Raw genomic sequence first — 50196 nt, forward strand, 5'->3', positions numbered from 1 at the left:
TCTATCTAGTAACGGCGGGGCGGGCGGGGGGCACGCTCCTTGGCCTCGTTGACGCGCAAGGTGCGGCCGCCGAAGTCTTTGCCGTCAAGGGCCTCGATGGCCTTGGCGGCGCCTGCGTCCTCCATCTCCACGAAGCCGAAGCCGCGGAAGCGGCCCGTCTCGCGGTCCATGACGAACTTGACCACCTGCACCTCGCCGTGGGCGGCGAACAGGTCACGAATCTCATCTTCCTTGGCGCTGAAAGGCAAATTACCGACATAAATGGACTTCATCGCTTCCTACTCCTCGTGGAATACAAGAGAGAACCCGCCTTGTCCCGTCCGCCTGCGTCTTACCCAAAGTCGCACGCAACGCTCCAAGCATGCCTTGACCTATTGCCGCAGTATCAAAGGCAAAACAAAACAGCAAGGGTTTGGGCGGAAATTTCATGCCCATGACGAAAAATAAATTGACCCTGCTGAATCTTTTCCCAAACCCCGCAGCCGCCAGAACTATTTGCGCGGCTTACCCCTTTCGCCGCAGCAGTCCGGAGCCGGTTTCCCACGGAAACGGCCCGAGCCCGCCCGATTTCTTGCTGTCGTAGATCTCGAACAGCGACTTCTTTTTCTCCTCGCCAGCCGTGCCGCCGTCGAGCAGGTCCAGCAGCTGGTTGGCCTTTTCCAGCTGCGCCTCGGTGCGCGGCGTGGGCGAGGCCAAAAACGGGTTGCGCTCCGGGAAGGCGCTCTGCGGCAGCAGCAGGCTGTCCGCCCCATTGGCGAGCGCGTCCTGGGCCTTTGCCGCCAGCTCCGGCAGCAGGCCAGTGGCGGAGCCGTCGCCCAGCAGCGTGGCGCGCACGCCCTGCGGGTCGCTGGTCAGCGCCTGCACGAAGGTATCGGCGTTCATCCACAGCAGCTTGCCCGTGCCGGCCTCGACCAGGCCCAGGCTGGCCAGGTCGCCGGCGCGGTCGGCCACGGGCTTGCGGAAGTCCTCGGCCAGGCCGGAGCGCAGCAGGTCCGCGTTCTTGGTCAGCAGGCCGCGCAGGTCGTTGTAGGCCGAGACCGCGTCGGACAGCCCCTGGGACATGCGGTCGAGCGGCGCGAGCACGCTCACCGGCACCATCTCGCCGAAGGTGCCGGACTGGTCCAGCGTCACCCGGCCCTGGTCGGCGATGTACGCCCCCGGCGTGCGCGTCTGGTCGCGGCCGTCGATGACCATGCGCCCGTCGCTGCCGGGCTGGGCCGTGACGTTCAGGCCCATGGCCGAGAGGATGTTGGCGGAGGCGTCGGCGTTGTCGCCGCCGGAAAGGGAGAGCCGCCAGCCGGGCTTGGGGTCGTTCAGGGCCACCTGCAGGCCCGTGGCGTCCACCACGGCGTGCAGCTCGTCGGTGGTGGAGTCCCACACGCGCTTGGCCGGAACCAGCTGCGCGCTCATGGCCGGGCTGGCCGAGCCGAGCATGCTCTTCATGTTGGCCAGCACTTCGCCCCAGGTGTCGCCCGCGGCGATGACGATGTCCACGCTGCCCGAGTACACGCTGCCCGAGGCCGGGCCAGCGGCGTAGTCCACGGTGTAGGTGCCTGCGGAGAGCGTGGTGGTGGCGTTGGTGTCGTACCCGCCGGTGCTGTAGACCGTGGGCCGCGCCACGGACAGGCTGGTGAGCTGGTGCGTGTCCTGCGCGGCGGGGGCAAGCGGCGTGCCCGTGGCGGAGAGTTTGAGCGAGGCCGCCAAATGCCCGGAGGTGTCGGTGAGGGTCGGGGCTTCCGCGGCGCGGGTGCGGTTCACGGACAGCGCCAGGAAACTCCCGGTGGGGATGACCCCTGGGCCGAGGGGGCCGTAGCCCAGCGGATTGACGCCGGTCTGGCTGCGCACCGAGGCGTCCACCTGCAGGGTGGAGGCGTTGACGGCGTCGGCCACGGCCTGGAGCACGTCGCCGTTGGTGTCGCCCTCGGCCACGTCGATGGAGAGCTTCTCGGTCTTGCCGCCGAAGCCGAGCTTCATGGCGTAGGTGCCGGGGTCGAGGGTGGTGGGCGTGCTGGCCGCGAACCCGCGCGAGAGGTACTTGTCCTCCTGCAGGTAATTGGCGGCGTCGGGCAGGCCCGCGGCGAGGTCGGCCTTGCGCGCATCCGCCAGCACCGCCAGGCGCGAGTTGGTGGCGAAGGGGATACCCTCGGTGGGCCAGGCGAAGGCGGAGGCGGTGTCGCTTAAGCGGCGCAGGGCGCTGTCCAGCCCGTAGGCCAGGGAGCTGCCCAGGCGCAGGCGGCGCGCCCCGGCGTTGGCCTGCTTGTATTCTTCCGTGACCCGGGCGCCAGGGGAGACCCCCGCGGGCTGCCCCGTCGCGAGGGGGTCAGTCCGCAGGCTCCCGCCCAGGCCCGTCGTCATGCCCGACAGGCTCCCGGTCGCCGCGTCCGGCCATTTGATGCTCGTCATGGGCCGTGTCCTGGCCGCGCGACGCATCGTCCTCCGGGCCGCCCCCAGGGCCGGGCTCCGGATAAAAGACGCGCTCCATGCACAGGCCCCAAGGCGGGGCCGTCGGCAGGAAGTGGTTGCGGTCGCGCCGCTCAAGGATTGATCGGACATCGTCGGGCATGACTTTACCCTTGCCCACGGCCACCAGGCAGCCCATCATGTTGCGCACCATCTGCTTCAGGAAGCCGTCGCCCCGGAAACGCCAGACGGTCTCCGCCGGGGTCTGGCCCGGCTCGCGCCACAGGGCGATAATCGTGCGCACCGTGCCGCGCGGCCCCAGCGGCGTGCCCGCGTTCTTGAAGCTCTTGAAGTCGTGGGTGCCGAGAAAATGCAGGGCGGCGGCGTCCATGGCCGCGAAATCAAGGGGCGGCACGTCCCACACGAAGCGGCGGCGAAAAGGGTCCACATGGGTGCGGTCGATCCAGAGGGTGTAGGCGTAGATCTTGGAGAGGGCGTCGCGCGTGGCGTGAAAGCGCGGGTGGGCGAGGGTCGCCTCGACCACGCGCACGTCGGGCCGCATGTGGCCGTTCAGGGCCACGCGCCAGGGAATGCGCGCGAACCGCTCCGGGACCTCAAAATGGGCGCACTGCCCGAGCGCGTGGACACCGGCGTCGGTGCGACCGGCGCCCTGCACGGCGATCCGGTGGCCGACGATCTTGGCGATGGCGGCCTCCACCTCGCCCTGCACGGTGCGGTCGCGGGGTTGGAGCTGCCAGCCGGCGAAGTCGGTGCCGTCGTAGGCCAGAATGAGCTTGATGCGTGGCATGGGGCGGACGTAGCACAGCCCCGCCCGGCCGTCCACGAGGGACTTCCGGGCGGGGCTGGAGGAATTGCGTCGGTGGTTACTGGCCGGGACCCTGCAGGGCCTGGACCTTGGTCATGGCCTCGGTGAGCTTGGCGGCCTTGGGGGTCTTCACGTAGGTCATGATTTCGCCCGCCACCTTGGGCTTCATGCCGGTCAGAATCTTGACGGCGAGGGCTTCGTCCATGTTCGAGAGCACTTCCGCGGCCTGCTTGGGCTTCATGGCCATGTAGGTGTCCACCTGCCGCTTGATGCGGGCGTCCTTGAGCACGTCGGCCTGGTCCAGCAGCGCCTTGATGGAGGCTTCCGCGCGCTTGAGCTCGGCCAGCTTCTCGTCGAGGCTCTTCTCCATGGCGCTCAGGGCGCGCTCCTTGGCGGCCACCTCGTCCTCGCGGCGCTTCAGGCTGCTCGCCTGCTGGGTCTCCTTGACCTCGGGGCCGGGGATGACGTTCTCGGCCAGCATCTCCGGCTCGGCCGGGGCGGCGTCCTTGGCCGGGGCCACTGCGGCCGGGCCGGCCGGAGCGTCTTGTCCGGTGGCGGCGGGCGTGGAGGCCAGGGCGTTGGGCATTTTGAACAGGTCCTCACCCTGGAGATGCTCCCAGGCCTTGAGGCCCAGCGCGCCAAGCACCGTGAGCTTGAGCGCGGCCACAACCACCAGCAGCGCCAGAACCTTAAGTATCTTTGGGCTCATAGCGAAGCGTGGCCATCTCATCGAACTCTTTTTGCTCTGCGAGGTTTTCCGCGACATGGTGTTTCTTTGCCTGCCTGTCCTTGAGTTTTTCGAGGAGCTTCTTCTCTCTGGAGCGAAGCACCGCTTCCTGGCGGCAATGATGCAAAATGGAGGCCAGCCGTTGCAGTTCGGCCTTTGCGGCGGACACGTCGCGCTCCAGGGCCTGGCGATACTGCATCCACAGCCAGATGTCCGCCTGGGAGGCCTTGGCCCCGAAGCCGTGCTCCAGGTGGTCCGCCAGCCGCGTCTCCAGGTCCAGGACAGCCTCCTCCTGGGCCTTGTGCCGAGCCTGGGCCTGGGCCAGGGCCATGCGCGCCTGGTCTTCCAACTGGCGTCGATATTCCAGCACCTTTTCCAGGCGAAAAACAAAGGGTTTGCCCATGGGCGGGTCATGCCACGAACCCAGTCCGCAGGCAAGGGCGGGGCAAGGCCGGCGCGATCGCCGACTCTTGTGCCGAAGGCCGCTTGGGTGTAGGCTCGCCTCCGCACAAACCCCGGCCAGAGCCACCCAAGGAATGCCATGACAATGACGCCCCGCGCCCTCATCTTCGACCTGGACGGCACCCTGCTGAACACCCTGGACGATCTGGCCGACTCCGGCAACGCCGCGCTGGCCGCGCTGGGGCTTCCGGAACACCCGGTGGACGCCTACCGCCTGTTCGTCGGACTTGGCGTGGCCGAGCTGGTCCTGCGCATGCTGCCCGCGGACAGCCGCGACGAGTCAACGCTCAAGCGCGCCGGGGCCCTGCTCGTGGACGAGTACACGCAGCGCTGGAAGTCAAAAACCCGGCCCTACCCCGGCATCGTGGAGATGCTCTCCGCGCTGCGCCAGGCCGATTTGCCCATCTGCGTGCTCTCCAACAAGCCCCAAGACTACACCGACCTGACGGTGCGCGAGTTTTTCCCGGACGTGCCATTCACCCAGGTGCGCGGCTCCAGGCCCGAGGTGCCGAACAAGCCGCACCCGGCCGGAGCCCTGGCCCTGGCCGGCGAGCTGGGCCTTGCGCCCGGGCAGATCGTCTTCGTGGGCGACTCCGCCACGGACATGAAGACCGCGCGCGGCGCGGGCATGCTCCCGGTGGGCGTGCTCTGGGGCTTCCGCGACGAGGCCGAGCTGTCCGGCAACGGCGCCCGGCACCTGATCAAGGCCCCCGGCGAGCTGCTGCCGCTGCTGGCGCGCACCGCAGAGATCACAGGCTAGCGCCATGCCCGTTTTCCCCGCCCCGGACCTGGACCTGCTGAACGCCGTCGACGCGGGCGTGCTGCTGCTCGACGCGGCCTCCGGCCGGGTGCTCCAGGCCAACGCCAAGGCCCAGGCGCTGCTCGGCCGCGCCGACGCCCTGCCCATGCTGTCCGGGCTGTTCGCCCCGGGCGAGGTGTCCCTGGCGGAGCTTTCCGCCGGGGTGAACGACCGCGAGTGCCGGGTCTTCGGGAGCATGGGCCTGCCCATCCCGGCGCTTTTGACCTCGCGCCCGCTGAACCAGGACGGCCGCAAGCTGCTGGTGCTGACCCTGTCCGACCTCTCCGGCCTCAAGCGCGCCGAGGCCCGCTTCCAGGGCTTTTTCGAGAACATCATCGAGGGCGTGTTCCAGTCCACCCCGGGCGGCTCGTTCCTCATGGTCAACCCGGCCCTGGCCGAGATCCTGGGCTTCGACAGCCCCGAGGAGCTGATCAACCACTTCCGCGACCTGCGCTCCCAGCTCTACGTGGACCCCAGGGACCGCGACACCTTGCTGCGCATCCTGCGCGAGCAGGGCCGCATCAAGGACTTCGAGACGCGCTTCAACTGCAAGGACGGCTCGACCAAGTGGATATCACTCACCGCGCGCGAGGTGCGCGACCCCTCCACCGGCGAGCTGCTCTACATCGAAGGCCTGAACGTCGACATCACCGCCCGCAAGCAGGTGGAGCGCGCCCTGCGGGAGAGCGAGGAGAAGTTCCGCCACACCTTCGACCAGTCGCCCATCGGGGCCAGCATGGTGGCGCTGAATTCCACCTTCCTGCGCGCCAACGACGCCTTCTGCCGCATCACCGGCTACAGCGAGCAGGAGCTGCGGGCCATGACCTTCCTCGACATCACCCACCCCGACGACCAGGGCGAGAGCTTCTCCCAGTACGAGCGGGTCAAGGCCGGGGAGATCGAATCCTTCGAGCAGGACAAGCGCTACATCCACAAGAACGGGCACGAGGTCTGGGTGCACCTCTCCGCGGGCATGGTGCGCGACGCGCTCGGCCAGCCGCTGTACCTGCTGCCCATGGTCCAGAACATTTCCGACCGCATCGAGACCGAGCAGGCCATGCGCGGCATCCACACCGAAAAGGAGCGCCTGCGAGCCAACCTTGAGGCCATGTTCCGCTCCATCCCCGATGCCATCATCACCGTGGACACGGACATGCGCATCATCCAGACCAACCGCGCCCTGGGCGAGATCTGCTGCATCGGCTCGGAGCTCTCGCCGGGCAAGGAGCTGGCGGACCTCTCGGGCTCGTGCAAGCGGGCCTGCTTCTCCGTGCTGCGCACCACGCTCGAAACCCGGCGCCCGGTGCTGGAGCATCGCGTGGAATGCCAGAGCCACACCCCCGGCAAGGTGGTGGTCATCAACTCCTCGCCGCTTCTCGACAGAGACAACAACTTCACCGGCGCGGTGCTCGTCATCCGCGACATCACCCGCCTGGCCGTGCTGGAGAAGCGCCTCACCGACCTGCACAGCCACCAGGGCATCGTGGGCAAGAGCAAGGTCATGCAGGACATCTACGCCGTGCTCGACCACCTCTCGGACGTAGAGTCCACGGTGCTCATCACGGGCGAGTCCGGCACGGGCAAGGAGCTGGTGGCCGAGGCCCTGCACTTCGGCGGCTCGCGCAGCAAGGGCCCGCTCATCAAGGTCAACTGCTCGGCCCTGTCCGAAAGCCTTCTGGAGAGCGAAATCTTCGGCCACACGCGCGGCGCCTTCACCGGGGCCATCCGCGACAAGATCGGCCGGTTCGAGGCCGCCGAGGGCGGCACCATCTTCCTCGACGAAATCGGCGACATCTCCCCGCGCATCCAGCTGAACCTCCTGCGCGTGCTGGAGAGGAAGGAATTCGAGCGCGTGGGCGACTCCAAGACGCGCAAGGCCAACGTGCGCGTGCTGGCCGCCACCAACGTGGACCTGCTGGAGAAGATCCGCCAGGGCCTGTTCCGCGAGGACCTCTACTACCGCCTCAAGGTCATGGTCATCCAGCTGCCGCCCCTGCGCGAGCGCACCGAGGACATCCCGCTGCTCACGGCGCATTTCATCAGCCACCTGCAGGCCGCCTTCGGCAAGAACATCACCAAGTGCTCGGAGGAGGTCATGCGGCTGTTCATGACCTACCCCTGGCCGGGCAACGTGCGCGAGCTCAAGTACTCCCTGGAGCACGCCTGCATCCTTTGCCCCGGCGGGGAAATCACCCTCGCCCACCTGCCCGCGGACCTGCTGCGGCCCATGCCCCCCCGGCCCACCCACGCCGAACAGCCCGCCCCGAGGCCGGGCTCCCGCGGGCTGACCATGCAGGACATCACCCGCGCCCTGGCCCAGACCCGGAACAACCGCGCCAAGGCCGCGCGCCTGCTCGGCATCGACCGCCGGACGCTCTACCGCAACATGGAGCGCCTGGGCCTCTCCTGACCGACGCAAGAGTGTGGCGAGCGCCACACGTGTGGCGCCACAGTCGTGGCGCGTGCTACATTATCTCGAGCGTGCGACCCGCTCGCACCACATTTTTTTACACTTTTTTTACAGCTAACATACGGCGTTAGCAAAAGCGCGCGAGCGATTGCCCGCTGGCACAACCTTTGCCAAGACAGCCTTGGCAAGCATGTTGCCCACCCATCGCTAATTTCTGGAAGAGGCGTTGAGACAGGGGTGGACGACACATCTTACCTGACCACCGCGCTGCCATCCGGTCTGAGGGGACCGGATGTGCCGACAGAGCCGCCCACGCGAAAGCCGTGCCCAAAGGGGGAATTTTGGGGCCATCGTCCGGGGCATACCGCGAGCGCCGTGCGTCACCAACCTGCAACGCGCACCTGGAGGGGCCATGCAAGACAAGTTGAAAGTTTACGGACTATTCCTCGGGCCGATCGTCTTTCTCATCATCTGCTTCCTGCCGCTGCCCGAAGGACTGACCCAACCGGCCCTGTACTGCGGCGCCGTCACGGCCCTCATGGCCATCTGGTGGATCACCGAGGCCATTCCCATCCCGGCCACCTCGCTGATCCCCATCGTCCTGTTCCCCCTGCTGCAGATCCTGCCCACGGCAAAGGTCACTCCAGCGTACTCCAACCACCTGATTTACCTGTTCATGGGCGGCTTCTTCATCGCCGTGACCATGGAGCGCTGGAACCTGCACTACCGCATCGCCATGCACACCATTCGCATGGTGGGCACCAGCCCCTCGCGCATCATCCTGGGCTTCATGATCGCCACGGCGTTCTTGTCCATGTGGGTGTCCAACACGGCCACCACGGTCATGATGATGCCCATCGGCATGGCCATCATCAACGCCTGCGCCGAGATCACGGGCGACAAGGACCTGAGCAGGAACCCCTTCGCCATCGGCCTCATGCTCTCCCTGGCCTACGCCGCGTCCATCGGCGGCATCGCCACCTTGATCGGCACCCCGCCCAACGTCATCATGGTGGCCCAGCTTGACAAGCTCTACGGCCAGACCATCAGCTTCGCCCAGTGGATGCTCATCGGCGTGCCCCTGGCCGCCACCTTCCTGTTCGCCGCCTGGGTGCTCATCACCAAGATCCTCTACCCGGTGCACGGCGACATCCTCATGGGCAAGGGCGAAGAGCTCGTGCGCACCGAGATCGCAAAGCTCGGACCCATGAAGCGTGAGGAAAAGATCATCACCATGGTCTTCGTGGCCGCCGCCGCCGCCTGGATCCTCATGGGCCTGGTGAAGCTGCCCTTCATGAAGGGCGTCTCCGACGCCACCGTGGCCGTGGCCGCGGCCCTGGCCCTGTTCCTCATCCCCTCGGACTTGAAGAAGGGCGTGTTCCTGCTTGACTGGAAGACCGCCGTGAAGATCCCCTGGGACGTCATCCTGCTCTTCGGCGGCGGCCTGGCCCTGGCGGGCGCCTTCCAGAGCACCGGCCTGACCCAGTACATCGCCGGCGGCCTGACCGACATGAACGGCATGCCCGTCATCATCATCCTGGGCGCCATCGTGGCCCTGAACATCTTCCTGACGGAAGTGACCTCCAACACCGCCGTGGCCACCCTCATGATCCCCATCATGGGCGCCATCGCCGTGGGCATGGGCATCCACCCCTTCGGCCCCATCATGGCCGCGTGCATCGCCTGCTCCTACGCCTTCATGCTGCCGGTGGCCACGCCGCCCAACGCCGTGGTCTTCGGCTCCGGCGCGGTGACCATCCGCCAGATGGCCAAGACCGGCCTGTGGCTGAACCTCCTCGGCATCGTGCAGATCACGCTCGTCGTGTACTACCTGGCCCCCATCGTGCTCGGCATCGACCTGAACGTGCTGCCCGACTGGGCCATCCCCAAGAAGTAACCCGGCGCACAGAGTCCCCCCGGCGGGCGGGCAGCGCACGTGCTGTCCGCCCGTTTTCATTCACAACAAAAAAGCAAGCCACTTCAGGTGGTTCTGAGCAACTGTGGCGCAGCCCCACATGTGGCGCCACACCATGTGGCACATGCCTCGCAACCAGCGTCCGGATAAGCCGAAGCCCAGGCTTGTTTTTAGCAATTTGCGCAGCAAGTACGGGGTGTTGCCGGTCCAACGCGGGCAGCCGCCCGCATGGCACGGCAATTGCCTTAAAGTGCGCGAGCACAAAATGCGTTCTCCTGGCCTTTCGGGAGCCCTGCCCGCGCAGGTCTCCTGGTCCAGCGCGAACAGCTCGAGGAGAGGATGTACGGTTTCGGCCGAAGATGAAGGCAGACGCGGCCACGCACCCTCCACCGGGCTGTTTTTTCGCCCCGGCCCTGGACTGCGCGACCGAAATACGGCAACAATGCACAGTAATCGTTCCGGCACCCCGCCGGGGCAAATTCCAAGAAAAATGCAGATGGAGGTTCGAATGTCCGTTCCCTTGACCGCCAATCACAAAAGTCTGCAAAGCCATCGCTTCGATGGCCTGCTGGACTGGGCGCAGATGCTCTCCGGCGCGGGGCTCATCCTGTTCATGTGGGCGCACATGCTGCTCGTGGGCAGCGTCGTCCTGAGTCCCGGCATCATGAACGCCATCGCGGAATTTTTTGAGAACACGGGCATGGCCCAGGTGGGCGGGCCGCTGATCTTCCTGCTCTTCCTCGCGCACTTCGCCCTGGCCGCGCGCAAGATCCCCTTCCGCCTGGAGGCGCAGGGGACCATCTGGGAGCACGCAAAGCTCCTGCACCACACCGACACGTGGCTCTGGGTCATCCAGGCCGTCACGGCCATGATCATCCTGATCATGGGCTCCATCCACATGTGGGCGGTGCTCTCCGACCTGCCCATCAGCGCCGCCAAGGCCGCCAAGGTCCTGCAGGAGCACAGCGGCTGGTTCCTGTTCTACCTGGCGCTGACGCCGCTGGTGCACGTGCACCTTGGCATCGGGCTGTACCGCATCGCCATCAAATGGGGTTTCGCGGGCCGCGCCGAGCGCGCCGCGCTGAAGCGTGTTGTGACGCTCATCGTCCTGGTCTCCGTCGGCATCAGCGTGCTGGCGCTGATCCGGTTCTGGTTCATGGCAGTCTAGGGGGCGGACAATGCAGACTATCTACACCGACGTTCTTGTTGTTGGAGCCGGACTCGCCGGCGAACGCGCGGCCATCGAGGCCGCCGAGGCGGGCTTCTCCGCCATCTGTCTGAGCCTTGTGCCGTCGCGCCGGTCGCATTCCTCAGCCGCCATGGGCGGCATGCAGGCGGCCATGGGCAACTGCGCCAAGGGCGAGGGCGACTGCCCCGATGTCCACTTCGCCGACACGGTGAAAGGCTCCGACTGGGGCTGCGACCAGGAAGTGGCCCGCATGTTCGCCGACCGCGCGCCCATCGAGATGCGCCAGCTGGCCTACTGGGGCGTGCCCTGGGGCCGCGTGGTCCCCGGCAAGGGAACCTACTACAAGGGCGGCAAGCTCTACGACAAGGAAGAGAAAGAGGAGAACCGCGGACTCATCAACTCCCGCGACTTCGGCGGCACCGCCAAGTGGCGCACCTGCTACGTCTCCGACGGCACGGGCCACTCCGTTCTGTACACCATCGACAACGTCTGCGCCAAGCTGGGCGTCGAGGTGCATGACAAGACCGAGTCCATCTCGCTCATCCACGACGGCGTGACCTGCTTCGGCGCGGTGGCCAGGTGCCTGCGCACCGGCGAGCTGCGCGTGTACCTGGCCAAGGCCACGGTCATCGCCACCGGCGGCTTCGGCCGCATCTACCCCGGCACCACCAACGCGGTCATCTGCGACGGCGGCGGCCACATCACGGCGCTGAACACCGGCGTGGTGCCCATGGGCAACATGGAGGCCGTGCAGTTCCACCCCACGGGCATCGTGCCCACCGAGATCCTCGTCACCGAGGGCTGCCGCGGCGACGGCGGCACCCTGCTCGACGTGAACGAAGAGCGCTTCATGCACGTCTACGAGCCCGAGAAGCAGGAGCTGGCCTCCCGCGACGTGGTGGCCCGCTGGATGACGCACCACATCCGCCAGGGCAAGGGCGTGAAGTCCCCCTACGGCGACCACCTCTGGCTCGACATCCGCCATCTTGGCGAGAAGCACATCACCGGCAAGCTGCGCGAAGTGTACGAGATCTGCACGTCCTTCCTGGGCGTGGACCCCATCCACCAGCTCATCCCCGTGCGGCCCACCCACCACTACAGCATGGGCGGCGTGCGCACCAACAAGGACGGCAAGGCCTACGGCCTCTCCGGCCTGTTCAGCGTGGGCGAGGCCTCCTGCTGGGACATGCACGGCTTCAACCGCCTGGGCGGCAACTCCCTGGCCGAGACCGTGGTCGCGGGCGGCATCGTCGGCAAGAAGATCGCCGAGTTCCTGCAAGGGGCCGAGGTCACCTTCAACTCGAGCGTCATCGACGCCGAGGTCAAGAAGCAGCAGGAGCGCATCCAGAACGTCATCAGCTGCAAGGCCGGCACCGAGAACGTCTTCAAGGTGCGCACCGCCATGCAGGACGCCCTGTTCAAGGGCGCGAACATCTTCCGCACCAAGGAAGGCCTGGAGGAGTGCGTCGCCACCCTGCAGGACACCCTGGCGCGCGCGCGCAAGGTTGGGCTCAAGAGCAACGGCAAGGGCGTCAACCCGGAACTCTCCGCGGCGCTCAAGATCGAGGGCCAGGTGAAGATGGCGCTCATGCTCTCCGTGGGCGCGCTGAACCGCACGGAATCGCGCGGGAGCCACAACCGCGAGGACTACCCCGCCAGAAACGACCGCGACTGGCTCACCCGCACCCTGGCGTACTGGAAGAACGAGAACGACGACATGCCCACGCTCGCATACGAGGCGGCCACTGAAATCTTCCACATCCCGCCCGGCGACCGCGGCTATGGCAAGAGCGAGATCATCAAGGCCGACACCAAGGCCGAGGAGAAGGGGTAGCACAACATGGCCAGACTGCTGAAATTCAACATCTTCCGCTATAATCCGCAGGACCCGGAGTCCACCCCGCACATGGAAAGCTTTGTGCTGGAGGAAACCGACTCCATGACCCTGTTCATCGTGCTGAACCGCATCCGCGAGGAGCAGGACCCGAGCCTCCAGTTCGACTTCTGCTGCCGGGCGGGCATCTGCGGCTCCTGCGGCATGGTCATAAACGGCCGCCCGGGCCTGGCCTGCCACACCAAGACCAAGGACCTGCCCGACGAGATCACCCTGCTGCCCCTGCCCGTGTACCAGCTGGTGGGCGACCTCTCGGTGGATACCGGCAGCTGGTTCCGCGAGCTCTACGACACCGTCGAGAGCTGGATCCACACCTCCAAGGCGTTCGACCCCACGGCGCAGGAAGAGCGCATGGAAGACAGCATGGCCGAGGCCATCTACGAGCTGGACCGCTGCATCGAGTGCGGCTGCTGCGTGGCGGCCTGCGGCACGGCGCGCATGCGTCCGGACTTCCTGGGCGCGGCGGGCATCAACAAGGTGGGCCGCTTCCTCATCGACCCCAGGGACGAGAGGACCGAGCGGGACTACTTCGAGATCATCGGCAACGACATGGGCATCTTCGGCTGCATGGGCCTGCTCGCCTGCGAGGACGTGTGCCCCAAGCACATGCCCCTGCAGAACCAGCTGGGCTTCCTGCGCAGGAAGATGGGCATCACGGCGCTCAAAAGCTTCTTCAAGAAGTAGGGCGCAAAGGACAGGGGTCACGCCATGAGAGAAATCAAGGCGGCGGACATCAGCGCGGCCGTGGCGCAAATGTGCATGAGCGCCAACACGAAGCTGCCCGACGATGTGCGCAGGAAATTCGAGGAAGGCTACAAGAACGAGACCACGGAGGCCGGCAAGGAGATCTTCCGCCAGCTTCTGGAGAACGCCGACCTCTCGTTCGAGACCAAGCTGCCGCTCTGCCAGGACTGCGGCCTTGCCATCTTCTACGTGGAGATGGGCGAGGACGTGTTCGTCAAGGGCGGCGTCAACCAGGCCATCACGGAAGGCATGGTGACCGGCTACAAGGACGGCTTTCTGCGCAAGAGCAGCTGCGACCCGCTCACCCGCAAGAACACCGGCGACAACACCCCGGCCATCATCCACATCGACATGGTGCCCGGCGACCGGCTTAAGATCAGCTACATGGCCAAGGGCGGCGGCAGCGAGAACATGAGCCGCGTGACCATGCTGTCCCCCAGCCAGGGCTGGGAGGGCATCAAGAAGTTCGTGGTGAACCGCGTGGCCGAGGCCGGACCGAACCCCTGTCCGCCCATCATCCTGGGCGTCGGCATCGGCGGCACCTTCGAATACGCCCCCAAGATCGCCAAGCAGGCGCTGCTGCGCAAGCTCGACGACACGCACCCCGACCCCAAGGTTGCCGCCATGGAGGCGGAGCTGCTCGAGGCCGTGAACAAGCTCGGCATCGGCCCCATGGGCCTGGGCGGGTCTTACACCTGCCTGGCCGTGAAGATCGCCCTGGCCCCCTGCCACATCGCCAGCCTGCCGCTGGCCGTGAACGTGCAGTGCCACAGCGCCCGGCACGAGGAGGTGGAGTTCTGATGCCCACGTACACCCTGAACACTCCCCTCACCGACGCCGACATCGAAAAGCTGCGCGCGGGCGACGTGGTGCTCTTAAACGGCATCATCTACTCCGGCCGCGACGCCGCCCACAAGAAGCTCATGGAACTGCTCGACGCGGGCAAGCCCCTGCCTTTCGACCTCAAGGGCGCGAGCATCTACTACGTCGGGCCGTCGCCGGCGCCCCCGGGCCGCCCCATCGGCTCCGCCGGGCCGACCACCAGCTACCGCATGGACGCCTACGCCCCGCGCCTGCACGCCCTTGGCCTCAAGGCCACCATCGGCAAGGGCAAGCGCTCCGACGAGGTGAAACAGGCCATGCGGGACAACAAGGCCGTGTACTTCGGCGCCACCGGCGGCGCGGGCGCGCTCTTGAGCAAGTGCATCACGGCCTCCACGGTCATCGCCTTCGAGGAACTGGGGCCGGAGGCCGTGCGCGAAATGAAGGTGAAGGACTTCCCGCTGCTCGTCATCAACGACGCCTTTGGCGGGGAGCTCTACGCCAAGCCGAAGCTCGACGACTAGCCGCAAGGCGAAACGAAAACGCAACTGGCCGGGGGCGGCCTCTGTGCGGCGCTACCGCAGAAGGCCCGACCACATGCCCCCGTTTGCCGCGCGCTCAAGGCGGGCCGGTCTTCCGTTGCCCCGGATCAACGGAATCGACCGGCCGCCTTTGACGGGCGTGGCCCTCTCACGAAAGACGCGGGGTGACGCGGCCAGCGCCCCGGCACAGTCTCAGCATGGCGCCCTTGCCTTGGCGGAACCTGTTTGTTATTCCCGACCATGGGATACATTCCCCGGAGACTTGCCATGCAGACCCCACCGCGCCCAGTGGACCTCGCGGACGACCGCGACCCGGCCTTCCAGGCGGAGGTGGCCCGCCGCTCCGGCCAGGCCCTGGCGTCCTGCTACCAATGCGGCAACTGCACCGCCGGCTGCGTCTTCACCCCGGACTACGACATCCCCGTGCACCAGGTCATGCGCCTGGTGCAGGTCGGACTGAGGAAGCGCGCCCTGGCCTGCCGGGCCATCTGGCTCTGCGCCACCTGCCAGGCCTGCACCACCCGCTGCCCCAACAACATCGACGTGGCCAAGGTCATGGACGTGCTGCGGCACATGGCTCGGCTGGCCGGGCACGCCCCGGAGCCGAACGTCAAGACCTTCACCGACAGCTTCCTGTCCTCCGTCGCCAAGCATGGCCGGGTCTTCGAGGCCGGGCTGGCCGCCGTGTTCGCGCTGAAGTCCGGCAAGCCCCTGCAGGACGCGTCCCTGGGCCTGCCCATGCTCACGCGCGGCAAGCTCTCCCTCACCCCGCACGAGCCCGAGGGCAACGGCAAGGCCGAGGTGGCCGCCATCTTCTCCCGCTTCCGCTTCGCGGGCCAAGGGGCCAGCCGCTGCGCGGACCAAGGGGTCAGCCGCAACTCCCACGACGACGTCCAGCGCGGCGGCAAGCCTTCCGGCAAGACGGAGGACAAGAGATGAGCGCCCCCGCCGCGACGCCACCCACCTTCGCCTACTACCCCGGCTGCTCCCAGACCGGCACCGCTGCCGAGTACGACCGCTCCAGCCGGGCCTGCTGCGCGGCGCTTGGCGTGCGGCTGGTGGACGTGCCGGACTGGACCTGCTGCGGGTCGACGCCGGCGCATACCGTGGACCACGTGCTGGCCGGAGCGCTGGCCGCGCGCAACCTGCTTCAGGCGGAGCTCATCGGGCACGACCGCGTGACGACGCCCTGCCCCAGCTGCCTGGCCGCCCTGCGCACCGCCAGCCACCACCTGGCCGAGCCTGAAGCCGAAGACAGTGAGACGGGCCTGCGCGCACCAAGCTTCCGAACTGAGGTCGAGCGCCTGCTGGACCGGCCCGCGCCCCTGCGCGCGGACGCCGTCAGCGTGCTCCAGGTGCTGGTGGAGGACGTGGGCGTGGAGGCCATCGCCGCCGCGGTCAAGGCGCCCCTCGCCGGGCTGCGCGTGGCGCCCTACTACGGCTGCATCATGAACCGCCCGCCCGGGCTCATGGCCTTCGACGACCCGGAAAACCCCACGGCGCTGGACCGGCTGCTCGCCGCCTGCGGGGCCACGGTGGTGGACTACCCCTTCAAGACAGAATGCTGCGGCGCGGCCTTCGGCATGCCCCGGCTGGACATCATGCAGCGGCTGTCCGCGCGGCTGCTCGGCATGGCCGCGGACTGCGGGGCCGACGCCATCGTGGTGGCCTGCCCGCTCTGCCAGATGAACCTGGACCTGCGCCGCTCCCAGGTGAACGCCTGCGCCGGGAAAAACCACGCCATGCCGGTGCCCTACTTCACGCAACTGCTCGGCCTGGCCCTGGGCCTGCCCGAGGACGCCCTCGGCCTGGACAAGCTTGTGGTGCCGCTGGCCCCGGCCCTTGAGGCCGCCAAGGCCCGCGCTGCCGAGCCGAAGAACGCCAACGGCGGCGGCCCGAAGGAGAACGCCCCATGCGCATAGGCGTCATGGTCTGCCATTGCGGCTGCAACGACGAGGAGGCTTCGTGCGCATAGGCGTCATGGTCTGCCATTGCGGAAACAACATCGCCGCCACCGTGGACTGCGAGGCCGTGGCCGCGGCAGCCCGCGAATTCCCCGACGTGGTCTACGCCACCGACCACATGTACGCCTGCTCCGACCCCGGCCAGGGCACCATCGAGAAGACCATCCGCGAACTCAAGCTCGACGGCGTGGTGGTGGCCTCCTGCTCGCCGCGCATGCACGAGGTGACCTTCCGCCGGGCCGTGGAGCGCGCGGGCCTGAACCGCTACATGTTCGAGATGGCCAACATCCGCGAGCACGTGGCCTGGATCTCGCTCGACCGCAAGCGCAACACCGAGAAGGCCATCGACCTGGTGCGCATGGCCGTGGAGAAGCTGCGCTACGACAGGCCGCTCACGGCCAAGAGCTTCGAGGTGCAGAAGCGCGTGCTCATCATCGGCGCGGGCGTGGCCGGGATACAGGCCGCCCTGGACTGCGCCGAGGGCGGGCTGGACGTGGTGCTGGTGGAGCGCAAGCAGTCCATCGGCGGGGTCATGAGCAAGCTCGACAAGACCTTCCCCACCGTGGACTGCTCGGTCTGCGTGCTCGGCCCCAAGATGGTCGACGTGGGCCAGCACCCGCGCATCACCCTGCACGCGCTGTCCGAGGTGGAGGAACTCTCCGGCTACGTGGGCAATTTCGAGGTCAAGATCCGCAAGAAGACGCCCTTTGTGGACTGGACCAAGTGCACCGGCTGCGGGGCCTGCCTGGAAAAATGCCCGAGCAGGAAGGTGCGCGACGGCCACAACGAGGGCATCTGCACCACCACGGCCATCAACATTCCGTTCCCCCAGGCCATCCCCAAGCGGGCGGCCATCGACGCAACCGTCTGCCTGCGCTTCACCAAGGGCAAGTGCGGCGTGTGCCAGAAGATCTGCCCGGCCGACGCCGTGGACTACGACCTGAAGGACGAGGTGGTCACCGAGAAGGTCGGCGCGGTCATCGCCGCCACCGGGCTGGACCTCTTCGACCACACCAAGTGCGGCGAGTACGGCGGCGGGCGCTACCCGGACGTCATCACCAGCCTGCAGTACGAGCGCATGCTCTCGGCCTCCGGCCCCACGGCGGGCCACATCAAGCGGCCCAGCGACGGAAGGGAACCCAAGACCGTGGTCTTCATCGCCTGCGTCGGCAGCCGCGACCGCTCCGTGGACCGGCCCTACTGCTCCAACTTCTGCTGCATGTACACGGCCAAGCAGGCCATCCTGACGCGCGACCACATCCCGGACTCCCGGGCCTACGTGTTCTACATGGACATCCGCGCCACGGGCAAGGGCTACGAGGAGTTCGTGCGCCGCGCCCAGGAGGAGTACGACGTCCAGTACGTGCGGGGCCGCGTGGCCCAGATCTACCCTTCGACCGGGCCGGACGGCGACCAGCTGGTGGTGCGCGGCGCGGACACGCTGCTCGGCGCCCAGGTGGAGATCAAGGCCGACCTGGTGGTGCTGGCCGTGGGCGCGGAGTCGGCCAAGGGCGCGGGCGCGCTGGCCGAAAAGCTGCGCATCTCCTACGACGCCTACGGCTTCTTCCTGGAAAGCCACCCCAAGCTGCGGCCAGTGGAAACCAACACCGTGGGCGTGTTTCTGGCCGGGGCCTGCCAGGCCCCCAAGGACATCCCCGCCAGCGTGGCCCAGGCCAGCGCCGCCGCGGGTAAGGTCCTGGCCCTTTTGTCCAAGGACAAGCTCGAGAGCGACCCGCAGATCGCCCAGGTGCAGACCATCCGCTGCATCGGCTGCGGCAAGTGCGAGCGCACCTGCCCCTTCGGCGCCATCCGCATGCGCGAGCTGCGCGACGGAAGCAAGCGCGCCGAGGTCGTCGAAACCGTCTGCCAGGGCTGCGGCATTTGCAGCGTCACCTGTCCCGTGCGGGCCATCCAGCTTGCCCACTTCACCGACTCACAGCTCCTCGCGGAGGTCAACGCGCTATGCAGGACATGGGACGAGAATACCGAATCATAGGCTTTCTGTGCAACTGGTGCTCCTACGGCGGCGCGGACGCGGCCGGCGTGGCCCGTTTCAGCCAGCCCACGGAACTGCGCATCATCCGCGTGCCCTGCTCGGGCCGCGTGGACCCCATGTTCGTGGCCAAGGCCCTGCTCTCCGGGGCCGACGGCGTGCTCGTGTCCGGCTGCCACCCGCGCGACTGCCACTACACCGAGGGCAACCTTTACGCCCGCAGGCGGCTGGAGCTGCTGCGCCGCTTCCTGCCCATCATCGGGGTGGACGAGGGCCGCTTCGAGTACGTCTGGGTCTCGGCGTCCGAGGGCTCGCGCTGGCGCGACATGGTGACCAAGTTCACGGACAAGATCCACCAGCTCGGCCCCATGCCGCGCATGGCCGAGGCCGCCCGCACCCTGTGCAAGCTCGAGGGCATGCTCGGCGTCAGCTCCGCCCAGCCGGACATGTGGCGCGCCGACGCCGCAAGCCCGGCGCCGCGGCACGACGCCCTGCTCAACATGGACGACTTCAGGCTGGATGCCTCGAAACTGGACGAGGCCAAGGAGGTCATGGATGGCGAGTGATCCCTTCGCCACCGGCGCCGCCAGCCGCATGGAGACCCTGCGCTCCAAGATCGCCCAGGAGCTCGCCAACGTCGACTTCGTGCTGGGCTACGGCCGGGGCTTCGACCCCCTGCACGCCACGCCCGTCACCGTGCGCAACGAAAAGGATCTGGACCGGCTCATCTTCGACGCCACCTGCGTGCAGAACCTGGCCACCAGCCTCTACGGCCTGCGAGGCAAACGCCTGGGCGTGGTGGTCAAGGGCTGCGACTCGCGCTCCATCGTGCAGCTCCTGCAGGAGCGCCTGTGGGAACGCGAGAACCTGGTCATCTTCGGCCTGCCCTGCGAGGGCGTGCTCGACCTGGCCAAGCTGCGCGCCAGCATGGACATCGCCTCGGTCAAGGAGGCCCGCGTCGAAGGCTCCCCGCGCGACGGCCTGCTGCGCCTGAAGCTCGCGGGGGACGGCGGCGAGCGCGTGCGCGACATCGAGACCAGGGGCCTGCTGGCCGACAAATGCCTGCGCTGCCAGCACCCCAACCCGCTGGTGTACGACCACTTGATCGGCCCGGAGATCGCCCCCCAGGGCGCGGAGGACGACTACGCCGACCTGGCCGCGCTGGAAAAGCTGTCCACCCAGGAACGCTTCGACTTCTGGAAGCGCCAGATGGGCCGCTGCATCCGCTGCTACGCCTGCCGCAACGCCTGCCCACTGTGCGTGTGCAAGCACGTCTGCCTGGCCGACAGCCGCGAGCCGCACTGGCTCAGCGCGGAGGCCACCCTGCAGGAGAAGTGGCTGTTCCAGGTCATGCACGCCCTGCACCTGGCCGGACGCTGCACCGAGTGCGGCGAGTGCCAGCGCTCCTGCCCCATGGGCATCCCCATCCTGCTTTTGAAGCGCATGATGAACCGGGAGCTGAAGGAATTGTTCAACTACCAGGCCGGGGTGAACCTCGACGCCGTGCCGCCCCTGCACACCTTCCTCATGGAAGAAGACCGCATCAAGGACCGGGGGCTGTTATGGTAGCGCGCCACATCAAGGAGACCGAACTGGCGGCCGTGGCCGCGGCCTGGGCGCGCAGCTACCGCGTGCTGGCCCCCGTGCGCGAGGGCGCCGCCATCGTCTACCGCGTGTTTTCCGAGGACATGCACCCCTTCCTGGGCCGCCCGCCCACGTCCTCGGCCAAGGAGGCGCTCCTGCCCCAGACCGAGAACCTGTTCACCTACAAGTACCGCAAGGACCAGGCCGACCTGACGCGCACCGAGGTCTTCCTGTCCGAGGCCCTGCCGCCGGAGCCCACGCTGATCCTGGGGCCGCGCCCCTGCGACGCGCGGGGCCGACACCTGCTCGACCGCGTGTTCCTGGAGCGCGGCGTCGTGGACCCGCAGTACAAGGCCCACCGCGCCGCCACGCTGTTCGTTTCCGTGGCCTGCACCAGCCTGCAGAACACCTGCTTCTGCCACTGGACCGGCGGGGGCATGGACGACGAGACCGGCTCCGACGTGCTGCTGCATCCGCTGAACGGCGGGTTCGTGGCCAAGGCCGTGACCCCGGCCGGGGAGAAGCTCATAGCCGAGCTGCCCGAGGCCACGGCGCAGACGCTCGCCAGCCTGGACGAGCGCAAGGCCGCGGCGCAAACGCCGGACCAGGCACCGGAACAGACGCCGGACCTGAAGGACATCGCGGGGAGCTTCCTGGCCGTGTTCGCGGACCTGGACTTCTGGACCGACCAATCGGCCCGGTGCCTGAGCTGCGGGGTGTGCACCTACCTGTGCCCCACCTGCTCCTGCTTCAACATCACCGACGAGAACCAGGGCATGAGCGGACGGCGCCTGCGCACCTGGGACACCTGCATGAGCGCGCTGTACACGCTGGAAGGCAGCGGCCACAATCCGCGCGGAAGCCGGGCGCACCGCCTGCGCAACCGCGTGGGGCACAAGTTCTGCTACCACCCGCGCGAATTCTCCGAGGCCGCCACAGAACCCTCGGGGCTGGAGTTCTCCTGCACGGGCTGCGGCCGCTGCATCAAGTCCTGCCCGGTGGCCGTGGACATTCGGCAGATCGTGCTGGACGTGCTGGACAAGGCCCGGGAGAAGGCCGCGGAAACCGCCGGGGCCAAGGGCGAGGAAGCCAAATGAACGCGAACAATCCCTACATCCCCGAGCTGGCCACCATCATCGAGACCTTTGACGAGACCCCGGACGTCAAGACCTTCCGCGTGGTGCTGCAGGACCCGGCCAAGATGGCGGCCTTCCGCTTCGAGCCAGGCCAGGTGGCGCAGCTCTCCGTGTTCGGCACGGGCGAGAGCACCTTCGTCATCTGTTCGCCGCCGACGCGCATGGACTACCTCCAGTTCAGCGTCATGCGCGTGGGCGAGCTGACCCACCGCCTGCACACGCTGAAGGAGGGCGATCCCGTCGGCCTGCGCGGGCCGCTGGGCAACCACTTTCCCTACCAGGACATGCGCGGCAAGGACATCGTGTTCGTGGGCGGGGGCCTTGGGCTGGCGCCCCTGCGCACCCTGCTGCTGTTCATGCTCGACAACCGGGCCGACTATGGTGCGATCACGCTCATTTACGGCGGCCGCACCCCGGAGCACCTGTGCTTCAAGGACGAGCTGAAGGAGTGGGCCAACAGGGGCGACATGCGCGTGGAGCTCACCGTGGACAACCCGAACGAGGGCTGGCAGGGCCGCACGGGCGTTGTCCCGGCGGTGCTGACCGACCTCGGGGTTCGCCCCGACAACGCCGTGGCCGTGACCTGCGGCCCGCCCATCATGATCCGCTTCACCCTGGAGGCCCTGGGCAAGCTGGGCTTCAAGGACGAGCAGATCGTGACCACGCTGGAGCGGCGCATGAAGTGCGGCATCGGGCTGTGCGGGCGCTGCAACATCGGCGAGAAGTTCGTCTGCGTGGACGGACCGGTGTTCACCCAGGCGCAGCTCGCCGGGCTGCCGCAGGAGTTCTAGGCGGCCTCCATTTTTCTCGGCGCGAGGCCAAAAGTTTTTTCGGAACCACCTTGGCGCACTGGAAATTTTTCTTGGCCCGGCTGTTGACATGCCAAGCCCAAAGAGTATCCTGACATCGTAGGGATCTTCCCTCAACGCATGAAAGAGGAGGTCACTCCAATGGGCTATTCCCTTCGTGCTTAGAAGGCCCCTGACCGGCCCGGGCTCCGATCTGCTTCCGACCCGCCGCGCTCTCGCGGGGGGGACGGGCCAAAAGCCGGAAACCAGCGGTCAGGCTCTCAGCAAGTGGAACGCAAAACGATCCCCGGGGAAACGGGATCTGGAGCCGGAAACCTGCACGATGCGCCAAGACAAGGAGCCGCACGGCGCGTTGAAAAACGTATACGTGGACAAAGCGGCCTACAAGGCCATCATCAAGGAGAAGGCCCGGGCCAAACCCGACGAGGCTGCCATCGTGGAGGAAAACTGTAGGCTTGACCAGAAACTGGCCGCAGTCACGATGCAGGACGAAAGATGGCTACAATGCCAGTCCAGGTCACAAGACGGCTCAAGAATAGCCCGGACCTAATACAGACCGTCCCGGGCAAGGCAGCACCCCTGCAAACGACGCCGCGACACGACCAAGGACACCGATAACGTCTGGTTGGCTCCGCTGGAAGATACAACCGGCCCAACAGACCCCAAAATAACAGGCCGCCCAGGACAACCCGGGCGGCCTTCTTCATTGACTCAGCAGTATTCGTGGCGGCTAGAAGCGGAACAGGGCGAACTCGCTGGGCCGGAGCGCCTTGTTCTTGTCGGCGTCGGCCTTGGCAAAGGCCTCCCGGTGCTTGCGCCGGTAGTACTCGTCGAGGTCCTCGCGGCTGATGTAGCCGTCGCCGTTAATGTCCATCTCCTTCAGATTCACGGCGCCGAACTGCTCCATACCGTTGATGCCAGCCTTGCGCTGCTCCTCCGGCGTGAGCACGCCGTCGCCATCCAAGTCCGCGTCCGTGATGCGGAACGGCTCGGTGTCCGAACTCTTCTTCTTGGCGTAGGACATGACCTCTTCAAGGGTCAGGTGCCCGCTCTTGTCCGCGTCCATGGCCTTGAAGGAAGGCCCTGCAACCTTTTCGGACGGCGCTTTCTGTGCCTGGGCCGAAACCGCCATGAGCAGCAGCCCCCCCAGGAGCAACGCCATCGTGCTATGCCTCATCTCTCCCCCCTTGCATGGCCGCAATGGCCTGCCTGCGTTTTGGCGAGCCTACATGAGGGGGGAGGCAAAGGGCAATGCCCGCAGGCCTCTTTAGGCCAGCTTACTGAGCAATTCCTTGCTGCCCAGGTAGCTTGGCCCTTCCTCGGTCTTCACCAGCTTGTAAAAATCGCACTCCATGCAGTTGGACGCCTTCTGGGCGAAGGAACCCTGGACCTTGCCGCCGCAAAGGGTGCCGGCGAGCGCCCAACAGGCCCGCCCGCCCATCTTGCCCTGGTTCAGCCCATCGGCGCGCTTGTCCTTGCCGGCCGGGCACTCGCCCAGTTCCGACACCTTGGCCCCACCTGGCTGACGGCCGCACTTCTTGAATTCCCAGCAATTGGTCTTGCCCATGCGTCAAACCTCCGTTGGTTGATGCGATAAAATCATACCGAAAAAATCTGATTACAAGGAAGCTTACTTCGCTTTCAAGGCTTCTGGCAAGCTTCCCCTTAAGAAAATTATACGCTATGACGAAAACGTGATTGCCCACTGTACCCCGAACTCGCACTCGTTCGCCTCCAAGGAGCCCACATGTCGCTGAACTTCTTAAACATCGTCGCCAGGGCCAAGATCTCCGCGAAGATCTGGATCATTTCCGCCGTGACCATCGCCCTTTTTGTCGTTGCCACCCTCTACGGCTTTCTGCCGCTCATGGCCGAAAAGCTCATGGAGGAGAAGCGCGTCATGCTGGCCAACCTGGTCCGCGTCGAGGACGCCCAGGTGCGCGACTACCAGGCCCGCGCGGCCAAGGGGGAGTTCACGGTCGAGGAGGCCAAGGCCAAGGCTCTGGAGTTCATCGCCAAGCACCGCTACGGGCCAGAGGGCAAGGACTATTTCTGGGTCAACAGCAATGAGGCCACCCCGGTCATGGTCATGCACCCCACGGTGCCCGCCCTGAACGGCAAGCCCATCGTGGACCCGAAGTTCGCCACCGCCACCAGCATGCGCTACCGCGGCGCTGACGGGAAGTGGGTGGTCACTGAGATCCCCGGCGGCAAGGGCAACCTGTTCCAGGCCATGGTCGGCGTCACCAGCAAGAGCCCCGACGGCATCGGCTACGTCACCTACAACTGGCCAAAGCCCAAGGCCGGGGGCGGCGTTACCGCCGAGATGTTCCCCAAAGAATCCTGCGTGAAGCTGGACAAGGACTGGGGCTGGGTCATCGGCACCGGCATCTACGTGGACGACGTGGAGGCCGAGGTGGCAGGGGTGCGCCTCCTGGTGCTGGGCGTGGTGGGCGTGGTGGCCGTGGCCGCGGCGCTGTTGACGCTCTTCATCCTGCTCGGCATCACCCGGCCCCTGGGGCGGCTGGTGGACTATTCCCTGAAGGTGGCCGAGGGCAAGCTCGACGCGAACATCGAGGGCAGCTACCACGCCGAGCTCGGCGAACTCAAGGACTCGCTCACCCTCATGGTGGCGCATCTCAAGAAGGAGATCGCCATCGCCAAGGAGCACGAGACCCTGGCTGCCGAGAAGACCTGCGAGAGCGAGAAGGCGCTCTTGGCCCTGCAATGCGCCGAGGACCAGGCCAAGGAGCAGACCAAACAGACCGTGTCAGAGATTATCGCCAAGCTTCGGGGCTCGAGCGAAGAGGTCCTGTCCTCGGTCATGTCGGCCATGATGGAGATCGAGGACATCCACAACGAGTCCGAGCAGCAGCTTGGACACATCTCCGAGGTGGCGACGGCCATGGACGAGATGACCGCAACCGTCCTTGAGGTGGCCAAGAGCGCTGGCCGCGCCGCCGAGGGCGCCGAGAACACCCGCAAGAGCGCCGAAAACGGCGCCCGCGTCGTGGAAAGCTCGGTCAAGGCCATCAATACCGTGCACGACCTCACGGTGCAGCTCAAGACCAACATGGTGGAGCTGCACACCCAGGCCGAGGGCATCGGCCAGATCATGGGCGTCATCTCCGACATCGCCGACCAGACCAACCTGCTGGCCTTGAACGCCGCCATCGAGGCCGCCCGCGCCGGCGACGCCGGGCGCGGCTTCGCCGTCGTGGCCGACGAGGTCCGCAAGCTCGCCGAAAAGACCATGAACGCCACCAAGGAGGTGGCCCAGGCCGTCAACGCCATCCAGGGCGCGGCCAAGCTCAACATGGACGGCACCGACGCCGCGGCCCAGGCCGTGGAGCAGGCCACCACCTTCGCCAACGAGTCCGGCGATGCCCTGAAGAGCATCGTGCATCTCGTGGGCGGCACCTCGGACCAGGTGCGCTCCATCGCCACAGCCTCGGAGGAACAGTCCGCCGCCAGCGAGGAGATCGACCGCATCGTCAGCCAGGTGCGCAACGCCTCCCAGGTGGCCCTGGACAACACGGCCACCGCCGCCAACGCCGTGGCCAAGACCTCCAGCGCCGCGCGCGCCCTGCAAGACGAGATCGAGGACTTGAAGAAGATGTACGAGTAGCGCCACCGCGCCACTCGGCCAGAAAGCGCGAGGCCGCCAGGAAGGGAGAGCCCGTCCTGGCGGCCTCGCCGCGTTCGAGGTCAGGCGGCTACAACCAGCGGACCTTGGCCGGATTCCTCGGCGGCAGGCGCTTGAAGCCGTACTTGGGGTACCCGGCCATGAGCGCGCCCAGCACCCGGTGGCCCTCGGGGATGCGCAGCGCCCCGGTCAGCTCGGGCGAGTCCTTGGCCGCCAGCATGAGCAGCCCGGCCCAGCAGGTGCCGACGCCGTGCGCGTGGGCCGCCAACTCGAAGTAGGTCAGCGCGATGGCCCCGTCCACGGTGTGGTCAAAGCCCGTGGCCTCGGCATGGGCCAGCACCAGGTTCGGCGCCCCGCGCAGGATCACGTCCTGGCCCTTGTCCCAGGCCTCCAGAAAGCCCAGGAAGTACGGCAGGCGCCTCAGCGCCTTGGCCGTGAGCCCGGCCAGCTCCATCATGCGCTCGCGGCCCTCCACCACCAGCCAGTGCACCGGCTGGGCGTTCATGCCCGAGGGAGCGTAGCGCGCGGTGTCGATGAGCTGCAGCAGCAGGTCGCGGTTCACGGGCGCGCTCTTGTAGCGGCGCACCGAGCGGCGCGAGCGCAGCAGCTGTTCGGCGGCCTCCGGGCTCACGGTGAACTTCTTCTGCACCTCCGGCAGGGCCGTGGGCGGGATGCCCGCCAGGGTCAGCGCGGCCTGCGGGCATACCGCGACGCAGTGGCCGCACATGACGCAGCGCGCGGCGGCCTCGTCCGAAACGGCAGGCAGGCCGCCCTCGCCGAAGGCGATGATGCCCACCGGGCATTCGGCCACGCACAGGCCGTCCTTGTCGCAGCGGGCGGAATCGATTTGAATGTGGGACATGGCGTCCTCCTTTCGTTTGCAGTGAGGCTTTGCGTTTACAGTGAAGCGATGATGCCGACGACCGTGCCGGTCATGAGCGAGGCGATGACCCCGGCCAGAAGCGAGCGCATGCCCAGGCCGGTGATCTCGCCCCGGCGCTCCGGGCACAGCGTGCCCAGGCCAGCGATGAGGATGCCCAGGCTGCCGAAGTTGGCGAAACTGCACATGGCGTATGTCAGGATGAGCCGGGAATGGGTTGAGAGCGCCTCCACGGGCAGGGCCGCCAGATCCATGAACGCCAAGAACTCGTTGAGGATGATCTTGGTGCCGAGCAGCGAACCGGCCGTCTGGGCCTCGGCCCAGGGGATGCCGATGAGCCAGGCCACGGGCGAGAGCGCCACGCCCAGGCCGCGCTGCAGGGTCATGGGCGCGCCGGCCACGTCGGGCAGGGCCGCCAGGCCGATGTTGGCCAGCTTGACCACGGCCACGAACACGATGAGCATGGCCACGATGTTCCAGAACAGGGTCAGGCCCTCCCAGGTGCCGCGGCACAGGGCGTCCACAGACCCCGAGGCGGCGGACTTGGGCATGTCGTGGCCCAGGGTGGGCTTGCCGCGCTCCGGGAGCATCAGCGCCGCCACAAGCAGCGCCGCTGGAGCGTGGATCACCGAGGCCGTGAGGATGTGGCCCAGGGCGTCGGGGATGACGTTTTGCAGCACCGAGGCGTAGAGCACCAGCATGGTGCCGGCGATGCAGCTCATGCCCGTGGCCATGAGCGCGAAGAGCTCGCTCTTGGTCATCACCGCCAGGTACGGGCGGATCAAGAGCGGCGACTCGATCATGCCGAGGAAGATGCAGCCCGCCGCGCCCACGCCGAGAGCACCGCCGATGCCCATGGCCTTTTCCAGCACCAGGGAGAACAGCCGCACCACGCGCTGCAGAATGCCCCAGTAGAACAGGAGCGAGGCCAGGGCCGCGATGAGGATCACCAGCGGCAGGGCCTGGAAGGCCAGGCTGAAGGTCAGCGCCGGGGTGGTCACGGTGAAGGGCGCCTGCCCGCCGCCCACGAAGCCGAAGACGAAGCTCGTGCCCGCGCGGGTGGCTTCCTCGAGCGCGTGGACCACGCCGTTGAGGCCCATGAACAGGGCCTTGAAGGCCGGGATCTTGAGCACCAGCCCGGCGATGCCGAACTGCAGGGCCAGCCCGGCAACGATCATGCGCCAGGGCAGGCGGGAGATTCGGCTGCGCTCGGCGCTGGCCAGCCAGGCGATGACCATAAGAGCCACAAGACCCAGGGCGCTGTGGAGCATGCAATTCTCCTCGTGGGGGATTCGGGCGCGCGGAAGAACCGTCGCCCTCCCATCTTGTGCTCGATTTTTCGAACTTTGTGAAGGGGCGGCGCTCAAAGGCCGACAACAATATCGGCTGGTTGACCACGGACAGCGTGGCATGTATTGATTGCCCGGAACAGCCGGAAGGCCCGGCAAACGCACAAGAAACACGGGGGACGCAGTGACGCGGAAAGAACCGGGACTCTTGCGGACAAGCTTCCGCTTCGTGAAACAGGCCCTGAACGAGAACGCCCTGCTGCGCACCAGCGTGCTGGCCACGGTGCTTGTGGTCACTCTCACCTGCATCGGGCTCGCGTTCTTCGGCGTCACCTACAGCCTCGACCCGAAGAAACCCGCCGAGGCATACTCGCCCCGGCTGTTCGGCATCCTGTTCCTGCCCGCCGAATTCCTCGTCTACGACCTCATCCTGGGCGCCCCAGCCCCGCGCACCTCGCTCAAGGACCTGTACCTGGACTGGCGACTGCCGCGCTTCTTCTGGGCCACCCTGAAGGCCATGCTGGCCGTGCTCGTGCCGACTTTTGCCGCGGGGCTGCTGCTGGTGGCCATGACCGTCGGCTTCCAAAAGGGCGGCAAGCCCGCAATGGCGGCTCTCATCGTGCTGGTCCTCGGCCTGATCGTGCTCCTCTGCGCCGCCTTCTACTACCTGTCCCGCTTCTTCTACCTGCCCATCAACGTGGCGCGGCGCGAGGAAATGCCCGTGCGCGCGGCCTTCCGGGAAACCAAGGGCAGGATGTGGAGGATCGGCTGCGCGCTGTTCCTGCCCTACCTGGCCATCCTTGCCGTGACCATTCCCGTGGAGATGCTCGGGCCGGTGCTGGAGCGCAACCTCGGCTTCGTGGGCCTGGCGCCCTGGTTCCTGCTCGACGCGGGCCTGTCGGGATTCATGAGCTGCCTGGGCGCGGCGGTTTTGGCCTTCTCCTACCAGCGGATCATCGTGCGCGGAGCAACGCCCGCCCCGGAGCCCGCCGCAGTCCAGGTCCCGAGGCCGCAGGACGGCTGAAGGCTCCAGGGAAGGGGGAAAACGGTGCCGACGCCGCACTCCTGTTACGGAACCCTCCGCCAGCGCCTGTGCGCCACACTGTGCGCCTTGGCGCTGTGCCTCGCGTCCACGCTGGCGTTCGGGGCCGAAGCCGACAGCCTCGCGTCCGCGCGCTATGCGGAACCGGTGGACCGCTACGGGCATTTCGCCCTGGGCCGCCCGCACGAATACGCGCGCATGGAGGCCGAGACGACGGGGGGCGCGAGGTTGGTCCTCAGCCTGCCGCCGGAGGAGGTGTTCGAGGACGTGGCCCCGCGCCTGGTGCGCCTGTCCCCCGCCAGCCCCGCGCTCCTGCTGGCCATCGTGAGCAACCGCGCCACTGGCTCGGCCCTGGCCCTGCTCGGGCTGGAGCACGGGCGGCTCGCCATCCTGGCGCGCTCGGCCCCCATCGGCACCGCCCGGCGCTGGCTGAACCCGGTGGGCGTGGCCGACCTGGACGGCGACGGCGTGGCCGAGATCGCCGCGGTGCTCACCCCGCACATCGGCGGCACCCTCAAAGTATACCGCCGCGAAGGCCATGAACTGAAGGAACTGGCCGCCCTGCCCGGCTTCTCCAACCACGTGTATGGCACGAGCGAGCAGCGCCTGTCGGCCATCGTGACCACGGGCGGCACGGCGCGGCTGCTGGTGCCGGATACGTCGCGCACGGTCCTGCGCGTGCTGGAATTCCAGGCCGGACGCCTGCGCGAAACGGGCCGCTGCCGACTTGCCGCGCCGGTGGTCGGTCCGGTGCTTCCGGCTGGCGAGGCCGAGGTGGTGGTGACGACGCAAAACGGCGAGCAGCGGCTTGCTCCAGCCCACTGCCCGCCGCCGGACGGGAAGAAGTAAAAGGTGCGGGGCCGCGGCTACCCGTGCCGCTCCCGCAGGATGCGCGCAGCCTGGGCCATGCTCCTGAGCTTGGCGGCGGCGATGTCCTCCACGTTGACGCAGCGGTTGGCGAAGCAGCCGAACCCGCAGTCCGTGTTCAGGAAAATCTGCTCCGGCCGGTAGTACGCGAGCGCGGCCTCGGCCTTCTCCACGATGAACTCCGGCGTCTCCACGTCCACGGTGCGCGGGTTGACCACGCCCAGGCCCAGCTCGCGCGGCAGGTCCGTTTCCGGAACAACGCCGGACAGGGCGCGACCCACCACGCCGATGTCGCCCGCGCGCGGGGTGGCGTATTCCAGCACATACTGGCGCACGTGCATGCGTTCAAGCGCGGGCAAAAGCGCGGTGTAGTCGCCCGTCAGGAGCACCTCTTCCTTGGTGCTCCAGTTGCCCCGGCAGATGTGCAGGCCTATCCGGGGACCGGTTTTCCCTGAAGGGTCGAAGACCCCGTCGATGATGCGGTTGATGAGGCTGGCGGCGTACCGGAGTTCTTCACCCGCGTCCCGGCGGGTGGCGAGCGTCGCTCACATGAAGGTTCGTCGGCCGCACTCCTGGCTCATGACGATCTCGGTGAGCACCGGCTCGTCGAACTGCACAAACTCGCACCCCGCCTCGGCCAGCTCCATCAGCTCCGCGCGCAGGATGGCCACCACGTCGTCGCCCAGGGCCTGCTGGTTCTCGTAGACCTTGCCCGTGTACGCGCCCACCCACATGGAGCGGTTCAGCAGGTACGGCCCGGGCAGGGTGATCTTCACCGGCTTGTCCGTGAGGCTTTTGACGAAGCGGAAGTCGTTCAGGGCCAGCGGTTCGCGGCGCTTGAGCCGCCCGACGCAGGTGGGGTTGCGGATGGCCGAGGCCGGGACGTCGAGGGTGGTCAGCATCTCCTCGAAGCCGCTCTTGTCCTCCACCTCGTCCAGCATCTCGGCCAGGCTCATGAGCTTCGTGCCTTCGACCTTTTCCGTGAGGAAGGAGTAGAAGTTGTCGCGCCGGTGCTCGCCGTCCACCACAACGTCGAGCCCGGACTCTTCCTGGATGCGCACGGTGCGGCGCACTTCCTCGTCGGCGACAGCGTCGAAGGCCTCGCGGGCCATCTCGCCCAGGCGGCGGTCGCGCAGGGCGCGCAGCATGGCCTTGGAGCGGGGCCAGGAGCCCACCTGCGTCGTCTGAAAGGGGAGGGTCTGAGAGGGGGTCGTCATCGTTACACCACCGCGAATTTGATTGTGAGGGCCGTGGCCTTCTTGAGCGTGGCCGCGATGGGCGAGCGCGCCACCACGTCCTCGAAGGCGGAGCGGACGGCCGCTTCGTCGTCCAGGGAGGAGGCGTAGCACTTGACCTCGATGTCGGCGAAGGACGGGTCGCCCACCTCCATGCCCAGGTGCGCCAGCACGTTGGCGAGCCTGCCCGCCACCGTCAGCTCGATGTCGTCCAGCTCCAGGCCGCGCCGGGCGCACTCCGTGGCGTAGGCCGTCGCCAGCGAGCCGCCCAGCGCCCCGAGCAGGGCCTCCACCGCGCTCGGGTGGGCGTCCTTCTCTTCGAAGCTGGCGCTCTGGCCCAGGTCCCAGGAGAAGTTGCGGCAGTAGACCGTGGCCTTCTGGTGGCCGGTGGCCCGGGTGCGCAGGCGCCACACGTAGGCCTTGGCCTTGGCCTTGTCGTCGGCCAGGGCCTTGGCCTCGCTGGCCAGCTGCTCTTGGGCGCCACGGCGCACGAAGTAGCGGACGACGCCCGGAGCCTGGCCTGGGGCGGCGCCTTGCGCGTGGCCCAGGTACTCGTGCCCGGCCATGCGGCACCAGGGGGGCAGGTCGTCGGCCACGGTGGGCTCGCTGCTCTTCATCTCCAGCACGCCGCCCACGGGCACCAGCAGCATGTGCTCGCGGATCATGAGCACAAGGCCGGAGCCGCAGTCCAGATCGCCGCCGTCGAAGACCACATCAGGGGTGATCCCCGGCGGCGGCGTGCTCGCTGCAGTCATGGGACTAGTAGGCCACGCAGGGGCTGCCGTTGGCCAGCCACTCCACCAGGGCCGCGCCACCGGCCGGGGTCGCGCCGGGGATGAGGTCGGCTTCGCCGAGGCCGCGCTTCTTCAGGCAGGGAGTGCAGACGTAGACCTTGCCGCCCGCGCCGATGAACTTGTTGATGAGCTCCTTCAGCGGGGCGAAGGGCGCGCCCTCGTCGATCTTTTCGGCCTCGCCCTTGACCGCGCAGTACACGCCGTCCGTTGACAGGAAGACCATGGTCTCCTTCTCGCTGCCCTGGGCGGCGTTGGCCACGACGAAGCCGAGGGTGGCCTTGTCGCCGTCGGTGCGGCAGTGGGTGATGGTCACGCAGAAGGTTCCGGCCATGTCAGACTCCTTTGAGTTCGGGTTTGTACTCGATGAGGTAGAACGGATGCGCCTGGTCCAGCAGGGTGTTTCTGGTCATGCGGCACCAGGAGGGAAACTCGATGGGCGCGGCGGCGTCGCGGCTGATGAGCAGCACGCGGGTGCCGGGCTCGGCCCGCTTCAGGTAGGTGTAGAGGTTGATGATCACCCGGCCGCAGGTCTCCTCGCCGCCGTCGAACTCGTCCTCGAACTCCCAGTGGTCGGGATAGTTTTCATGCATGGGCTGAAGCGTCCTCCGTCATGGGAAGAAGCCGTAGCATGGGCTTTGGTGATAGTAAATATTTTGTCTCTCTATCGAAGGCTGGCACAGCGCACTGATATGCTTGGTCAACAATCAAGATGCGGAGTGACCACATCAGCACTGGGATCATCGCTGAGGGGACGGCAGGGTGCGAGGGTGGGGAGCTGCGGGATGCGGGTGTCTTGAAAGGTTTACGGCAGCGGCGCGGCGGCGAGCGGCATGCGCCAGCCGGAGCCGAAGGAGCGCCAGGCGATCTTGATGCCAGGCGCGGCCTGCCTGCGCTTGAACTCGGCGAACTTCACCAGCCGGCACACCCGCGCCACAACCTCGGCGTCGAACCCCGCCGCCACGATCTCCGCGGCCGTCTGGTTCTTCTCCACGTGCAGGGCCAGGATGGCGTCCAGCACGTCGTAAGGCGGCAGGCTGTCCTGGTCGGTCTGGTCGGGCCGAAGCTCCGCCGAGGGGGCCTTGTCGATGATGGCCTGGGGGATGACCTCGCCGCGCGTCTCGTTCAGGTGCCGGGCCAGGGCGTAGACCTGAGTCTTGCGCAGGTCGCTGATGAGCGCGAACCCGCCGGACATGTCGCCGTAGATGGTGCAGTAGCCCACGGCCAGCTCGCTCTTGTTGCCGGTGGTCAGCAGCAGGGCGCCGGTCTTGTTGGACAGCGCCATGAGCAGGTTGCCCCGGATGCGCGACTGGATGTTCTCCTCGGTGGTGCCCGGCCCCTGCCCTGGCGCCAGCTCGGCGAAGCTTCCGGCAAGGGCCGCGTCGAAGCCCCGCATCAGCGGCTCGATGGGGATGGTGCGCGTGGACATGCCGAGGTTCTTCGCCAGGGCCAGGGAGTCGTCGAGGCTGCCCGTGCTTGACCAGGGCGAGGGCATGAGCACGCCGAGCACGTTGGCTGCGCCGAGCGCCTCCACCGCCACCGCCGCCACCACGGCGGAGTCGATGCCGCCGGACAGGCCGAGCAGGGCCTTCTTGAAGCCGCACTTGCGCAGGTAGTCGCGCGTGCCGAGCACCAGGGCCTGCCAGATCTCGGCGCTGCCCGTAGGCTCCGTGCCGGAAGGCGTGCCCTCGTCGGCCACGCGGCCTAAAGCGGCGAGGTCCGCCACCAGCACGTCCTCGGCGAACCCGGCGGCCTGCGCCAGCACCGCGCCGTCCGGCCCGTAGGCCGCGCTGCGGCCGTCGAAGACCAGCTCGTCGTTGCCGCCCACCTGGTTGCAATAGAAGAGCGGCAGGCCCCGCTTTTTCGCGATGGCCGAGAGCATGTCGCGCCGGAGCGCCTGCTTGCGCAGGCTGAAGGGCGAGGCCGAAAGATTGAGCAGCGCGTCCGCCCCGGCCGCCACGGCGGCCTCCACCGGGTCCACGGGGTACAGGCGGTGCGGCCAGTAGTCCTTGTCGTTCCAGAGATCCTCGCAGATGCTCACGCCGAACTTGAGGCCCCGGTACTCCACCACGCCCGCGCCGTCCTGCGCGTTGCCCGCCTCGAAGTAGCGCGCCTCGTCGAACACGTCGTAGGTGGGCAGCAGCGACTTGCGGATGCGCGCGCGGATGCCTCCGGCCTCGCACCACAGGGCGGCGTTGAACAGCGCCTTGCCCTGGCCCGTGTCGTTGGGCTCCGGGCAGCCCAGCACCAGGGCCGGACCGTCGGGGAAGCGCTCGGCCAGGCGGCGCGCCAGGGCCTCGGCCCCGGCGAAGGCGGCCCGGCAGAAGCCGTCATAGAGCAGCAGGTCGCGGGGGGGATAGCCGGTGAGGGCAAGCTCCGGCGTCAGGCAGAGTTCCGCACCACTGGCGGCTGCGGTGGCGTAGGCGGCCTCCACGAGCGCGGCGTTGCCTTTGAGGTCGCCCACCACGGGGTTGATCTGCAGGAGGCCGATCTTGAGCGAGCCGGTGCGCATGGCGTGTCCCTGGCCTGGCGGCCTGTCAGTCGCGGGAGTCGGGCGTTTCTGGCGCTGTGCCGCGCACGATCTCGCGCACCTTGTAGGGCATGTTGCCGCTGACCACGTCGTGGGTGTTCACCAGCACCTCAAGGATCAGGCCGGTGCTCATGAAGCCCAGGGACGACAGGTAGAACAGCACGGCGCCCATGAACGGCGGGCGGGTGCCCATGTGCACGCCCAGGAACAGCTTCTCGTACAAAAGCCAGACCATGGTCACGGAGGCCAGCGCGAACAGCCACAGGCTGATGCGCCCGAAAAGATACACGGGCCGCTGCTTGTAGGAGTTCTGGAACCACAGGAGCACAATGTCGAAGAGCACGTCGATGCTGCGGCCGATGCCGTAGTGGCTCTTCCCCGCGAAGCGCGGCGGCGCGGAGGTGGGCACCTCGCACACGGCCCCGCCCAAGCCGTACACCAGCGCCGGGATGAGCCGATGCTGGCCCTCGCGCAGCTTGAGCGAACGCGCCAGGTCGCCGTCCAGGCAGGACAGGCCGCCCATGTCGTGCACGTCGCACTTGCTGGTGGCGCGCATGAGGTAGTTGGCGACGAGGCTCGGGATGCGCCGCAGCAGCAGGGATTCCTGGCGCTTCTGGCGCACGCCCTTGACCAGGTCGTAGCCCTCGCGGATCTTCTCGATGAGGCTCGGGACCTCCTCGGGCGGGTGCTGCAGGTCGCCGTCCATGATGACCACGTACCTGCCGCGCGAGTGCTGGATGCCTGCGAAAATGGCCGTGCACTGGCCCCGGTTGCGCGCCAGGAACACGCCCACCAGGTGCGGGTCGGTGCTGGCCAGCTCGCGGATGATGGCGGGGGTGGAGTCGGTGCTGCCGTCGTTCACCAGCACGATCTCGTAGCTGACGCCCAAACCCTGGAGCGCCGCGCCGATGCGCTTATGGAACTCGCGCACGCAGAGCTCCTCGTTGTGCATGGGCGTGACGATGCTGACTTCGACCGGCCAGGAGCCTGCGGGCGGCCAGGAGCCTGCGGAGTTCAGGGGGCGACCGGCCCCGGCCTGGGCGGGGGAGTCATTCTGGGGGCAGTTCAGGGCGGATCGTGACATGCTTGGCATCCCGTTTTTTCTGACGTCGTTGCGTTACTGGCGAAATTCCGGCCGAAGACCGCGCGTGGCCGGATCAAGCTGGCCGTAGTGCGTCAGCCGCGCCCCGGCATCCGCCAGGACCGCGTCCCAGCCCGGCGCGGCCAAAGCGTCGCGCTCGGCCTTCCACTGGCCGCTGATGCGCATGGGGCCGTACTCCACGGGCAGCGGAGCGTCGTCCTCGCGCGGGGCGCCGGGGTGGCAGACCACCTCCAGCACATCCGGCCGCACACGCTTCATATACGCCTGAAGCCGCCCCGGCAACAAGTCCGCGCCCTGGTCGGCCACGCCGAACACCGAGTGCGGGCAGGCCACGCGGCCGCTCCTCGGCACCTGGTGCCACAGGGCGAAAGTGTTCAAAATCCGCGCACGCCGCCCGCCCTTGTCCCAGCGCAGGGGCGAGACAAGCTCCACCGGCCTGCGCACCCAGCCGATGCCGAAGGCTTCGGCCACGCGGCAGGCGGCCTCGAACAGGCCCGGCCACACGTGGATGTGCTTCTCGGAATCCAGGTGCGTGGGCGCCACGCCAAGGGCAAGCGCGCGCTCCACCTGGCGCGTCCACTCGCGCTCGGCGTCCGCCGGGGTGAAGGCCCGGCCAAGGTAGCGCTTGAAAAGCGCCACATAGTCGCCCAGGAACAGGCCCTGCGGCCCAACCAGGCCGGAAATCTCGTGCGCCGGGCTCTCGGGACGGCCCCGAAGAATGTTCAGGTGCACGCCGATGCCGAGGGCTCCCCCGCTCTGCGCGGACAATCTTGCCGCGGCGGGGGCGTCCGGGCCGTTGACCAAGAGCGTGGCCGAGCTGACGCGCGCCAGGCCCGCCAGGTCTTCCACGGCGCGGCGCACGGCGCTTGAGAGGCCCAGGTCGTCGACATTCACAACCACATACATGGGCGGCATGCTATCTTGTGGCGCGCAGAAGGTAAAGCCTGGGCGCGCCAAGGCCGCTCCGCCGCCGCGCCGAACATCCTTCGGAACCAAGCGGGCAGTCGCTTTCCTTCAAAATTCCACTAGCCAACATGCTCAGGCTTGGATATCATAAACGAAAATGACACCACCGCCCCGCCCTGCCACCAAAGGCAGCGGGACGAAGCACAGGAGAACCACACATGCTCATCGAAAACTGGATGACCAAGGACGTGTTTACCGCCACCCAGGAGACCTCCATGATGAAGGCCTCCAAGATCATGAAGGAGAAGGGCGTCAGCCGCCTGCCCGTGGTGGACGACAAGGGCGTGCTCGTCGGCATCGTCAGCGACCGCGACATCAAGGATGCCTCTCCCTCCAAGGCCACGACCCTCGACATGCACGAGCTGTACTACCTGCTCTCCGAGATCAAGGTGAAGGACATCATGACCAAGAAGGTCGTCACCATCCGCTCGAACGAGACCGTGGACAGCGCGGCGGCCATCATGCTGGAGCACAAGATCGGCGGCATGCCCGTGGTGGACGAGAACAACAAGGTCGTGGGCATCGTCACCGACTCCGACATCTTCAAGGTGCTGGTGAAGATCACCGGCGTGCTGGAGGGCGGCATCCAGATAGGGGTGCGGCTGTCCAACGAGCCGGGCGGGCTGGTGCCGGTGCTCGACTACCTGAAGGACCACGGCGCGCGGCTCATGAGCCTGCTCACGGCGTGCGAGCCCGCCGAGGTGGGCCAGCGCGACGTGTTCATCCGCATCCGCGACATGGACAAGACCGCCATGAACAAGCTCAAGGCCGAGATGAAGGAAGCCTTCGAGGTCGTCTACTGGGTGTAGGCGCTGGCAGAAACAACTGAAAAGGCCGGGGGCGCAAGCTCCCGGCCTTTATTATAGCCCATACTCGCTAGGCGAGATCTATACCATACACCAACACTGGGACCTGTATCGCGCTCTTGAGATGCGGCAGATACTTAACAACTTTTTCAAAGTTTAAAGAACCTTCCCAGTTGAGTTCATGCAGCTGTTTCATCTTCTTTTGAAAAGAAAGCGTTGTCACAACATACACACCGATATCAATCTTATCTAAGCCAGAGTAGGAGCCGATCTGCATCTTTAAAAGATCTATTCCGATGAACGATGCATGCCCGAACTCAACCTCTACTCCGACGCGATTCTTCAGAAAATCCATCTTCGCCATCGGCTCTCCTGGTTCACCGAACACGAGAGGCTGAGACTCCCAGCCTCTGGCGACAAAACGAGTCTCAAGCTCTTCGTTGAACCTTGGGCGCGATAGTTCAGCTATCGGAAGTGAAGGGTCCGTCAGGACGGCCTCAATCTCCTGCCGAATAGCAAGGCTACTGTTGATAACTTGCTCAGCAAAGCGGTAACTAAAATTTCTCAAAATGATCGGCATGTCGCCCCCCTCACTCCGCCTGAATCCCGTACCCTTTCAATTTCCGGTACAGCGAGCTGCGGTCCAGGCCCACGGCCTCGGAGAGCTTGGTGACATTGCCGCCGAACTCCTTGAGCTTGGCCTCCAGGAAACGCGCCTCGAACGCCGCACGCGCGGCCTTCAAGTCCAGCGGCCCGGCCCGGAAGGTGTCGGGGATGTCGGTATCGGGGACGTCGTCCTCGTCCGGCCCGGCGGCGGGAGCCTGGAGCGTTGCAGCAGGCGGCGGCGACGCAGGCGCGGCGCTCACCGTTGCGCGGCTGGTGATGTCCGGCGGCAGGCGGTCCGGGGTGATCTCGCGCCCGCCCGCCAGGATCAGCATGCGCTCCACGAAGTTCTTGAGCTCGCGCACGTTGCCCGGCCAGGGGTAGGTCTGGAGCACGGCCAGGGTCTCGGGGCTGAAGACGGCGCGCTTGCACCCGCCCCGACGCGAGAGCGTCTCCACGAAGTCGTCGATCAAAAGCGGAATGTCCTCGGCGCGCTCGCGCAGGGGCGGCACGGTGAGCGGGAACACCTTGAGGCGGTAGTACAAGTCCTCGCGGAAGTTCCCGGCGCGTATCTCGCTCGCCAGGTCCTTGTTGGTGGCGGCCAGCACGCGCACGTCCACGGTGATGGTCTTGCGCCCGCCCACGTGCTCGAAGCGCTGCTCCTGCAATATGCGCAGAATCTTCGCCTGGGTCTTCAGGCTCATGTCGCCGATTTCGTCCAGAAACAGGGTGCCCTTGTTGGCCAGCTCGAACTTGCCGATCTGGGCCTTGTCCGCGCCGGTGAAGGCGCCTTTCTCGTGCCCGAACAGTTCGCTCTCTATGAGCTCCTCGGGGATGGCCGCGCAGTTCACGGCCACGAAAGGCAGGTCGGCCCGGCGGCTCATGCCGTGCAGCAGGCGCGCCGCGATCTCCTTGCCGGTGCCGTTTTCGCCGGTGATGAGCACCCAGGCGTCGGTGGGGGCCACCTGGCCGATGACCTCGCGCAGGGCGCTCATGGCCGGTGATTCGCCGGTGAGGTGCACCTCGGCCTCGCCCAGGGAGTGGCGCAGGGCCAGGTTCTCCTGCTTGAGCCGGGAGAATTCCAGGGCCTTGTGCGCGGCCAGCACGACCTTCTCCAGCGACAACGGCTTCTCGATGAAGTCGAAGGCGCCGCGCTTGATGGCGGTGACGGCGGTCTCGATGGTGCCGTGGCCGGAGATCATGACCACGGGCAGCCCCGGCCGTTCCTCGCGCAGGCGGGCCAGCACCTCCAGGCCGTCCAGCCCGGGCAGCCAGATGTCCAGAAACACCAGGTCGAAGTCCCCGTCCGCGTCCAGCAGTTCAAGCCCGCGCTCGCCGGTTTCGGCCTCGGCCACGGCAAAGCCCTCGTCCTCCAGGATGCCCTTGAGGGAAAAGCGGATGCCGGACTCGTCGTCCACCACCAGGATGCGCCCTCGTTCGCTCATCATTCCTCCAAATCGGCAACGGCTTGTGGCGCCTGTGGCGCGCAACTCAGGGAAAAGTCGGGCAACGGCCCGGGCGGATGGGGCTCCGGGGCCTCGAAAGTGAAGCCGCCTCTATTCAGCAGCGCAAGGCAGGCGTCCACGACCTCGGGGTCGTAGACCTTGCCGCGCCCGGCCTTGATCTCCTCCAGGGCCAGGGGCAGGCCCAGGGCGGCGCGGTAGGGCCGGTGCGAGCTCATGGCCTCGACCACGTCGGCCACGGCCAGGATGCGCGCCTCAAGCGAAATTTCGGTGCCCTTGAGTCCGCCGGGATAGCCGGAGCCGTCCAGGCGCTCGTGGTGTTCGAGCACCGTGCGGGCCACGGGCCAGGGGAAGTTCACCTCGCGCAGGATCTCGAAGCCCACCTCGGAGTGGCTCTTCATGATGCCCATCTCCATGTGCGACAGCCGCGCCGGCTTGGACAAGATCTCCGCCGGGACGTAGACCTTGCCCACGTCGTGCAGGGTGCCGGAGACCTCCAGCCCTTCCAGGGAATCCGCGGGCAGGCCCATCTCCCCGCCGATGGCGCAAGCCAGCCGCGCCACGCGCTGCTGGTGTCCGGCGGTGTAGGGGTCGCGCTTTTCGGCCATGCTGGCCAGGGCGCGCACGGTCTGGCGGAAGGCGGTGCGCAGGGCCTGCATGCTCTCGAGCAGCTCGGCTTCCGCCTGTTTGCGCAAGGCGACATTGCGCAACACCATCACCCGGCCACGGAACTCGCCACGCTGCCCCGTGACGGGGGACACCGACAGCCCCACGGGCATCTCCAGTCCGGCGGACGTGCGCAGCAGCATGTCCTCGCACATGGGGTGCGCCGCGCTCGGGCTGCAGATCTCCTCCAGCCCGGCGATGGGCAGGCGGGTGTCCGGCTCCATGATGGTGAACAGGGCGGAAATGTCGTGGCCCAGGGGCTGCTCCGCCTCCACGCCCAGCATGTGCGAGGCGGCGGGGTTCATGTAGGTCACGCGGCCCTCGGCGTCGATGGCCACCACGGCCTCGGCCAGGCTGCCCAGCGTGGTGGACAAGAGCCGCTCGCTCTCCTGCAGCTGCGCGTCGGTGCGGGCCTTGTACAGGGCCACCTCGATGGCCAGGGACAGGTCATGGTCCCTGAAGGGCTTGGTGATGTAGCCGAAGGGGTCTGTGCGCTTGGCGCGGTCCAGGGTCTTCTCGTCGGTGGCGGCGGAGAGGTAGACCACGGGCAGGCGGAGGTGCTCGTGCAGCTCGCGGGCGGTGTCGATGCCGTCCATGCCGCCGTCGAGCATCACGTCCATGAGCACGAGATCGGGCCTGGCGGCCTCCGCCAGGGACAGGGCCTGAAGCCCTGTGGACGCCACGCCCACCACCTCGTAGCCCAGGCGCATCAGGGTGGACCTGATGCCCAGGGCCACTATGGATTCGTCCTCAACGATCAAGATTCTGCCTTTGCCCATGTGCGCTCCCTTCAACTCCCCGCCAGCCTACGCCCGGCCCAGGACGTCCGCAAGGGCGTCGGCCAGGGAGGGGTGCCGGAACCGGTAGCCCGCGGCCAGCAGGCGGGTGGGCTCCGCGCGCACCCCGGAGAGCAGGACCTCTTCCGCCATCTGCCCCAGCAGCAGCCGGAGCGCGAGGCCCGGCGCGGGCAGAAAGGCCGGGCGGCCGAGCGCGCGGCCAAGGGCGCGGGCGAACCCGCGGGAATCCACGGCCTCGGGCGCGGCCAGGTTGAAGGGGCCGGACAGCCCCGGCGTGGCGATCAGAAAAGCCATGGCCCCGACCTCGTCGTCAAGGTGGATCCAGGGCACCATCTGGGTTCCGGCGCCCAGCGGCCCGCCCAGGCCCAGCTTGAACGGCGGCAGCATCTTGGCCAGCGCGCCGCCCCGGCCCAGCACCATGCTCGTGCGGGCCACGACCCTGCGCACCCCGAGCGCCTCCGCGTCCTGGGTCGACGCCTCCCAGCGGCTGGCCACCTGGGCCAGAAAATTTGCGCCCGGCGGGGCGTCCTCGCCCACCGGCTCCGGCCCGCGCGCGCCATAAAAGCCCACGGCCGAGGCCTGCACCAGCACCGCGGGCGGGGCCGCTGCCTGGCGGATGGCGTCCATGACCGCGGCCCCGGCGTCCAGGCGGCTGTCCAGGATGCGCCGCTTCTTGTCCGGGGTCCAGCGGCCCTCGGCGATGTTCTCGCCCGCCAGGTTCACGATGGCCGTGTCCGCGTTGATGTGCTCCGCCCAGCCCGCGCCGGTGACGCCGTCAAAGGGCGCGCCGAGGACTCCACGGCCCAGCGCCGCCGGAACTTTTTCCGGCCTGCGCGAGGGAACGACGACCTCGTGCCCCTGCCCTGAGAGCAGCCGCGCAAGCGCCTTGCCGATAAACCCTGTGCCGCCGAGAATGATTGTTCTCATGGTCCGTTGGATACGCACAATCCATGACGAGGGCAAGGGCCGGGCCACGCGCAAGCGGGCCGTGAAGGCGCCCCGCCGCGTGGCCCTCGCGCCATTAGACAGCCGGACAATTATGCCGTACAAGGGCTCTCGCCCTCAAACGGGGTAATCCTCAAGAACGCAGCCCGGAGAGCTTCCGGACGGCACGTGCGAGACCATGACCGACACCAACCTCATCAGAAATTTCAGTATCATAGCGCATATCGACCACGGCAAATCGACCCTGGCCGACCGCATCCTTGAGCTCACCGGCGTGGTTTCCGCGCGGGAGCAGAAGGCCCAGTACCTCGACAAGATGGACCTGGAGCGCGAACGCGGCATCACCATCAAGGCCCAGGCCGTGCGCATCCCCTACACCGCCAAGGACGGGAAGAAGTACGTCCTGAACCTCATCGACACCCCCGGCCACGTGGACTTCTCCTACGAGGTCTCGCGCAGCCTCGCCGCCTGCGAGGGCGCGCTGCTCGTGGTCGACGCCTCCCAGGGCGTGGAGGCCCAGACGCTCGCCAACGTCTACCTGGCGCTGGACAACGACCTCGAGGTCGTGCCGGTGCTGAACAAGATCGACCTGCCGAGCGCCGAACCCGAGCGCGTGAGCCGCGAGATCGAAGAGGTCATCGGGCTGGACTGCACCGACCCGGCCCTGGTGAGCGCCAAGTCGGGCCTGGGCGTGGCGGACCTGATCGAGCGCATCATCACGCACCTGCCGCCCCCAAAGGGCGAGGCCGACGCGCCCCTGAAGGCGCTCATCTTCGACTCCTGGTACGACACGTACCTGGGCGTGGTGGTGCTCTTCCGCGTGCTTGAGGGCACCATCAAGAAGGGCGAAAAGATCCGCATCTTCTCCTCGGGCAAGGAGTTCGAGGTCATGAAGCTCGGCGTGTTCTCCCCGGAGAGCGTGGAGATGGCAGACTTCGGCCCCGGCGAGGTAGGCTTCCTCTGCGCCAACATGAAGGAGCTGTCCGACGCGCCCGTGGGCGACACCATCACCAAGGCCGCGAACCCCACCAAGACGCCGTTCCCCGGCTTCAAGAAGGTCAAGCCCATGGTCTTCTCCGGCCTGTACCCGGTGGAGCCCAACGAGTACGAGATGCTCAAGGTGGCGCTGGAGAAGCTCCAGCTGAACGACGCCGCCTTCAGCTTCGAGCCGGAGACCTCCAAGGCCCTGGGCTTCGGCTTCCGCTGCGGCTTCCTTGGCCTCCTGCACATCGAGATCATCCAGGAGCGCCTTGAGCGCGAGTTCCAGGCCCGGCTCATCACCACCGCGCCCTCGGTCATCTACAACGTGGAGACCACCGACGGCCGCAAGCTCCAGATCGACAACCCGAGCCTGCTGCCCGAGCCGAGCCACATCGCCGCGCTGTACGAGCCCTACGCCAAGGTGGAAATCCACGTGCCCAACGACTTCGTGGGCAACGTGCTGGGCCTGTGCGAAGAAAAGCGCGGCATCCAGAAGGACATGAAGTACCTGACCACCTCCCGCGTGGTGGTGACCTATGAAATGCCCTTCGCCGAGATCATGTTCGACTTCTTCGACAAGCTGAAGAGCACCACGAAGGGCTACGCAAGCCTCGACTACGAGATCATCGACTACCGCCAGTCCGACCTGGTGCGCCTGGACATCCTCATCAACACCGAGGCCGTGGACGCCTTCTCGGTCATCGTGCACCGCGACTCGGCCTACAAGTTCGGCCGCAGCCTCGCGGAGAAGCTCAAGAAGAGCATCCCCCGCCAGATGTTCGAGGTCATCATCCAGGCCGCCATCGGCAACAAGATCATCGCCAAGGAGCGCGTGGCGCCCTTCCGCAAGGACGTCATCGCCAAGTGCTACGGCGGCGACATCACCAGAAAGCGCAAGCTTTTGGAAAAGCAGAAGGAAGGCAAGCGCCGCATGCGCCGCATGGGCAACGTGGAGATTCCGCAGGAAGCCTTCCTGGCCGTGCTCAAGGCCGGCGGCGACGACTAGCCCCCAACGACGACCAACCACGCGGCGGCCCCCTCGCCGCACAGAGAGAAGGAACGAGCATGAATCCGAGATGGCTCAAGACGCTCAAGGAATACGTGGAGGCGCTGCTCGTCGCGGTGGTGCTGGCGCTGATCATCCGCGCCTTCGTGGTGCAGGCCTTCAAGATCCCCACCGGCTCCATGCTTGAGACCCTGCAGATCGGCGACCAGCTGCTCGTCAGCAAGTTCCACTACGGCCTCAAGATGCCCTTCTCCGACCGCATCCTGGTGGATGTGTACGAGCCCCAGCACGGCGACATCGTCGTGTTCGAGTACCCCTTCGACGAGAAGCTCGACTCCAGCCGCCCGACCCTGAAGGACGTGGACTTCGTCAAGCGCATCGTGGGCGTCCCCGGCGACACGGTGGAGATCCGCGCCAAGGAGGTCTACGTCAACGGCAAGCACGTCACCGGGCCGTACGTCCAGCACACCATGGCCGACATCGAGCCAAGCCCCCTGCCCGAAGGCCACCCGGACGTCACCGTGGACCCCAAGACCTACTTCGACCACTGCGAAAGCGCGAGCGCCCCCTGCAGCGCCAAGCGCGACTGGATGCCCAAGATCACCGTGCCCGAGGGCAAGTACTTCTGCATGGGCGACAACCGCGACGAGTCCTTCGACTCCCGCTTCTGGGGCTTCGTGGACCGCTCCGCCATCAAGGGCAAGGCCATGATCATCTACTGGTCGTGGACAAGCCCCACCCACATCCGCTGGGAGCGCATCGGCCGCCTGCTGCACTAGCCCGCTCCGGTGAAGGAAGGCACGAAGGCAACGCTGGCGCTGGTGGCCACGGCGCTCATCTGGAGCTCCGGCGGCCTGGCAGTGAAGCTGGTGGACGTGAGCCCCATGGCCATCACGGGCGTGCGCGGCGCCATCTCCGCCCTGACCATCCTGCTCATGATGCGCGGCGCGCTTGACCTCCGGCCCACCCGCGCGCGCCTGGGCACGGCCCTGTGCTATGCCGGGCTGCTGCTCGGCTACGTGGTCGCCATGAAGATGACCACCGCGGCCAACGCCATCCTGCTGGCCTACACCGCGCCCATGTACGTCGCGCTGCTGGCTCCGCGCCTGCTGGGCGAGCCCACCCGCCCGCGCGACTGGCTGTTCGTCCTGACCATGCTCTGCGGCATGGTGCTGTTCTTCCTCGACCGGGTCTCCACGACGGGCCTCTGGGGCAACGTCATCGCCATGGGCACGGGGATGCTCTACGCGGCCTTCACCCTGTGCATGCGCGCCCAGAAGGACGCCTCGCCCCTGGAGGCCGTCGCGCTGGGCAACATCATCACCGCGCTCATCGGGCTGCCGTTCCTCCTCTGGGAAGGCCTGCCCGACGCCTCCGGCTGGCTGGGCCTGGTCTACCTGGGGGTGGTCCAGCAGGGCCTGTCCATGGGCCTCTACGTCTGGGCCATCAAGCGCCTGGGCGCGCTGGAGGCCATCCTCATCATGACCCTGGAACCCATCCTGAACCCTGTCTGGGTGGCCCTGGGCTACGGCGAGATTCCCGGCCTGTGGTCGATCCTCGGCGGGGCCGTGGTGCTCTGCGCCGTGACGCTGCGCGGCGTGTCCGGCGCGTTGCGAAAGCCCGCCCCGGCCTCCGCACCGGCCTGATTGCCTTGACTTTCTAGACAAAGCGCTCCCGGTATGGCATGATCTATAGGCACAGCCGCAGAAAAGGAGCATCCCCCCGTGATCGCCAAAGTCAGCACCGCCGCACTGCTCGGCATCGAAGCCCTTCCCGTGTCCCTGGAGGTCGACCTGACCCGCTCCGGCATGCCCGCCTTCACCCTCGTTGGCCTGGCCGAGGGCGCCGTGCGCGAGGCCAAGGAGCGCGTGCTCGCGGCGCTGAAGAACGCCGGACACAAGCTGCCGCCCGCGCGCATCACCGTGAACCTCGCCCCCGCCGACCTGCGCAAGGAGGGCAGCGCCTACGACCTGCCGCTGGCCCTGTGCCTGCTGGCCGCCAGCGAGGCCATCGACCCGCGGCACCTCGCCCCGGAAGGCCCGGACCCCAAGGTCGGCGGCTGGTTCCTGGCCGGGGAGCTGTCGCTGGACGGCGCGCTGAAGCCCGTGCCGGGCATCCTGCCCCTGGCCATCCTGGCCCGCGACCAGGGCGCGCAGGGGCTCATCGTGCCGGGCGAAAACGCCGCCGAGGCCGCCGTGGTGCAGGGACTTTCCGTCTACGGCGTGGACAGCCTGTCCCAGGCCGTGCGCATCGTCACCGGAGAGGACCAGCCCGCGCCCGCCGTGGTGGACGTGGACGCGCTGTGGGCGGGCCAGGCCGGGTGCGAGGGCGACTTCGCCGAGGTCAAGGGCCAGGACCACGCCAAGCGCGCCATCGAGATCGCCGCCGCGGGCGGGCACAACCTGCTGTTCGTCGGGCCTCCGGGCAGCGGCAAGACCATGCTCTCCCAGCGCATCCCCACGGTGCTGCCGCCGCTCACCTTCGACGAGGCGCTGGAAGTCACCAAAATCTACTCCGTGGCAGGAATGCTCCCGCGCGAGGCCGCGCTCATCGTGCGCCGCCCCTTCCGCTCGCCGCACCACACCATTTCCGACGCCGGGCTCATCGGCGGCGGGGTCTGCCCCCGGCCCGGCGAGGTGTCCCTCGGCCACAGAGGCGTCCTGTTCTTAGATGAGCTGCCGGAGTTCAAGAAACACGTGCTGGAGGTGCTGCGCCAGCCCCTGGAAGACGGCCGGGTGACCATTTCCCGCGCGGCCCAGGCGCTCACCTACCCGGCGGACTTCATGCTCGTGGCGGCCATGAACCCCTGCCCCTGCGGCTACCTGACGGACGACCGCCACACCTGCACATGCTCGCCGCTGTCCATCCTCAAGTACCGGTCGCGCATCTCCGGCCCGCTCATGGACCGCATCGACCTGCAGGTGGAGGTGCCCGCCGTGCCGTACGAGGACCTGAAGGCCCCGCGCGGCACCCGCGACTCGGCCACCATGCGCGCAGGCATCGTCAAGGTGCGCGCGCTGCAGGCCGAACGCTACAAGGATTCGAGCATCCGGCTGAACGCCGACCTCCAGGGCGCGCTCCTGGAGTGCTGGTGCAAGGTGGGCGAGGGGGAGCACCAGTTCCTGGAGCAGGCCGTGCGCCGCCTGGGCCTTTCCGCCCGGGCGTACACCCGCGTGCTGCGCATCGCCCGCACCATCGCGGACATGGAGGACGCGGAAGCCATCGAGATTCCGCATCTGGCCGAGGCCATCAACTTCCGCACCATGGACCGGGTGAACCAGCCGGGGGGGTGAGGGGGCTGTCAAGAACGTCACTTTACGGCTGGCGCGGCTGAAGAAGCTGGGCACACGCATTAGCCAGCGCGCGAATGGAACTGAGGGGAGCAGATGTTGGAAGAAGTGAAGCGGAGGGTGCTTTCGGGGAGAGCGGTGCACATGTTGCAGGAAGTTGCGGGTGGATGCAAACAAAAATATGTGAATCGCTACTACTAAGGGGGCGATGATGAGGAAGCGGGTGTTTGTGATATTGTGCTGCTTTGTTTTTCTCCACATGCCCATGGCAACTGCAGGAACTGATGCAATTTGCAAGAAAAGACATACAGACAATCTTGACGCGTACTTCGAGACAGATGTTGAACATATAATTACGTGTGCAAAGCATACCGAGGTGACAGATCTGAACTTTGTCTCAACAACGCTAGATGAGTCAAGCCCTGTTGCTATATTGTATTATAACAATAACGAAAGAAATTCTAATGGGTTTGCTGCTGTATTTCACCTGCTCAGCAAAACAGTTAAAACACTTAGATACGCCACGTTTAGGGTCAGTGGAGGAACAATAACTCCACCTGAAGCGGCGTTTATGACTACAAGATATAGTTTCTCGAGCATTCCGTCGATTGTTGTTTACCGTGCCTCTGCGGACGGTGTTGATGTCTCCCAAATTCGTGGTCATGTTAAAAATTCACGAGACATCAATGGCCTATACCTGGAGTCTCTTGATTATATCGTAAACGTTGTACTTCGGCCGCAGAGTACAAGCCCAAAATAGTCACCGCAGAAACGTTGGCTGTAGTGACACCATACCAATAATAGACCATCATCCATCCATGTGCACTTTGATTTCGTTGGCAGTTATACTCGTGTTGGCAACGCCTACAAGGAGCGCTCGGGCTGGGTCTGCCCGGCCTGCGGGCTGCTGGCCATGGACCGGGTGAACCAGCCGGAGGGATAGTCCCCAATCCCCACCGCAAAAGGGGAATTGCCCTGCGCCGCAAGTTCTGATACCCAGGACGGGTACCCGGCGGACCGCGCGCACGCCCACCAATGCCTGCCACCGCCCGGCCCTGGCCGCGCGCACTCAGGAGGAACCGTGACCCTGCTCAGCCTGTATGATTTCGCCGCCGGCCCGCTCTTCGCCTTTTCCTTCAGCGTGTTCGCGCTGGGCTCAGGCTGGCGCGTGCTGCGCTTCGTGCTCCTGGCCCGCGCCGCAGACCCAGCCGCCCTCAAGGGCTTCCGCCCGTCCTGGGCGCTGAAGAGCATCCTGCGCTGGCTCGTCCCGGCCAACATCACCGCGCGCGAGAACGCCCTCATGACCGCCGCGGGCTTTTCCTTCCACCTGGCGCTCCTCGGCGTGGCGCTCTTCTTCTCGGCCCACGTGGTGCTGGTGGACCTGGCCTGGGACGTGTCCTGGCCCACCCTGCCCGACGAGGCCGCCGACTGGCTGACCTACCTGTTCCTGGCCTCGGCGGCGTTCCTGGCCTGGCGGCGGCTCAGCCTGCCCCACGTGCGCGCCCTCACCACCGCCTCGGACTGGCTGGTGCTGGCCCTCACCGCCGCGCCCATGCTCACCGGCCTCATCGCCTACCGCCAGTGGGGCGACTACGACCTGTTCATCACCCTGCACGTGCTCTCGGGCAACCTGATGCTCCTCGCCGTGCCGTTCACCAAGCTCTCCCACGCCGTCTTGTTCTTCGTCTCGCGCGCCGTCACCGGCAGCGACTTCGGCAAGCGCAACGTGGGCGCCTGGTAATCGCCCAGTAGAATCGGCAAGGAGACGCAATGGACTTAGGCATCCTGAAACAAGCCCTGGCAGGCAAAAGCGGCGCGCGCCTCAAGCTCTGGATGGAGATCTGCGCGCGCTGCGGCCTGTGCGCCCAGGGCTGCCACTTCTTCCAGTCCGACCCCCGGCCCGAGCACGTGCCCGCCTACCGCCTGAAGCCCCTGGCCGAGCTCATCCGCAAGAAGGGCGACGTGGACGAGGCCTTCATGCAGTGGCTGGTGGACACAGCCTACGGCACCTGCACCATGTGCCAGCGCTGCACCATGTTCTGCCCGCACGGCATCTCCATAGCCTTCCTGGTGCGCGCCACCCGGGCGCTGGCCGTATCGCAGGGCATGACCCCGCAGGGGCTGGCCTCGGGCCTGGCCAACGCGCTGGAGTTCGGCAACAACCTCGGCATCACCGAGGAAGAGTACATCGAGACCGTGGAATGGCAGCTGGAGGAACTCCAGGCCGAAATGCCGGACGCCGTGGCCCCCATCGACAAGAAGGGCGCCGAGGTGCTCGTCACCTTCCACCCGCGCGACATCAAGTTCTACCCGCAGAACCTCTACTGCTACCTCAAGCTGTACAACGCCGCCGGGCTCGACTTCACCCTCACCAGCGCCAAGGGCTGGGACTCCACCAACATCGGGCTCTTCGCCGGGGACGACCCCGCCGCCGCCGAGCTGGCCGGACGCGTCGTGGCCGCGGGCGAAAACCTGGGGGTCCGAACGATCCTCACAGCCGAGTGAGGGCACTCCATCCGCGCCCTCAAGTTTGAGGGACCCAACTGGCTGAAAAGAGACTTCCCCTTCGAGGTGGTGGCCCCCATGAAGATGTGGGCCGACCTCTTCCGCGCGGGCAGGCTCAAGCTCAAGCACCATTTTTACAAGGAATCGGCCACATTCCAGGATTCCTGCAACTTCATCCGCAACGCCGGGCACTTCGAGGACTCGCGCCTGCTCTTGAACCACGTCTGCGCCGACCTGCGCGAGATGTACCCAAACGGCGTGCATACCCACTGCTGCGGCTCAGGCGGGGGGCATGGACTCATGGCCGAGTACAAGCAGAAGCGCCTGGCCACCGCCAAGGCCAAGGCCGAGGCCATCCGCGCCACCGGGGCCGAGGTCGCCGTGGTGGCCTGCCACAACTGCGAGGACGGCATCCGCGACGGCCTGAAGACGCACGAGGTGCCCGCGCAGGTGCATCTGTTCAGCAACTACCTGGCCGAGGCAGTGGACCTGGACTAAGAAAAGAGATGCCTCCGGCGGCCAAAGGGCCTGAGGCCCTTTGGAATCCCCATATCAAGCGAAAGGGCTTGG

47 protein-coding genes are annotated in these 50196 nt (G+C 67.0%); 27 read left to right on the forward strand and 20 right to left on the reverse strand.

Features of this window, described 5'->3' with window-relative positions; genetic code table 11:
* Positions 1-5 precede the first annotated feature (5 nt).
* The 5 genes from RDU24_RS11325 to fliJ all read right to left on the reverse strand — a co-directional run bounded on the left by RDU24_RS11325 (position 6) and on the right by fliJ (position 4356).
* Entirely contained in the window at positions 6-272 is a 267-nt protein-coding gene (locus RDU24_RS11325; protein ID WP_308735871.1) for an RNA recognition motif domain-containing protein, read from the reverse strand.
* Positions 273-504: 232 nt separating this feature from the next.
* Entirely contained in the window at positions 505-2403 is a 1899-nt protein-coding gene (locus RDU24_RS11330) for a hypothetical protein (protein ID WP_308735872.1), read from the reverse strand.
* Positions 2321-3244 (reverse strand): tRNA pseudouridine(38-40) synthase TruA, encoded by a 924-nt coding sequence (gene truA, locus RDU24_RS11335; protein WP_308735873.1) that lies wholly within the window; start codon positions 3242-3244, stop codon positions 2321-2323. Before truA ends, RDU24_RS11330 begins: the two co-directional genes overlap by 83 nt.
* A 40-nt stretch (positions 3245-3284) precedes the next feature.
* Complete coding sequence (locus RDU24_RS11340; RefSeq protein ID WP_308735874.1) at positions 3285-3935, reverse strand: MotE family protein; 651 nt, start codon at positions 3933-3935, stop codon at positions 3285-3287.
* Entirely contained in the window at positions 3916-4356 is a 441-nt protein-coding gene (gene fliJ / locus RDU24_RS11345) for a flagellar export protein FliJ (protein WP_308735875.1), read from the reverse strand. Before fliJ ends, RDU24_RS11340 begins: the two co-directional genes overlap by 20 nt.
* A 138-nt stretch (positions 4357-4494) precedes the next feature.
* Here fliJ and RDU24_RS11350 point away from each other — a divergent pair, with 138 nt between their 5' ends.
* The 16 genes from RDU24_RS11350 to RDU24_RS11425 all read left to right on the forward strand — a co-directional run bounded on the left by RDU24_RS11350 (position 4495) and on the right by RDU24_RS11425 (position 22766).
* Positions 4495-5175 (forward strand): HAD family hydrolase, encoded by a 681-nt coding sequence (locus tag RDU24_RS11350; RefSeq protein WP_308735876.1) that lies wholly within the window; start codon positions 4495-4497, stop codon positions 5173-5175.
* Between the two features lie 4 nt (positions 5176-5179).
* Positions 5180-7624 carry a sigma 54-interacting transcriptional regulator gene (locus tag RDU24_RS11355; RefSeq protein ID WP_308735877.1) on the forward strand — a complete coding sequence of 815 codons (2445 nt, stop codon included), beginning with the start codon at positions 5180-5182 and terminating at the stop codon, positions 7622-7624.
* A 412-nt stretch (positions 7625-8036) separates the two neighbouring features.
* Positions 8037-9521, forward strand: coding sequence for an SLC13 family permease (locus RDU24_RS11360; protein ID WP_308735878.1), 1485 nt, complete (start codon positions 8037-8039; stop codon positions 9519-9521).
* 526 nt (positions 9522-10047) lie between these two features.
* Positions 10048-10707 (forward strand): succinate dehydrogenase/fumarate reductase cytochrome b subunit, encoded by a 660-nt coding sequence (locus tag RDU24_RS11365; RefSeq protein ID WP_308735879.1) that lies wholly within the window; start codon positions 10048-10050, stop codon positions 10705-10707.
* 10 nt (positions 10708-10717) lie between these two features.
* Positions 10718-12562, forward strand: coding sequence for a fumarate reductase flavoprotein subunit (locus RDU24_RS11370; protein ID WP_308735880.1), 1845 nt, complete (start codon positions 10718-10720; stop codon positions 12560-12562).
* 6 nt (positions 12563-12568) lie between these two features.
* A complete protein-coding gene (locus RDU24_RS11375) occupies positions 12569-13306 on the forward strand; it encodes a fumarate reductase iron-sulfur subunit (protein ID WP_308735881.1) in 738 nt (245 codons plus the stop codon).
* A gap of 24 nt (positions 13307-13330) precedes the next feature.
* Positions 13331-14167: a fumarate hydratase gene (locus tag RDU24_RS11380; protein ID WP_308735882.1), complete on the forward strand. Its 837-nt coding sequence runs from the start codon at positions 13331-13333 to the stop codon at positions 14165-14167.
* Positions 14167-14712, forward strand: coding sequence for a Fe-S-containing hydro-lyase (locus RDU24_RS11385; protein ID WP_308735883.1), 546 nt, complete (start codon positions 14167-14169; stop codon positions 14710-14712). Before RDU24_RS11380 ends, RDU24_RS11385 begins: the two co-directional genes overlap by 1 nt.
* Positions 14713-14997: 285 nt before the next feature.
* Entirely contained in the window at positions 14998-15669 is a 672-nt protein-coding gene (locus tag RDU24_RS11390; protein ID WP_308735884.1) for a 4Fe-4S dicluster domain-containing protein, read from the forward strand.
* A complete protein-coding gene (locus RDU24_RS11395) occupies positions 15666-16652 on the forward strand; it encodes a CoB--CoM heterodisulfide reductase iron-sulfur subunit B family protein (protein ID WP_308735885.1) in 987 nt (328 codons plus the stop codon). The genes RDU24_RS11390 and RDU24_RS11395 overlap by 4 nt, the downstream gene beginning before the upstream one ends.
* Before the next feature lie 43 nt (positions 16653-16695).
* Complete coding sequence (locus RDU24_RS11400; protein ID WP_308735886.1) at positions 16696-18690, forward strand: CoB--CoM heterodisulfide reductase iron-sulfur subunit A family protein; 1995 nt, start codon at positions 16696-16698, stop codon at positions 18688-18690.
* Positions 18657-19253: a hydrogenase iron-sulfur subunit gene (locus RDU24_RS11405; protein WP_308735887.1), complete on the forward strand. Its 597-nt coding sequence runs from the start codon at positions 18657-18659 to the stop codon at positions 19251-19253. The genes RDU24_RS11400 and RDU24_RS11405 overlap by 34 nt, the downstream gene beginning before the upstream one ends.
* Positions 19243-20256, forward strand: coding sequence for a 4Fe-4S dicluster domain-containing protein (locus tag RDU24_RS11410; protein ID WP_308735888.1), 1014 nt, complete (start codon positions 19243-19245; stop codon positions 20254-20256). Before RDU24_RS11405 ends, RDU24_RS11410 begins: the two co-directional genes overlap by 11 nt.
* The gene (locus tag RDU24_RS11415; RefSeq protein ID WP_308735889.1) at positions 20250-21368 is read left to right on the forward strand and encodes a 4Fe-4S dicluster domain-containing protein; all 1119 of its coding nucleotides are present in this window, start codon (positions 20250-20252) and stop codon (positions 21366-21368) included. The genes RDU24_RS11410 and RDU24_RS11415 overlap by 7 nt, the downstream gene beginning before the upstream one ends.
* Positions 21365-22198: an FAD/NAD(P)-binding protein gene (locus RDU24_RS11420; protein ID WP_308735890.1), complete on the forward strand. Its 834-nt coding sequence runs from the start codon at positions 21365-21367 to the stop codon at positions 22196-22198. Before RDU24_RS11415 ends, RDU24_RS11420 begins: the two co-directional genes overlap by 4 nt.
* A gap of 340 nt (positions 22199-22538) precedes the next feature.
* Positions 22539-22766: a hypothetical protein gene (locus tag RDU24_RS11425; RefSeq protein ID WP_308735891.1), complete on the forward strand. Its 228-nt coding sequence runs from the start codon at positions 22539-22541 to the stop codon at positions 22764-22766.
* 180 nt (positions 22767-22946) lie between these two features.
* Here RDU24_RS11425 and RDU24_RS11430 read toward each other — a convergent pair whose 3' ends face one another.
* Together RDU24_RS11430 and RDU24_RS11435 are read right to left on the reverse strand one after the other, a co-directional pair.
* A complete protein-coding gene (locus RDU24_RS11430) occupies positions 22947-23393 on the reverse strand; it encodes an EF-hand domain-containing protein (protein ID WP_308735892.1) in 447 nt (148 codons plus the stop codon).
* A 90-nt stretch (positions 23394-23483) separates the two neighbouring features.
* Positions 23484-23783, reverse strand: coding sequence for a two-CW domain-containing protein (locus tag RDU24_RS11435; RefSeq protein WP_308735893.1), 300 nt, complete (start codon positions 23781-23783; stop codon positions 23484-23486).
* 180 nt (positions 23784-23963) lie between these two features.
* Here RDU24_RS11435 and RDU24_RS11440 point away from each other — a divergent pair, with 180 nt between their 5' ends.
* Complete coding sequence (locus tag RDU24_RS11440) at positions 23964-25844, forward strand: methyl-accepting chemotaxis protein (RefSeq protein WP_308735894.1); 1881 nt, start codon at positions 23964-23966, stop codon at positions 25842-25844.
* 88 nt (positions 25845-25932) lie between these two features.
* Here RDU24_RS11440 and RDU24_RS11445 read toward each other — a convergent pair whose 3' ends face one another.
* Together RDU24_RS11445 and RDU24_RS11450 are read right to left on the reverse strand one after the other, a co-directional pair.
* Positions 25933-26724, reverse strand: a complete 792-nt coding sequence (locus RDU24_RS11445; RefSeq protein ID WP_308735895.1) for a nitroreductase family protein — start codon at positions 26722-26724, stop codon at positions 25933-25935.
* 35 nt (positions 26725-26759) lie between these two features.
* Positions 26760-28013, reverse strand: a complete 1254-nt coding sequence (locus tag RDU24_RS11450) for a NupC/NupG family nucleoside CNT transporter (protein ID WP_308735896.1) — start codon at positions 28011-28013, stop codon at positions 26760-26762.
* Positions 28014-28215: 202 nt separating this feature from the next.
* On the opposite strand from RDU24_RS11450, the gene RDU24_RS11455 reads away from it, so the two are divergent.
* Entirely contained in the window at positions 28216-29055 is an 840-nt protein-coding gene (locus RDU24_RS11455; protein WP_308735897.1) for a hypothetical protein, read from the forward strand.
* 24 nt (positions 29056-29079) lie between these two features.
* A complete protein-coding gene (locus RDU24_RS11460; protein WP_308735898.1) occupies positions 29080-29922 on the forward strand; it encodes a hypothetical protein in 843 nt (280 codons plus the stop codon).
* 17 nt (positions 29923-29939) lie between these two features.
* Here the strand turns inward: RDU24_RS11460 and RDU24_RS11465 are convergent, their stop codons facing one another.
* From RDU24_RS11465 to RDU24_RS11495, 7 genes are all read right to left on the reverse strand, one after another.
* The gene (locus RDU24_RS11465) at positions 29940-31157 is read right to left on the reverse strand and encodes a cobalamin-independent methionine synthase II family protein (protein WP_308735899.1); all 1218 of its coding nucleotides are present in this window, start codon (positions 31155-31157) and stop codon (positions 29940-29942) included.
* Positions 31158-31159: 2 nt separating this feature from the next.
* Entirely contained in the window at positions 31160-31930 is a 771-nt protein-coding gene (locus tag RDU24_RS11470) for a sulfurtransferase TusA family protein (RefSeq protein ID WP_308735900.1), read from the reverse strand.
* Positions 31931-31934: 4 nt separating this feature from the next.
* The gene (locus RDU24_RS11475; protein WP_308735901.1) at positions 31935-32300 is read right to left on the reverse strand and encodes a DsrE family protein; all 366 of its coding nucleotides are present in this window, start codon (positions 32298-32300) and stop codon (positions 31935-31937) included.
* Between the two features lies 1 nt (position 32301).
* Positions 32302-32559 (reverse strand): sulfurtransferase TusA family protein, encoded by a 258-nt coding sequence (locus RDU24_RS11480; protein ID WP_308735902.1) that lies wholly within the window; start codon positions 32557-32559, stop codon positions 32302-32304.
* A gap of 212 nt (positions 32560-32771) precedes the next feature.
* Complete coding sequence (locus RDU24_RS11485; RefSeq protein WP_308735903.1) at positions 32772-34478, reverse strand: NAD+ synthase; 1707 nt, start codon at positions 34476-34478, stop codon at positions 32772-32774.
* Positions 34479-34503: 25 nt separating this feature from the next.
* Entirely contained in the window at positions 34504-35580 is a 1077-nt protein-coding gene (locus RDU24_RS11490) for a glycosyltransferase family 2 protein (RefSeq protein ID WP_308735904.1), read from the reverse strand.
* Positions 35581-35613: 33 nt separating this feature from the next.
* Positions 35614-36513, reverse strand: a complete 900-nt coding sequence (locus RDU24_RS11495) for a ChbG/HpnK family deacetylase (protein ID WP_308735905.1) — start codon at positions 36511-36513, stop codon at positions 35614-35616.
* A 209-nt stretch (positions 36514-36722) separates the two neighbouring features.
* Here RDU24_RS11495 and RDU24_RS11500 point away from each other — a divergent pair, with 209 nt between their 5' ends.
* Entirely contained in the window at positions 36723-37373 is a 651-nt protein-coding gene (locus tag RDU24_RS11500) for a CBS and ACT domain-containing protein (protein WP_308735906.1), read from the forward strand.
* A 67-nt stretch (positions 37374-37440) separates the two neighbouring features.
* On the opposite strand, the gene RDU24_RS11505 is transcribed toward RDU24_RS11500, so the two are convergent.
* Genes RDU24_RS11505 through RDU24_RS11520 form a run of 4 tightly spaced genes read right to left on the reverse strand, consistent with a single transcriptional unit; the run spans position 37441 to position 41826 of the window.
* Positions 37441-37950 (reverse strand): BglII/BstYI family type II restriction endonuclease, encoded by a 510-nt coding sequence (locus RDU24_RS11505; protein ID WP_308735907.1) that lies wholly within the window; start codon positions 37948-37950, stop codon positions 37441-37443.
* A 10-nt stretch (positions 37951-37960) separates the two neighbouring features.
* Positions 37961-39418: a sigma-54-dependent transcriptional regulator gene (locus RDU24_RS11510; RefSeq protein WP_308735908.1), complete on the reverse strand. Its 1458-nt coding sequence runs from the start codon at positions 39416-39418 to the stop codon at positions 37961-37963.
* Positions 39418-40881 (reverse strand): HD domain-containing phosphohydrolase, encoded by a 1464-nt coding sequence (locus tag RDU24_RS11515; protein WP_308735909.1) that lies wholly within the window; start codon positions 40879-40881, stop codon positions 39418-39420. Before RDU24_RS11515 ends, RDU24_RS11510 begins: the two co-directional genes overlap by 1 nt.
* 27 nt (positions 40882-40908) lie before the next feature.
* Positions 40909-41826: a TIGR01777 family oxidoreductase gene (locus RDU24_RS11520; RefSeq protein WP_308735910.1), complete on the reverse strand. Its 918-nt coding sequence runs from the start codon at positions 41824-41826 to the stop codon at positions 40909-40911.
* Positions 41827-42022: 196 nt separating this feature from the next.
* Here RDU24_RS11520 and lepA point away from each other — a divergent pair, with 196 nt between their 5' ends.
* From lepA to RDU24_RS16020, 7 genes are all read left to right on the forward strand, one after another.
* On the forward strand, positions 42023-43831 hold the full coding sequence (gene lepA / locus RDU24_RS11525) for a translation elongation factor 4 (RefSeq protein ID WP_308735911.1): 1809 nt from the start codon (positions 42023-42025) through the stop codon (positions 43829-43831).
* Positions 43832-43890: 59 nt separating this feature from the next.
* Positions 43891-44610: a signal peptidase I gene (gene lepB, locus RDU24_RS11530; protein ID WP_308735912.1), complete on the forward strand. Its 720-nt coding sequence runs from the start codon at positions 43891-43893 to the stop codon at positions 44608-44610.
* A gap of 9 nt (positions 44611-44619) precedes the next feature.
* The gene (locus RDU24_RS11535; protein WP_308735913.1) at positions 44620-45477 is read left to right on the forward strand and encodes a DMT family transporter; all 858 of its coding nucleotides are present in this window, start codon (positions 44620-44622) and stop codon (positions 45475-45477) included.
* Positions 45478-45555: 78 nt separating this feature from the next.
* Entirely contained in the window at positions 45556-47124 is a 1569-nt protein-coding gene (locus RDU24_RS11540; RefSeq protein ID WP_308735914.1) for a YifB family Mg chelatase-like AAA ATPase, read from the forward strand.
* 208 nt (positions 47125-47332) lie between these two features.
* Complete coding sequence (locus RDU24_RS11545) at positions 47333-47881, forward strand: hypothetical protein (protein ID WP_308735915.1); 549 nt, start codon at positions 47333-47335, stop codon at positions 47879-47881.
* A gap of 321 nt (positions 47882-48202) precedes the next feature.
* Positions 48203-48862 carry a nitrate reductase gene (locus RDU24_RS11550; RefSeq protein ID WP_308735916.1) on the forward strand — a complete coding sequence of 220 codons (660 nt, stop codon included), beginning with the start codon at positions 48203-48205 and terminating at the stop codon, positions 48860-48862.
* A 29-nt stretch (positions 48863-48891) separates the two neighbouring features.
* Positions 48892-50124, forward strand: coding sequence for a (Fe-S)-binding protein (locus tag RDU24_RS16020; protein ID WP_374989768.1), 1233 nt, complete (start codon positions 48892-48894; stop codon positions 50122-50124).
* Positions 50125-50196 lie beyond the last annotated feature (72 nt).

The sequence above is a fragment of the Humidesulfovibrio sp. genome (assembly GCF_031082295.1).
Taxonomy (GTDB): Bacteria; Desulfobacterota; Desulfovibrionia; order Desulfovibrionales; family Desulfovibrionaceae; genus Humidesulfovibrio.

Coding starts and splice junctions, on each gene's coding strand:
- RDU24_RS11500 (WP_308735906.1), top strand. CDS start 36,723: ATGCTCATCGAAAACTGGATGACCAAGGACGTGTTTACCGCCACCCAG.
- RDU24_RS11395 (WP_308735885.1), top strand. CDS start 15,666: ATGAGCGCCCCCGCCGCGACGCCACCCACCTTCGCCTACTACCCCGGC.
- RDU24_RS11355 (WP_308735877.1), top strand. CDS start 5,180: ATGCCCGTTTTCCCCGCCCCGGACCTGGACCTGCTGAACGCCGTCGAC.
- RDU24_RS11475 (WP_308735901.1), bottom strand. CDS start 32,300: ATGGCCGGAACCTTCTGCGTGACCATCACCCACTGCCGCACCGACGGC.
- RDU24_RS11410 (WP_308735888.1), top strand. CDS start 19,243: ATGGCGAGTGATCCCTTCGCCACCGGCGCCGCCAGCCGCATGGAGACC.
- RDU24_RS11330 (WP_308735872.1), bottom strand. CDS start 2,403: ATGACGAGCATCAAATGGCCGGACGCGGCGACCGGGAGCCTGTCGGGC.
- RDU24_RS11515 (WP_308735909.1), bottom strand. CDS start 40,881: ATGGGCAAAGGCAGAATCTTGATCGTTGAGGACGAATCCATAGTGGCC.
- RDU24_RS11350 (WP_308735876.1), top strand. CDS start 4,495: ATGACAATGACGCCCCGCGCCCTCATCTTCGACCTGGACGGCACCCTG.
- RDU24_RS11490 (WP_308735904.1), bottom strand. CDS start 35,580: ATGTCACGATCCGCCCTGAACTGCCCCCAGAATGACTCCCCCGCCCAG.
- RDU24_RS11505 (WP_308735907.1), bottom strand. CDS start 37,950: ATGCCGATCATTTTGAGAAATTTTAGTTACCGCTTTGCTGAGCAAGTT.
- RDU24_RS11385 (WP_308735883.1), top strand. CDS start 14,167: ATGCCCACGTACACCCTGAACACTCCCCTCACCGACGCCGACATCGAA.
- RDU24_RS11435 (WP_308735893.1), bottom strand. CDS start 23,783: ATGGGCAAGACCAATTGCTGGGAATTCAAGAAGTGCGGCCGTCAGCCA.
- RDU24_RS11415 (WP_308735889.1), top strand. CDS start 20,250: ATGGTAGCGCGCCACATCAAGGAGACCGAACTGGCGGCCGTGGCCGCG.
- RDU24_RS11340 (WP_308735874.1), bottom strand. CDS start 3,935: ATGAGCCCAAAGATACTTAAGGTTCTGGCGCTGCTGGTGGTTGTGGCC.
- fliJ (WP_308735875.1), bottom strand. CDS start 4,356: ATGGGCAAACCCTTTGTTTTTCGCCTGGAAAAGGTGCTGGAATATCGA.
- RDU24_RS11520 (WP_308735910.1), bottom strand. CDS start 41,826: ATGAGAACAATCATTCTCGGCGGCACAGGGTTTATCGGCAAGGCGCTT.
- RDU24_RS11360 (WP_308735878.1), top strand. CDS start 8,037: ATGCAAGACAAGTTGAAAGTTTACGGACTATTCCTCGGGCCGATCGTC.
- RDU24_RS11380 (WP_308735882.1), top strand. CDS start 13,331: ATGAGAGAAATCAAGGCGGCGGACATCAGCGCGGCCGTGGCGCAAATG.
- RDU24_RS11365 (WP_308735879.1), top strand. CDS start 10,048: ATGTCCGTTCCCTTGACCGCCAATCACAAAAGTCTGCAAAGCCATCGC.
- RDU24_RS11420 (WP_308735890.1), top strand. CDS start 21,365: ATGAACGCGAACAATCCCTACATCCCCGAGCTGGCCACCATCATCGAG.
- RDU24_RS11425 (WP_308735891.1), top strand. CDS start 22,539: ATGCGCCAAGACAAGGAGCCGCACGGCGCGTTGAAAAACGTATACGTG.
- RDU24_RS11510 (WP_308735908.1), bottom strand. CDS start 39,418: ATGAGCGAACGAGGGCGCATCCTGGTGGTGGACGACGAGTCCGGCATC.
- RDU24_RS11480 (WP_308735902.1), bottom strand. CDS start 32,559: ATGCATGAAAACTATCCCGACCACTGGGAGTTCGAGGACGAGTTCGAC.
- RDU24_RS11470 (WP_308735900.1), bottom strand. CDS start 31,930: ATGACTGCAGCGAGCACGCCGCCGCCGGGGATCACCCCTGATGTGGTC.
- lepA (WP_308735911.1), top strand. CDS start 42,023: ATGACCGACACCAACCTCATCAGAAATTTCAGTATCATAGCGCATATC.
- RDU24_RS11370 (WP_308735880.1), top strand. CDS start 10,718: ATGCAGACTATCTACACCGACGTTCTTGTTGTTGGAGCCGGACTCGCC.
- RDU24_RS11325 (WP_308735871.1), bottom strand. CDS start 272: ATGAAGTCCATTTATGTCGGTAATTTGCCTTTCAGCGCCAAGGAAGAT.
- RDU24_RS11495 (WP_308735905.1), bottom strand. CDS start 36,513: ATGCCGCCCATGTATGTGGTTGTGAATGTCGACGACCTGGGCCTCTCA.
- RDU24_RS11445 (WP_308735895.1), bottom strand. CDS start 26,724: ATGTCCCACATTCAAATCGATTCCGCCCGCTGCGACAAGGACGGCCTG.
- RDU24_RS11375 (WP_308735881.1), top strand. CDS start 12,569: ATGGCCAGACTGCTGAAATTCAACATCTTCCGCTATAATCCGCAGGAC.
- RDU24_RS11440 (WP_308735894.1), top strand. CDS start 23,964: ATGTCGCTGAACTTCTTAAACATCGTCGCCAGGGCCAAGATCTCCGCG.
- RDU24_RS11430 (WP_308735892.1), bottom strand. CDS start 23,393: ATGAGGCATAGCACGATGGCGTTGCTCCTGGGGGGGCTGCTGCTCATG.
- RDU24_RS11545 (WP_308735915.1), top strand. CDS start 47,333: ATGAGGAAGCGGGTGTTTGTGATATTGTGCTGCTTTGTTTTTCTCCAC.
- RDU24_RS11405 (WP_308735887.1), top strand. CDS start 18,657: ATGCAGGACATGGGACGAGAATACCGAATCATAGGCTTTCTGTGCAAC.
- lepB (WP_308735912.1), top strand. CDS start 43,891: ATGAATCCGAGATGGCTCAAGACGCTCAAGGAATACGTGGAGGCGCTG.
- RDU24_RS11485 (WP_308735903.1), bottom strand. CDS start 34,478: ATGCGCACCGGCTCGCTCAAGATCGGCCTCCTGCAGATCAACCCCGTG.
- RDU24_RS11390 (WP_308735884.1), top strand. CDS start 14,998: ATGCAGACCCCACCGCGCCCAGTGGACCTCGCGGACGACCGCGACCCG.
- RDU24_RS11450 (WP_308735896.1), bottom strand. CDS start 28,013: ATGCTCCACAGCGCCCTGGGTCTTGTGGCTCTTATGGTCATCGCCTGG.